Annotated in this window: 59 protein-coding genes, 1 pseudogene and 1 riboswitch (2 of these 61 cut by a window edge); of the genes and pseudogenes, 24 read left to right on the top strand and 36 right to left on the bottom strand. The window is 61.3% G+C overall.

Translation table 11 applies throughout. The annotated features are described in order from the left end of the window. The 6 genes from ACZYR5_RS01105 to minC all read right to left on the bottom strand — a co-directional run. On the bottom strand, positions 1-276 hold the beginning of the coding sequence (locus ACZYR5_RS01105) for a M18 family aminopeptidase (RefSeq protein WP_027620021.1). The gene continues 1,014 nt to the left of window position 1, outside the view; the window shows 276 of its 1,290 coding nt (coding positions 1-276); its start codon is at positions 274-276; its stop codon lies off the left edge, out of view. A 75-nt stretch (positions 277-351) separates the two neighbouring features. After that, positions 352-1,455 (bottom strand): hypothetical protein, encoded by a 1,104-nt coding sequence (locus ACZYR5_RS01100; protein ID WP_489088275.1) that lies wholly within the window; start codon positions 1,453-1,455, stop codon positions 352-354. A 53-nt stretch (positions 1,456-1,508) separates the two neighbouring features. Further along, the gene (locus tag ACZYR5_RS01095) at positions 1,509-2,144 is read right to left on the bottom strand and encodes an RluA family pseudouridine synthase (RefSeq protein ID WP_489088276.1); all 636 of its coding nucleotides are present in this window, start codon (positions 2,142-2,144) and stop codon (positions 1,509-1,511) included. Positions 2,145-2,301: 157 nt separating this feature from the next. After that, a complete protein-coding gene (minE, locus tag ACZYR5_RS01090) occupies positions 2,302-2,556 on the bottom strand; it encodes a cell division topological specificity factor MinE (RefSeq protein WP_027620024.1) in 255 nt (84 codons plus the stop codon). Positions 2,557-2,559: 3 nt separating this feature from the next. Next, complete coding sequence (minD, locus tag ACZYR5_RS01085) at positions 2,560-3,372, bottom strand: septum site-determining protein MinD (RefSeq protein WP_489088277.1); 813 nt, start codon at positions 3,370-3,372, stop codon at positions 2,560-2,562. Between the two features lie 198 nt (positions 3,373-3,570). Continuing rightward, positions 3,571-4,308, bottom strand: coding sequence for a septum site-determining protein MinC (gene minC / locus ACZYR5_RS01080; protein WP_489088278.1), 738 nt, complete (start codon positions 4,306-4,308; stop codon positions 3,571-3,573). Positions 4,309-4,429: 121 nt separating this feature from the next. Between minC and ACZYR5_RS01075 the strand changes: the two genes are divergently transcribed. From ACZYR5_RS01075 to ACZYR5_RS01055, 5 genes are all read left to right on the top strand, one after another. Further along, positions 4,430-5,362 (top strand): lipid A biosynthesis lauroyl acyltransferase, encoded by a 933-nt coding sequence (locus tag ACZYR5_RS01075; RefSeq protein WP_489088279.1) that lies wholly within the window; start codon positions 4,430-4,432, stop codon positions 5,360-5,362. 177 nt (positions 5,363-5,539) lie between these two features. Then, positions 5,540-6,712 (top strand): patatin-like phospholipase family protein, encoded by a 1,173-nt coding sequence (locus ACZYR5_RS01070; RefSeq protein ID WP_489088280.1) that lies wholly within the window; start codon positions 5,540-5,542, stop codon positions 6,710-6,712. Positions 6,713-6,832: 120 nt separating this feature from the next. Then, on the top strand, positions 6,833-7,375 hold the full coding sequence (locus ACZYR5_RS01065; protein WP_489088281.1) for a DUF3455 domain-containing protein: 543 nt from the start codon (positions 6,833-6,835) through the stop codon (positions 7,373-7,375). Positions 7,376-7,476: 101 nt separating this feature from the next. Then, positions 7,477-8,019: a sigma-70 family RNA polymerase sigma factor gene (locus ACZYR5_RS01060; RefSeq protein WP_489088282.1), complete on the top strand. Its 543-nt coding sequence runs from the start codon at positions 7,477-7,479 to the stop codon at positions 8,017-8,019. Then, entirely contained in the window at positions 8,016-8,744 is a 729-nt protein-coding gene (locus tag ACZYR5_RS01055; protein ID WP_489088283.1) for an anti-sigma factor, read from the top strand. Before ACZYR5_RS01060 ends, ACZYR5_RS01055 begins: the two co-directional genes overlap by 4 nt. Before the next feature lie 71 nt (positions 8,745-8,815). On the opposite strand, the gene ACZYR5_RS01050 is transcribed toward ACZYR5_RS01055, so the two are convergent. From ACZYR5_RS01050 to puuE, 8 genes are all read right to left on the bottom strand, one after another. Further along, positions 8,816-9,601 carry an outer membrane protein OmpK gene (locus ACZYR5_RS01050; protein ID WP_489088284.1) on the bottom strand — a complete coding sequence of 262 codons (786 nt, stop codon included), beginning with the start codon at positions 9,599-9,601 and terminating at the stop codon, positions 8,816-8,818. Positions 9,602-9,971: 370 nt separating this feature from the next. Continuing rightward, positions 9,972-10,757: an outer membrane protein OmpK gene (locus ACZYR5_RS01045; RefSeq protein ID WP_489088285.1), complete on the bottom strand. Its 786-nt coding sequence runs from the start codon at positions 10,755-10,757 to the stop codon at positions 9,972-9,974. Positions 10,758-10,897: 140 nt separating this feature from the next. Next, positions 10,898-12,256, bottom strand: a complete 1,359-nt coding sequence (locus tag ACZYR5_RS01040; RefSeq protein ID WP_489088286.1) for a nucleobase:cation symporter-2 family protein — start codon at positions 12,254-12,256, stop codon at positions 10,898-10,900. 136 nt (positions 12,257-12,392) lie between these two features. Then, complete coding sequence (locus ACZYR5_RS01035; protein ID WP_489088287.1) at positions 12,393-13,694, bottom strand: urate hydroxylase PuuD; 1,302 nt, start codon at positions 13,692-13,694, stop codon at positions 12,393-12,395. Between the two features lie 50 nt (positions 13,695-13,744). Next, positions 13,745-14,248: an ureidoglycolate lyase gene (locus ACZYR5_RS01030; RefSeq protein WP_489088481.1), complete on the bottom strand. Its 504-nt coding sequence runs from the start codon at positions 14,246-14,248 to the stop codon at positions 13,745-13,747. Positions 14,249-14,384: 136 nt separating this feature from the next. Beyond that, a complete protein-coding gene (gene alc / locus ACZYR5_RS01025) occupies positions 14,385-15,380 on the bottom strand; it encodes an allantoicase (RefSeq protein ID WP_274075361.1) in 996 nt (331 codons plus the stop codon). Positions 15,381-15,470: 90 nt separating this feature from the next. Beyond that, on the bottom strand, positions 15,471-15,986 hold the full coding sequence (gene uraD / locus ACZYR5_RS01020) for a 2-oxo-4-hydroxy-4-carboxy-5-ureidoimidazoline decarboxylase (RefSeq protein WP_489088288.1): 516 nt from the start codon (positions 15,984-15,986) through the stop codon (positions 15,471-15,473). Then, positions 15,983-16,906, bottom strand: a complete 924-nt coding sequence (gene puuE / locus ACZYR5_RS01015) for an allantoinase PuuE (RefSeq protein WP_489088289.1) — start codon at positions 16,904-16,906, stop codon at positions 15,983-15,985. Before puuE ends, uraD begins: the two co-directional genes overlap by 4 nt. 437 nt (positions 16,907-17,343) lie before the next feature. On the opposite strand from puuE, the gene uraH reads away from it, so the two are divergent. Beyond that, positions 17,344-17,697: a hydroxyisourate hydrolase gene (uraH, locus tag ACZYR5_RS01010; RefSeq protein WP_105753792.1), complete on the top strand. Its 354-nt coding sequence runs from the start codon at positions 17,344-17,346 to the stop codon at positions 17,695-17,697. Between the two features lie 270 nt (positions 17,698-17,967). Here the strand turns inward: uraH and ACZYR5_RS01005 are convergent, their stop codons facing one another. The 4 genes and pseudogenes from ACZYR5_RS01005 to ACZYR5_RS00990 all read right to left on the bottom strand — a co-directional run bounded on the left by ACZYR5_RS01005 (position 17,968) and on the right by ACZYR5_RS00990 (position 20,771). Then, complete coding sequence (locus ACZYR5_RS01005; RefSeq protein ID WP_489088290.1) at positions 17,968-18,594, bottom strand: LysE family translocator; 627 nt, start codon at positions 18,592-18,594, stop codon at positions 17,968-17,970. Between the two features lie 64 nt (positions 18,595-18,658). Beyond that, positions 18,659-20,008: an NCS2 family permease gene (locus tag ACZYR5_RS01000; protein WP_489088291.1), complete on the bottom strand. Its 1,350-nt coding sequence runs from the start codon at positions 20,006-20,008 to the stop codon at positions 18,659-18,661. Between the two features lie 204 nt (positions 20,009-20,212). Further along, positions 20,213-20,287 (bottom strand): annotated as a pseudogene (locus tag ACZYR5_RS00995) (outer membrane lipoprotein carrier protein LolA); the annotation flags it as partial. Between the two features lie 37 nt (positions 20,288-20,324). Continuing rightward, entirely contained in the window at positions 20,325-20,771 is a 447-nt protein-coding gene (locus ACZYR5_RS00990; protein ID WP_489088292.1) for a MarR family winged helix-turn-helix transcriptional regulator, read from the bottom strand. An 82-nt stretch (positions 20,772-20,853) separates the two neighbouring features. On the opposite strand from ACZYR5_RS00990, the gene ACZYR5_RS00985 reads away from it, so the two are divergent. Continuing rightward, positions 20,854-22,020, top strand: coding sequence for an aminotransferase-like domain-containing protein (locus tag ACZYR5_RS00985; RefSeq protein ID WP_489088293.1), 1,167 nt, complete (start codon positions 20,854-20,856; stop codon positions 22,018-22,020). Between the two features lie 126 nt (positions 22,021-22,146). Here ACZYR5_RS00985 and ACZYR5_RS00980 read toward each other — a convergent pair whose 3' ends face one another. From ACZYR5_RS00980 to ACZYR5_RS00960, 5 genes are all read right to left on the bottom strand, one after another. After that, complete coding sequence (locus ACZYR5_RS00980; protein WP_489088294.1) at positions 22,147-22,518, bottom strand: glutathione S-transferase N-terminal domain-containing protein; 372 nt, start codon at positions 22,516-22,518, stop codon at positions 22,147-22,149. 102 nt (positions 22,519-22,620) lie between these two features. Beyond that, on the bottom strand, positions 22,621-23,166 hold the full coding sequence (gene folE / locus ACZYR5_RS00975) for a GTP cyclohydrolase I FolE (protein WP_003204506.1): 546 nt from the start codon (positions 23,164-23,166) through the stop codon (positions 22,621-22,623). A 77-nt stretch (positions 23,167-23,243) separates the two neighbouring features. Beyond that, positions 23,244-23,801: a Smr/MutS family protein gene (locus tag ACZYR5_RS00970; protein ID WP_489088295.1), complete on the bottom strand. Its 558-nt coding sequence runs from the start codon at positions 23,799-23,801 to the stop codon at positions 23,244-23,246. A 75-nt stretch (positions 23,802-23,876) separates the two neighbouring features. Then, the gene (locus ACZYR5_RS00965; RefSeq protein ID WP_027620047.1) at positions 23,877-24,197 is read right to left on the bottom strand and encodes a hypothetical protein; all 321 of its coding nucleotides are present in this window, start codon (positions 24,195-24,197) and stop codon (positions 23,877-23,879) included. Between the two features lie 129 nt (positions 24,198-24,326). Further along, positions 24,327-24,917, bottom strand: coding sequence for a cysteine hydrolase family protein (locus ACZYR5_RS00960; RefSeq protein ID WP_489088296.1), 591 nt, complete (start codon positions 24,915-24,917; stop codon positions 24,327-24,329). Between the two features lie 238 nt (positions 24,918-25,155). On the opposite strand from ACZYR5_RS00960, the gene prmB reads away from it, so the two are divergent. Beyond that, positions 25,156-26,064, top strand: a complete 909-nt coding sequence (gene prmB, locus ACZYR5_RS00955; protein ID WP_489088297.1) for a 50S ribosomal protein L3 N(5)-glutamine methyltransferase — start codon at positions 25,156-25,158, stop codon at positions 26,062-26,064. 41 nt (positions 26,065-26,105) lie between these two features. On the opposite strand, the gene ACZYR5_RS00950 is transcribed toward prmB, so the two are convergent. Continuing rightward, a complete protein-coding gene (locus tag ACZYR5_RS00950; RefSeq protein ID WP_489088298.1) occupies positions 26,106-26,897 on the bottom strand; it encodes a hypothetical protein in 792 nt (263 codons plus the stop codon). A 99-nt stretch (positions 26,898-26,996) separates the two neighbouring features. Then, positions 26,997-28,007 (bottom strand): alpha/beta hydrolase, encoded by a 1,011-nt coding sequence (locus ACZYR5_RS00945; protein WP_489088482.1) that lies wholly within the window; start codon positions 28,005-28,007, stop codon positions 26,997-26,999. 79 nt (positions 28,008-28,086) lie between these two features. Between ACZYR5_RS00945 and aroC the strand changes: the two genes are divergently transcribed. From aroC to ACZYR5_RS00925, 4 genes are all read left to right on the top strand, one after another. Next, positions 28,087-29,178 (top strand): chorismate synthase, encoded by a 1,092-nt coding sequence (gene aroC / locus ACZYR5_RS00940; protein ID WP_489088299.1) that lies wholly within the window; start codon positions 28,087-28,089, stop codon positions 29,176-29,178. Between the two features lie 28 nt (positions 29,179-29,206). Next, complete coding sequence (locus ACZYR5_RS00935; RefSeq protein WP_489088300.1) at positions 29,207-30,358, top strand: MFS transporter; 1,152 nt, start codon at positions 29,207-29,209, stop codon at positions 30,356-30,358. Between the two features lie 97 nt (positions 30,359-30,455). Beyond that, positions 30,456-30,983 carry an acireductone dioxygenase gene (locus tag ACZYR5_RS00930; protein ID WP_489088301.1) on the top strand — a complete coding sequence of 176 codons (528 nt, stop codon included), beginning with the start codon at positions 30,456-30,458 and terminating at the stop codon, positions 30,981-30,983. 212 nt (positions 30,984-31,195) lie between these two features. Next, the gene (locus tag ACZYR5_RS00925) at positions 31,196-31,462 is read left to right on the top strand and encodes a response regulator transcription factor (RefSeq protein ID WP_489088302.1); all 267 of its coding nucleotides are present in this window, start codon (positions 31,196-31,198) and stop codon (positions 31,460-31,462) included. A 168-nt stretch (positions 31,463-31,630) separates the two neighbouring features. On the opposite strand, the gene ACZYR5_RS00920 is transcribed toward ACZYR5_RS00925, so the two are convergent. After that, positions 31,631-31,909, bottom strand: a complete 279-nt coding sequence (locus tag ACZYR5_RS00920; protein ID WP_489088303.1) for a DUF3509 domain-containing protein — start codon at positions 31,907-31,909, stop codon at positions 31,631-31,633. A 356-nt stretch (positions 31,910-32,265) separates the two neighbouring features. On the opposite strand from ACZYR5_RS00920, the gene ACZYR5_RS00915 reads away from it, so the two are divergent. The 5 genes from ACZYR5_RS00915 (at position 32,266) to ACZYR5_RS00895 (ending at position 38,173) form a co-directional block, all read left to right on the top strand. Continuing rightward, positions 32,266-34,095 carry a long-chain-acyl-CoA synthetase gene (locus ACZYR5_RS00915; RefSeq protein WP_489088304.1) on the top strand — a complete coding sequence of 610 codons (1,830 nt, stop codon included), beginning with the start codon at positions 32,266-32,268 and terminating at the stop codon, positions 34,093-34,095. Positions 34,096-34,192: 97 nt separating this feature from the next. Continuing rightward, positions 34,193-34,711, top strand: coding sequence for an ankyrin repeat domain-containing protein (locus tag ACZYR5_RS00910; protein ID WP_489088305.1), 519 nt, complete (start codon positions 34,193-34,195; stop codon positions 34,709-34,711). Between the two features lie 101 nt (positions 34,712-34,812). After that, a complete protein-coding gene (locus tag ACZYR5_RS00905) occupies positions 34,813-35,343 on the top strand; it encodes a hypothetical protein (RefSeq protein WP_489088306.1) in 531 nt (176 codons plus the stop codon). A gap of 80 nt (positions 35,344-35,423) precedes the next feature. Beyond that, positions 35,424-35,615 (top strand): PLDc N-terminal domain-containing protein, encoded by a 192-nt coding sequence (locus ACZYR5_RS00900; protein ID WP_489088307.1) that lies wholly within the window; start codon positions 35,424-35,426, stop codon positions 35,613-35,615. A gap of 464 nt (positions 35,616-36,079) precedes the next feature. After that, positions 36,080-38,173, top strand: a complete 2,094-nt coding sequence (locus ACZYR5_RS00895) for an LTA synthase family protein (RefSeq protein WP_489088308.1) — start codon at positions 36,080-36,082, stop codon at positions 38,171-38,173. Between the two features lie 209 nt (positions 38,174-38,382). Here the strand turns inward: ACZYR5_RS00895 and ACZYR5_RS00890 are convergent, their stop codons facing one another. Further along, positions 38,383-38,535, bottom strand: a complete 153-nt coding sequence (locus ACZYR5_RS00890; RefSeq protein ID WP_033866310.1) for a DUF3309 family protein — start codon at positions 38,533-38,535, stop codon at positions 38,383-38,385. A 262-nt stretch (positions 38,536-38,797) separates the two neighbouring features. On the opposite strand from ACZYR5_RS00890, the gene ACZYR5_RS00885 reads away from it, so the two are divergent. The 3 genes from ACZYR5_RS00885 (at position 38,798) to csrA (ending at position 40,340) form a co-directional block, all read left to right on the top strand. After that, the gene (locus tag ACZYR5_RS00885) at positions 38,798-39,613 is read left to right on the top strand and encodes an SDR family oxidoreductase (protein WP_105753786.1); all 816 of its coding nucleotides are present in this window, start codon (positions 38,798-38,800) and stop codon (positions 39,611-39,613) included. Positions 39,614-39,677: 64 nt separating this feature from the next. After that, complete coding sequence (locus ACZYR5_RS00880) at positions 39,678-40,010, top strand: YnfA family protein (RefSeq protein ID WP_489088309.1); 333 nt, start codon at positions 39,678-39,680, stop codon at positions 40,008-40,010. A gap of 141 nt (positions 40,011-40,151) precedes the next feature. Further along, on the top strand, positions 40,152-40,340 hold the full coding sequence (gene csrA, locus ACZYR5_RS00875; protein ID WP_489088310.1) for a carbon storage regulator CsrA: 189 nt from the start codon (positions 40,152-40,154) through the stop codon (positions 40,338-40,340). Between the two features lie 3 nt (positions 40,341-40,343). Here csrA and ACZYR5_RS00870 read toward each other — a convergent pair whose 3' ends face one another. From ACZYR5_RS00870 to ACZYR5_RS00855, 4 genes are all read right to left on the bottom strand, one after another. Next, complete coding sequence (locus ACZYR5_RS00870; protein ID WP_489088311.1) at positions 40,344-40,571, bottom strand: YheU family protein; 228 nt, start codon at positions 40,569-40,571, stop codon at positions 40,344-40,346. Between the two features lie 68 nt (positions 40,572-40,639). Then, a complete protein-coding gene (locus ACZYR5_RS00865) occupies positions 40,640-41,830 on the bottom strand; it encodes an osmoprotectant NAGGN system M42 family peptidase (protein WP_489088312.1) in 1,191 nt (396 codons plus the stop codon). A 28-nt stretch (positions 41,831-41,858) separates the two neighbouring features. After that, entirely contained in the window at positions 41,859-43,601 is a 1,743-nt protein-coding gene (gene ngg / locus ACZYR5_RS00860; RefSeq protein WP_489088313.1) for an N-acetylglutaminylglutamine synthetase, read from the bottom strand. Positions 43,602-43,604: 3 nt separating this feature from the next. Next, positions 43,605-45,377, bottom strand: a complete 1,773-nt coding sequence (locus ACZYR5_RS00855) for an N-acetylglutaminylglutamine amidotransferase (RefSeq protein ID WP_489088314.1) — start codon at positions 45,375-45,377, stop codon at positions 43,605-43,607. 332 nt (positions 45,378-45,709) lie between these two features. On the opposite strand from ACZYR5_RS00855, the gene ACZYR5_RS00850 reads away from it, so the two are divergent. After that, positions 45,710-47,908 (top strand): OsmC domain/YcaO domain-containing protein, encoded by a 2,199-nt coding sequence (locus ACZYR5_RS00850; RefSeq protein ID WP_489088315.1) that lies wholly within the window; start codon positions 45,710-45,712, stop codon positions 47,906-47,908. 151 nt (positions 47,909-48,059) lie between these two features. Here the strand turns inward: ACZYR5_RS00850 and ACZYR5_RS00845 are convergent, their stop codons facing one another. The 5 genes from ACZYR5_RS00845 to ACZYR5_RS00825 form a co-directional block, all read right to left on the bottom strand. Continuing rightward, a complete protein-coding gene (locus ACZYR5_RS00845; RefSeq protein WP_489088316.1) occupies positions 48,060-48,830 on the bottom strand; it encodes an ABC transporter ATP-binding protein in 771 nt (256 codons plus the stop codon). Continuing rightward, positions 48,827-49,843, bottom strand: coding sequence for a FecCD family ABC transporter permease (locus ACZYR5_RS00840; protein ID WP_489088317.1), 1,017 nt, complete (start codon positions 49,841-49,843; stop codon positions 48,827-48,829). The genes ACZYR5_RS00845 and ACZYR5_RS00840 overlap by 4 nt, the downstream gene beginning before the upstream one ends. After that, complete coding sequence (locus tag ACZYR5_RS00835; protein ID WP_489088318.1) at positions 49,840-50,853, bottom strand: ABC transporter substrate-binding protein; 1,014 nt, start codon at positions 50,851-50,853, stop codon at positions 49,840-49,842. Before ACZYR5_RS00835 ends, ACZYR5_RS00840 begins: the two co-directional genes overlap by 4 nt. Before the next feature lie 147 nt (positions 50,854-51,000). After that, positions 51,001-51,194, bottom strand: a riboswitch (cobalamin riboswitch). 36 nt (positions 51,195-51,230) lie between these two features. Beyond that, entirely contained in the window at positions 51,231-51,902 is a 672-nt protein-coding gene (locus tag ACZYR5_RS00830; protein WP_489088319.1) for a MarC family NAAT transporter, read from the bottom strand. Between the two features lie 5 nt (positions 51,903-51,907). Beyond that, a complete protein-coding gene (locus tag ACZYR5_RS00825; RefSeq protein ID WP_489088320.1) occupies positions 51,908-52,492 on the bottom strand; it encodes a hypothetical protein in 585 nt (194 codons plus the stop codon). A gap of 287 nt (positions 52,493-52,779) precedes the next feature. On the opposite strand from ACZYR5_RS00825, the gene ACZYR5_RS00820 reads away from it, so the two are divergent. From ACZYR5_RS00820 to ACZYR5_RS00810, 3 genes are all read left to right on the top strand, one after another. Then, positions 52,780-53,133 (top strand): DUF3302 domain-containing protein, encoded by a 354-nt coding sequence (locus ACZYR5_RS00820; protein ID WP_489088321.1) that lies wholly within the window; start codon positions 52,780-52,782, stop codon positions 53,131-53,133. 3 nt (positions 53,134-53,136) lie between these two features. Then, positions 53,137-54,096, top strand: coding sequence for an HlyD family secretion protein (locus ACZYR5_RS00815; RefSeq protein WP_489088322.1), 960 nt, complete (start codon positions 53,137-53,139; stop codon positions 54,094-54,096). Positions 54,097-54,189: 93 nt separating this feature from the next. Then, on the top strand, positions 54,190-55,029 hold the 5' end (the start) of the coding sequence (locus tag ACZYR5_RS00810) for a SulP family inorganic anion transporter (protein WP_489088323.1). 927 nt of this gene lie beyond the right edge of the window; 840 of the gene's 1,767 nt are visible here — the first part of the coding sequence; it begins with the start codon at positions 54,190-54,192; its stop codon lies beyond the right edge, outside the window.

The following is a 55,029-nucleotide window of genomic DNA, read 5'->3' as shown; positions in this document are numbered from 1 at the left end:
CGGCTTGACCCGCAGGCAAGGACTGTCGGTGTGGGCGCCGACCATGCGGATGCCGTCGTACAGCGGCGAGTTGCGGCCCAGCTTGATGGCCACGATCGAGGAATCATTGCGGGTGACGTAGTAGCGCCCGTTGGCTTCGGTGGTCCAGGGTTCGCGCTCATCAAGGCGCTGATAACCCGCCGCTTCCAGGCGCTGAACCAGGCTGGCAGTGGCATGAAAGGGGGTAGGGGAGGCCTTGAGGAAGTCGATCAGGCCTTGGTTCAACTCTTCGCGCATAAGTAGCTCCAGACAGCAGTGTCGCGAGTTTAACGTATTGCCCCGGCGCGTTGGGCAAGTGCTTGTGCGCCGGGATCAGTCGGCCAGGCGTTTGCGCAGGTATGCAATGATGGTTTGTTCGTCATTTGCCCGGGCAGGCTTGGGCAGCTGTTTGGGCCAGCGTCCCTTGTGGGCGCCGAAAAACTTCTGCTGTTTGCTTTCGTCCCAGCGCAGGATTTCCCGCGAGGCCGATTCCCACCACTCATGGCGGCACACTTCGTAGTAGGGATGCTCGGGCGCAGCGCTGCCGTACAACAAGGCGCGGCCGACTTTCTTCACGCTGGCGCTTTTATTGCGCAGCTTCCATTTGATCCGCAACCGCTGCCAGGGTGAGGGAATCGGCTTGCAACGCGGCACTTCGGTGCACAGCGCCGGCAATTGTGGGCGGAACTGTTCGCCATGCTGGGTAAAGAAATGCTTCTGCATGGCATGGAAAAAGTTCTTTTCGGCGAAGTAGTGATACACGAACTTCTTCGCTTCCTGCACCGGCTTGTCGCGCATGGCGAAGGAAATGGCTATCTGCTCGATGGTGTGGATATCGAACGAACCCTGGGTCCATTCGTCGATCAGCCGAATCGCTTCGGCCATCAGCGGCGAGTCGCCGGCGGTGACGCCGCACAGGCCGCTGTTGTACAGCTTGAAACTGTTCTGTGGGCCGATGCCGTGGGCCTGCAGGTGTTCACCCAGCTTGACGTAGTCCGGGCGTGCGCAAACGCTGCTCCAGTCGTACTCGAAGCGATCCATCACGTACTGCCCGGGGGCGATTTTTTCGAACAGCCGCAGCGGGTTTTCCAGGAACAGGGTGTCGGTGTCGACGAACAGGGTCTTCTGCGCCAGTGTCAGGCCCTGGGCAATGGCGCAGGCCTTGCGCCGGTGGACATAGCCGTGGTCGCCCTGCCAATCCTTGAGGGTCTGCTCGTCGAGGGCAATGGTGTCCACCGGCCAGCCGGCGTAGTCCTGTGGCCGATCGGTCATGATCCGGATGCACAGCGTCTCGCCGCGCTTGAGCTGGGCGAGGGCGGTGAGGATGCTGAACTTGGCTTCGCGGCGGTAGACGTCCTTGTCACCATAGATGAGATAGAGCAACTGTTGCGTTGCGATCTCAAGGTGCATCGACGCAGGGGAGGTAATAGGCGTCATGGGGCCAGGCGTCCTTCTGGTTTCAACAGGGTGCTTGGGGGTGTTGAATGCGCTTAAAACGGTGCCGGGCACTCGAAGCGCAGGCGCTCGCCACTTTGCGGGTGGGTAAAGCTCAGCATGCTGGCATGCAGACATAGCCGAGGATACGCCGCCAATGCTTGCGGGTGGGCGTACAGCCCGTCGCCGAGCAGTGGGTGGCCGATGGACAGCATGTGCACGCGCAATTGATGAGAGCGCCCGGTGATCGGCGTCAGCTCGACGCGGCACCAGTCGCCACAACGCTCCAGGACACGCCAGAAGGTCAGGGCATGCTTGCCGAATTCGTGATCCACCACGTGCCGTGGCTTGGTTGGCGGGTCGTAGCGCAGCGGCAGGTCGATGCTGCCACTGTCCAGCGCCGGTTGGCCCCAGCACAACGCCGTGTAGGCTTTTTCGGTTTCACGGTCGTGAAACTGTCGAGACAGCTCGCGATGGGTGTCCGGGTCACGGGCCAGCAGGATGATGCCCGAGGTTTCCCAGTCCAGGCGATGAACAATCCGCGCTTCCGGGTAGCCGTTTTCCTGCAGACGGGTAATCAGGCAGTCCTTGTTGTCATCGGCACGGCCCGGCACGGAGAGCAGCAGGGTTGGCTTGTTCACCACCAGGACGGCGGCATCCTGATGGAGGATGTGGATATTCGACAGCGGCATTAAAACAGCCTCATAACAAACGTGTGGGAGCGGGCTTGCCCGCGAAGGGCCGGCACAGCCAACATCAACGTTGAGTGTGCCGAAATCTTCGCGGGCAAGCCCGCTCCCACATTGGACCAGCAGGTGTTCTAACTGCCGTGGTTCCCGACGGATCGACTCAGCGATCCGGCAGGGTGATGTTGAGTTCCAGAATCGAGCAGCTGCCCTGGTTTTCCAGTGCCACATGTACGTCATCGGAGCCGATGTTGACGTACTTGCGGATCACTTCGACCAGTTCCTTCTGCAAGGCTGGCAGGTAGTCCGGGGTGCTGCGTTGGCCGCGTTCGTGCGCCACGATGATCTGTAGACGCTCTTTCGCTACCGACGCGGTGCTTTGCTTTTTGTTGGCACGAAAGAAGTCAAAAAGGTTCATTGTTTAGTTGCCTCCAAACAGGCGCTCGAAGAATCCCTTCTTCTGTACATCGAGGAATCGATGATCCACGGTCTTGCCCAGCAGGCGGTCTACGGTGTCGCTGTAGGCCTGGCCGGCATCGCTCAGGTCGTCGAGAATCACGGGAACACCCTGGTTGGAGGCCTTGAGCACCGCCTGGGATTCCGGGATCACGCCGAGCAGGGTCACCGAGAGGATTTCCTTGACGTCTTCAACACCGAGCATTTCGCCTTTGCTTACGCGCTCTGGATGGTAGCGGGTGATCAGCAGGTGTTCCTTGATCGGGTCTTCGCCACGTTCGGCGCGACGCGACTTGCTGGCCAGCAGGCCAAGCATGCGGTCGGAGTCACGGACCGAGGAGACTTCCGGGTTGGTCACGACGATCGCTTCGTCAGCGAAGTACATGGCCAGGTGGGCACCTTTTTCGATACCGGCCGGGGAATCGCAGACCACGAAATCAAAATCTTCCTTGAGCTGCATCAGGACTTTTTCCACGCCTTCGGTGGTCAGCGCGTCTTTGTCGCGGGTCTGGCTGGCGGCCAGCACGTACAGGTTCTCAAGGCGCTTGTCCTTGATCAGGGCCTGCTGCAGGTTGGCTTCGCCGTTGACCACGTTGACGAAGTCATACACCACGCGGCGCTCGCAACCCATGATCAGGTCGAGGTTACGCAGGCCCACGTCGAAGTCGACGATGACAGTTTTGTGACCGCGCATTGCGAGGCCGGTACCGATAGCGGCGCTGGTGGTGGTCTTACCCACACCACCCTTGCCGGATGTAACCACGAGAATCTTGGCCAAGGTGTTTCACCCCTAAGGAAAAAGGACTTTTAGCCCCGAAAAACATCTCTTGAAACGACTGCAGTCGGACAGCCTTGGCTGGAATCAGGCCTGGGGCAGGGTTTACCGCTGGTAAACACCGCGTTCTGCCATTTTCCTACTTCGTTTGAGCCGTTTTCACTACGTTTTAGAGATGCTTGGAAAATGCGGCAGTATCCGTTAAAGCCGAATGATGTTCAACACGTCGCCCGACAGGCTGACTTGTACCCCAGCCCCCCAAAGCGGGTCGCGGCGCAGATCTTCGGAAACCTTGTAATGACCGGCGATGGACAGCAGTTCAGCGCTCATCTGCTGACAGAAAATCCGTGCCTTGCCATCGCCTTTGACCCCGGCCAGCGCTCGACCGCGCATCGGGCCGTATACATGGATGTTGCCATCGGCGAGAAGTTCCGCGCCCGGGCTTACCGAGGAAACCACTACCAAATCGCCACCTTGGGCGTAAATCTGCTGACCACCGCGCACCGGCGAGGTGATGATGCGGGTCGGCTTGATCGTCGGCTCGGGTGGTTTTTCCGGTTTTTTCGGCGCAGCGGGTTCCGGCAGGTCGAGGGTGCGCTCGCGAGCGCCGGACGGCGGCAGCACCGGCAGGTCGACGGCGATCGCCGCGGCAATGTCTTCAATGCGGCTGGCGCGGATCGCCAACGTGCGCAGGCCATGGTGGCGGCACACACGCATCAGTGCCGGCAAATCGACCGTGCCTTCGTGGGCCGGCAGTTTGTCCAGGGCCAGCACCAGCGGCGCGTTGCTGAAGAAATTGGGTGCCAGAGCAACCTTCGCAGCCAGTTGCCGGTCGAGGGTTTCCAGGTCGTTGCGGGCCAGCTCCAGCACGGTAATGGCGAGCATGCTGCCCTTCAACTGGAACACGGGATCTTGGTCTAGCGGTTCGGTTTGGCTCATGGTTGGCATACAACGGCTTGTCGCTAAAAGTGCCGAGACTTATAACGAGAACGCCCGCAGCCCGCAAGCCGGGTCGAACCGTTGTAGAATGCGCGACCTTGTTGTCCGTCCGGAATCGTTAATGGATCGCCCGCAATTTCGAGCTGCATTTCTTTCGCCACGTTTCTGGCCGCTATGGTGCGGTCTAGGGCTGCTATGGCTGGTTGTCCAGTTGCCGTATTCGTGGCTGCTGTGGATTGGTCGCCTGCTGGGTGCGGGCATGTATCGGGTCGCCAGCGAGCGTCGCCGTATTGCCAAGCGCAACCTTGAGCTGTGTTTTCCGGAGAAAACTCCCGACGAACGCAAGCGTTTGTTGAAGGAAAACTTCGCCTCCACCGGCATCGCCTTCTTCGAAATGGCCATGAGCTGGTGGTGGCCCCGTGAGCGCCTGGCGCGCCTGGCCCATGTCGAAGGGCTGGAGCATCTGAAGCAGGCCCAGCGTGAAGGCAAGGGCGTGATTCTGATGGCCCTGCACTTCACCACCCTGGAAGTCGGCGCGGCATTGCTCGGCCAGCAGCACACCATCGACGGCATGTACCGCGAGCACAAGAACCCGTTGTTCGATTTCATCCAGCGTCGTGGCCGCGAGCGCCACAACCTCGACTCCCTGGCGATCGAACGCGAAGACGTGCGCGGCATGTTCAAGCTGCTGCGCGCGGGCCGGGCGATCTGGTATGCACCGGACCAGGACTACGGCGCCAAGCAGAGTATCTTTGTGCCGTTGTTCGGGATCATGGCGGCGACAGTTCCGGCTACCAGCAAATTTGCCAAGCTGGGCAAGGCCCTGGTGGTGCCGTTCACCCAAGAGCGCCTGGCCGATGGCAGTGGCTATCGCCTGGTGATTCATCCACCGTTCGACAATTTCCCGGGGGAAAGCGACGAGGCTGACTGCATCCGCATCAACCAATGGATCGAAAGTGCGGTGCGTGGCTGCCCCGAGCAATACCTGTGGGCCCACCGACGCTTCAAGAGCCGGCCACCGGGTGAGCCGAAGTTGTATGCCAAGCGTGGTTGAGGACTGATTCCTCGCCGACCATTCCCCCTGTAGGAGCGAGCTTGCTCGCGAAAAACGCCCAGACAACGCGTTAATTCTGGATTAGCGCGGTGCCCCTGCATTCTTCGCGAGCAGGCTCGCTCCTACAGGAGGCGAGGGGGCGCCGAAAAAACCACCCAGCACCAAGGAGCGTTGTGCATGAGTCCAGGCGAACCGGTTACAGGCTTGATTCTTTCCGGCGGCGGGGCTCGAGCGGCTTATCAGGTGGGGGTGCTGGCGGCCATCGCCGAACTGCTGCCGGCAGGCGCAAGTAATCCGTTCCCGGTGATCGTCGGCACCTCCGCCGGGGCGGTCAATGCAGTGAGCCTGGCCAGCGGTGCCCTGGATTTCGGCACCGCGGTCCAGCGCCTGACCGAGTTCTGGCAGGGCTTTCGCAGCCATCAGGTGCTGCGCAGCGACTGGCCCGGGGTGATTCGCCAGGCCAGCCGCTTCGTCAGCCACAGTCTGCTGGGGATCGGCGCCAAGGTCCCGGTGGCGCTACTCGACAGCTCACCGTTGCGCCATTTGCTGGAGCACAAGCTCGACCTGCGCGGCATCGACCAGGCCATCGCGCAACAACAACTGCACGCCGTCGCCGTCACCGCCTTTGGCTACGAGTCCGGTCAAGCCGTGACCTTCTATCAGGGCGGGCGCAGCATTGATGCCTGGTTGCGCCACCGGCGAATCGGCGTACCGACCCCACTCAAGGTCGAGCACCTGCTCGCCAGCTCGGCAATTCCCCTGCTGTTTGCCCCGGTGAAAATCGGCAACGAGTATTTCGGTGATGGCGCGGTACGCCAGTCGGCGCCAATCAGCCCGGCCCTGCACCTGGGCGCGAGCCGGGTGCTGGTGGTGGGGGTCAGCGGCAACCCGCGCGGCGTCGACCCGCAGAACCCCCTCCAGCGCGCCTACACCGGCCAACAGCCATCGCTGGCGCAGATTGGCGGGCACATGCTCAACAGTACGTTCATCGACAGCCTCGAGAGTGATATCGAGTTGCTGCAGCGTTTGAATCAGTTCAGCCATTTGCTGCCGAACGCTGACCAGGCTGCTCGCCTGGGGGCGGCACCGGTGGACGTGCTGGTCATTGCGCCCAGCCAGCCAATCGACGAAATCGCCGCTCGCCATCGTCAGGAACTGCCCGCGGCATTGCGCCTGTTTCTGCGCGGACCGGGCGCGACCAGGACCAGCGGCGCAGGGGTGTTGAGTTACCTGCTGTTCGAGGCGGGATATTGCAGTGAACTGATCGAACTGGGTCGGCGCGATGCCTTGGCCAAGCGCGAGCAATTGTGCCGCTTCCTGGGTCTCACAGAGTCGGCCATCCCGGCCTGAAAGACCATCGAAGCATATTGCGCAGTATTTTTCCCCGGGCCTGCATCCAATCGGTCCTCTGGCGGGTAGTACAGGTAGTAGCCCTTGCTGCTGAACTGTTCCCTCATCTGGAGAGACCCCATGAACGCTAAACGATTCTTCGGTATTGTCGGCACCACGCTCACTGCAACCTGCTGGTTGACCGCCGCACCTACGGCCTTCGCACAAGCTCAACTGCCTGACAGCATCAAGGTCCCGGAGGGTCATAAGATCGCCCTGGAGACCGTCGGCGTTGGCGAAATCACCTACGAATGTCGTGACAAACCCAATTCAGCCGGGCAGACCGAGTGGTTTTTCGTCGGGCCCAAGGCGGTGCTCAATGATCGCAGCGGCAAGCCGGTTGGCAGCTACTTCGGACCGCCCGCCACCTGGCAGGCCAAAGATGGCTCGACCGTCACCGGGACCCAACTGGCAGTAGCGCCGGCGGGCAGTGGCGACCTGCCTTATCAGTTGGTCAAGGCCAACCCTGCGCAAGGTCAGGGCGCGATGAGCGGGGTCAGCTACATCCAGCGCCTGGCCGTCAAAGGGGGCGTTGCGCCCGGCAGTGAGTGCACCGTTGCCAATCGCGGGGCACGTGAAGTAGTGAAGTATCAGGCGGACTATATCTTCTGGGCTGCCCGCTAAGCCCTCGGTCTGCAGCAGCTTGCTGGCGTGCAAAGTGGTCTACGCTGCTGCGTGGAACCCCAGCCTCAGGGCTGGGGGCATTTATCCCTTGTTGGTGGCTGATGTCCTTGTCCCTTCCCGAGCACGGTTATGACTATGAAGCCTGCCTGGCGGCGTGCGCCCGTGGCGAGCAACAGGCATTGCGGGCGTTGTATGAGCAGGAAAGCGCCCGACTGCTGGGTGTCGCCCAGCGCATTGCCGGTGACAAGGCACTGGCCGAAGACATTGTGCACGATGCCTTTATCAGGATTTGGACCGCTGCTGCCAGCTTTGATCCGGCACGGGGTTCGGCGCGCGGCTGGATCTTCAGCGTGACGCGCCATATGGCCTTGAACTTCGTGCGGGGGCAGGCCCGCGAAGTGCCCTACAGTGAGCCAGAAACGGTGGCTGCGGAGCACGTCGACACCTTCGACTATCAAGCCCGCTCCGGGCGCATTTATGGCTGCCTGGAGCAACTCGACCCGGCGCGTCGCAACTGCCTGTTGCACGCGTATGTGGACGGCTATTCGCATTCACAGATTGCGCAAAAAATGAACACGCCCCTGGGGACCGTCAAAGCCTGGATCAAACGCAGCCTGGCGGCATTGCGCGAGTGCATGGGATGAACACACGCCCTGAAGAGGACAGCCCGGACGCCATCGACGAACTGGCCAGTGAGTATGTGCTGGGCACCTTGCCCGCCGAGCAACGCCTCGAGGTCCAGCGCCGTCTTGCGCGCGATCCAGGGCTGCGGGCCGCAGTGGATAGCTGGGAGCAGCGCTTGCTGGCCTTGACCGAGCTTGCCGAACCGCAAACGCCGACACTCAGGCTGTGGGAGCGAATCGAGCGCAGCCTGGGCAGTCTCGAGCGACGCACGCCCGGCGCACGCTCCAAGCCCGTCACTTCATGGTGGAATCTTCTGCCGTTGTGGCGCGGGCTCGCAGGCGCGGGGTTGGTGGCAAGCCTGCTACTCGGCATCATGCTGTTGACGCGAACGGTGGCGGTGAGTCCGACCACCTATCTGGTGGTGCTGGTAGCGCCGCAGAATCAGGCGCCCGGCTGGGTGATCCAGGCGAGCAATCCGCGAGAAATCCAGTTGATACCCTTGGGGGTGGCGCAGGTGCCGAGCGACAAGGCGCTGGAATTCTGGACCAAGGCCGATGGCTGGCAGGGTCCGGTGTCGCTGGGGTTGGTCAAACCTGATCAAACACTGTCGGTGCCACTGGACAAATTGCCGCCACTGCAGCCCAACCAACTGTTCGAGCTGACCCTGGAAAACCCTGGCGGCTCGCAGACAGGTAAACCGACCGGGCCGGTGCAGTTCATCGGTCGCGCGGTCAAAGTGCTCTGACGCCACGACGACTTCTGCAGGCGATGCGCGCCTGCAGAAGTCGGTGGCGACTGTGGTCTGTCAGTTCAGACTCAGAAGTGCACCTTCACCAGGAAGCTGGTCACGCTCTGGTCGGTCTTGAACGCCTGGGTGTCTTCGATACCGTACTTGTCTTTCCAGTAGTCGTACTCGACACCCACATACAGTTGCTTCTCGCCCAGGTTCAGCGCCTTGCCCAAGTCGTACTTGATCTGTGGGTTGAAGTGCAGGTTGGCGTGGTAGGTGCCTTTGCTGTTGACGTCGTTGTCGACCACCCAGTCCATGTAGCCGTCGATCAGCACGTCGGAGCTGCCCACAGGAATGGTGTAGGACCAGACCGGAGTGATCTGCCAGACATCATCACCCGGGCGGCTGCCTTCGGTGTGACGGTTGTAGAAGTTCAGCTGGAAGTAGTCGAAGCCCGGGATCGCCAGGTCGAAACCTGGACCGATCAGGTAGGACTCGGTGTCGTCTTCGCCGAACTCGTAGGTCATGGCCAGCAACACGTCCTTGATTGGCCCGAACTCGAATTTCTGGTCGAAGATCTTGCCGAACGACAGGCGCGGCTGGAATTCGCCGTAGTGGGTGTTTTTGCCAGCGAAGGCATCTTCTTTACCGTTGTAGAAGATCTTGTCGATGAAGAAGAAGTTGTCGCCGTACTTCCAGCCATCGGCGTGCTCGAAGGTCACGGTCTGCTGGATCCGCGGGTTGACTTGAAAGTCTTTGCCGTAGAGGTAGGTCAGGCTGTTGGACTGCCACTGCAGCAGATCGCCGGCCATGGCCTGGCCGCCTGCCAACAAGGATCCCGCGAGCATCAGGCTAGTGCACGTACGTTTCATTCGGTTGCTCCCAAAGTAAGTGGTTCCACGTTTTTTAGGTCGGCGCTCTGGTGTGGCGCCTTTTCTCGGTATTGCAAAAAAAACATCCGTTCGGTCAGCTTTGGTGCTGTTAGCAAAGGTCGCGCCAAGGCTTTCGCAAAGCACAAAAACTCCCGCTCGGCTGTGCAGGCACAGTCGATCGAGAGTGGGGTGTGGGTGCCTTGATACCGTCCAGGGCCGGGATAAGTTGGCTTTCTGGTCAGGAATTAAATCCGGGCTTTTTTTTAAAGCGGATTCAGGCGGCCGCGGAGAATACTGACTCCTTGGCCAGGTCTCAAGTGCCCCGCAACAGCGCACCGACGACAGGATTGGGGCGTGGTTGCGGGTCATTTCAGAAATGCACCTTCACCAGCAGGCTGGTGGTGTTTTCGTTGGTGTCGAAGTTGGAGGTGTTCTCGATGCCGTATTTGTCTTTCCAGTAGCTGTATTCGACGCCGACATAGACCTGCTTTTCGCGCCAGCCCAGGGACTTGCCCAGGTCGTACTTGATCTGCGGGTTGAAGTGCAGGTTGGCGTGGTAGGTGCCGTGGCGGTTTTCGTCGTTGTCCACCACCCAGTCGATGTAGCCATCGATCAGCAGGCTCGAGTTGGCTACGGGCACGGTGTAGGACCAGGCCGGGGTGATCTGCCAGACGTTGTCGCCGGCACGGGAGCCTTCGGTGTGGCGGTTGTAGAAGTTCAGGGTGAAGAAGTTGAAGCCGGGAACCGCGAGGTCAAAACCGGGGCCGATCAGGTAGGCCTCGGTGTCGTCTTCGCCATTCTCGTAGGTCATCGCCAGGAGTACGTCCTTGATCGGGCCGAATTCGAAACGGCGGTCGAAGATCTTGCCGAAGGACAGGCGCGGGCTGAACTCGCCGTAGTAGGCGTGGACCCCTTTGTTGCGGTCTTTGTCGCCGTTGTAGTAGGTGCTGTCGACGAACAGGAAGTTGTCGCCGTACTTCCAGCGGTCGGCGTGTTCGAAGGTGATCGTCTGCTGGATACGTGGGTTGACCACGAAGTCCTTGCCGTACAGGTAGCTCAGGCTGTTGGTCTGCCACAGCAGCAGATCGCCGGCCATGGCCTGACTCGCGGCCAACAGGCCTCCTGCCAACAGTAAGCTGGTTTGCGTCCGAATCATGTGTTGCTCCCTATTTGTTTTTATTTTTTAAGGTGCCGAACACACCGCCCTCTGTAGGAGCGAGCCTGCTCGCGATGGACTCGCGGTGTTCTTGCGCTAATCGCGAGCAGGCTCGCTCCTACAGGGGCTTGGTGTCTGTGTTAGTGCGTATGGGCCTGACAATCATTGACCGCCGCGCGTTCGCTGCCGCCGAGAATGTTGAACAACAGGTTCAAGGTCAGCGCGCTGACGGTGGCCAGGGCGATGCCGCTGTGGGTGATCGGGCTCATCCACAGGGGCAGGTGGGCGAAGAAGTCCGGGCGCATGACGGGGATCAGGCCCATGCCGATGCTCACCGCCACCAGCAGTTGATTGCGGCGGTCGCCGATGTCGGCTTCCTGGAGGATCTTGATGCCGGTTGCCGCCACCATGCCGAACATCGCGATCGCCGCGCCGCCGAGCACCGCCGGTGGAATCGAGGCAATCAGGAACGCCGCCTTGGGCAACAGGCTGAGGAGGATCAGCAGGCCACCGGCGACGATGGTCACCGAGCGGCAGCGCACGCCTGTCATCTGCACCAGGCCGATGTTCTGGGCGAACGAAGAATGAGTGAAGGTGTTGAGGAAACCGGCGAAGAACGACGCACCGGCGTCACACAACAAGCCACGGCGCAGCCTGCGCGGGCAGACTTCCTGACCGGTGATCTTGCCCAGGGCGATGAACATCCCGGTGGACTCGACGAAAATGATCACCACCACCAGGCACATCGAAAGAATCGGCGCCAACTCGAACTTGGGCATGCCGAAGTGCAGCGGCGTGACGAATTGCAGCCAGGGCGCGTTGTCCATGCCGCTCAGGTCGACCATGCCGATCACGCCGCAGAGCAGGTAGCCCAGGGTCATGCCGATCAGCACCGAAATGTTCACCCAGAAGCCGCGCATGAAGCGGTGGACCAGCAGGATGCAGGCCAGCACCAGGGCGGAAATGGTCAGGTAGATGGGTGAACCGAACTCGGCGCTGGTACCGCCACCGCCGGCCCAATTCACCGCAACGGGAAACAGCGACAATCCGATCGAGGTGATGACCGTGCCGGTCACCAGCGGCGGGAAGAAGCGCACGACCTTGGACATGAACGGCGCGATCAACATGCCGAAGAAGCCGGCGGCGATGGTCGCGCCGAAAATCCCCTGCAGGCCGATGCCGGGCATGCCCGCCATGGCGACCATGCTGCCGACGGCCGCGAAACTGGCGCCCATCATCACCGGCATGCGAATGCCCATGGGGCCGATGCCCAGCGATTGGACGATGGTGGCGATACCTGCGACCAACAGGTCGGCGTTGATCAGGAAGGCGATTTCTTCACGACTCAGGCCAGCGGCCTGTCCGATGATCAGCGGCACCGCAATGGCACCGCCGTACATCAGCAGCACGTGTTGCAGACCCACGAGGATCAGTTGCAACAGGGGCAGTCGCTGAATGGCAGGTGCGTCGGGGATGCGCGCTTTGGATGACACGGACATGCAACACCTCGGATCTTTTTTATTCTTGTGATTTTGTGCATCAGGAGACCGCGTTGCGGCCAATCGCTGGCAAGCCAGCTCCTACAGGTCGTGTGAACCCTGTAGGAGCTGGCTTGCCAGCGAAGCTTTTCAACGATTAATTGGTCGGGGCTCCCTGCACAATCCAGGCGCCGATCAGGTCACGTTCCTGCTGGGTCATCTGGGTGATGTTGCCCAGTGGCATGATCTGCGTGGTAACGGCCTGGGCCTGGATCCGCGGGGCGTTCTGGCGGATCTGCTCGGGGGTGTCGAACATCACGCCGGCCGGGGCTGCGCTGAACAGCGGGCTGGTGGGCTTGGCCGAGTGGCAGACCGCGCAGCGTTCCTGGATCACCGAGTGCACCTTGTCGAAACCCGGACCGGCGTTGGACGCCTGGGCCGGTGCTGCGGCAGGGGCTTCAGCTGGCGTCGCGGCAGCCGGTTTGGCACCGCCACCGACTGCAGTTTCCGGCAGCGGCTGGTACTCGATTTTCGCAGGGGCCTTGGCCACTTCCGGGCTGTTCATCGGTGCAGGACCGGTGACGTAGGCCAGGCTGATCATGCCAACGGCGGCGACCGGCAGGGTCCAGGCGAACTTGTGGCTGTCATGACGGGTGTTGAAATAGTGACGCACCAACACCGCCAGCACCGCGATCCCGGCCAGGATCAACCAGTTGTACTGGCTGCCGTAGGTGCTCGGGAAGTGGTTGCTGATCATGATGAACAGCACGGGCAAGGTGAAGTAGTTGTTGTGACGCGAACGCAGCAGGCCTTTGGCCGGCAGCGCCGGATCCGGCGTGCGGTTCTCGGCAATCGCCGCCACCAGCGCCCGCTGTGCCGGCATGATGATGCGGAACACGTTACCGACCATGATGGTGCCGATGATCGCGCCGACGTGCAGGTACGTACCACGACCGCTGAACACCTTACTGAAGCCGTAGGCGGCGCCAATGATCAGCACGAACAGGATGAAACCCAACAGGGCAGGGCGTTTGCCCAGAGCCGAGTCGCACAGGAAGGAGTAGATGAACCAGCCGGCGAACAGCGAGCCGATACCCAGCAGCACACCTTCAGGGCCGCTCAGGCTGCTGCCCGGTGCCAGGAGGTAAAGCGTCGGGTTGGAATAGAACACCACGCACAGCAGCGCGATACCCGACATCCAGGTGAAATAGGCTTCCCATTTGAACCAGTGCAGGTTGTCCGGCATGGTCGGTGGAGCCAGTTTGTATTTCTCCAGGTGGTAGATCCCGCCACCGTGAATCGCCCAGAGATCGCCGGCCAGGCCACTCTTCGGGTTGACCCGATTGAGGTTGTTTTCCAGCCAGACAAAATAGAAGGACGCGCCAATCCAGGCGACGCCAGTGATCATGTGAACCCAGCGCACGCTCAGGTTCAGCCATTCGTACAGATGTGCTTCCACAGTCTTTACCTCTCGCCTGTCACTCTGTTATCGAGTGTTCAGACCTTCTCTTATTGGTGGGGGGCAAGGATCAGACGCTCATCCTCTTTGAAAAAATGCTCATCGCAGTTATTGCCTGTGCCACTGCGATCAACCACCAGGAAGTCATCCCGCTTTTCGATCGTCAGCACCGGGTGGTGCCAGACGCCGCGATGGTAATTAATGCCCTGCCTGCCGTTGGTGACGAAGGCGCGGACCAAGCCTGATACAGGTGCATCGCCAACTGGCGCGACCACGATCAGAAAGGGGTTGCCGAGCAGCGGAATGAAAGCCTGGCTGCCCAGCGGATGGCGCTCCAGCATGCTCACGGTCAGCGGCATGTCCTGCGCGTCGGCGCGGAAGATGCTGATGATCGCGTTGTCCTCTGGCGTGGCGGTTTCGACCGTGGCCAGTTTGTGGAAGCGCATGGTCGAACCGTTGTTGATCATGAAGTGATCGCTGCCGTCGGTTTCGATCACGTCACCGAAAGGGGCGAAGGCTTCTTTGGTCAGCGGTTCAATCGTCAGTGTGCGCATGCTGTTCTTCTTATCCGAATTCTGTGTTGTTGGTTCTGTTGCTATCGCTTGTAGGAGCTGGCTTGCCAGCGAAGGGGCCCTTGAAGGCGCCCTTGAAGGCGCCTTCGCCGGCAAGCCGGCTCCTACAGGCTCAGCATTACTTCGCGACCTTGCCCAGTACGCGCAGGCGGCTTACACCACCGTCCGGGAACACGTTCAGGCGGATGTGGGTGATCGGGCCCAATGCCTTGATCTGCTCGGCGAAGGTGTGTTCGGCGTGCATTTCCAGCTTCTGGCTCGGCAGCAGTTCGCGCCAGAACAGCGACTGGGTTTCGATCTGGCTGTCGGTACCGCCCTTGACGAACGCGCCCTGGATCGAGCAGCTGTCCGGGTAGTTGCCTTTGAAGTGCAGGGTGTCGACGACGATTTTTTCGATCTCGCCCGGGTGACCCAGGGCGACGATTACCCAGTCGTTACCTGGCGTACGACGACGGGCGGTTTCCCAGCCATCGCCCATGTTGATGCCACGGCCCGGGTTGAGGATGTTGCTCATGCGCCCGAAGTGTTCGTCGGAGCAGGCCAGGGCGCGGCCACCGTTGAGGGCTGCAGCCAGGTCCACCTGCTCGTTGTCGCCAACGGCCGACCAGTCGCGGAACGGAATGCCGTACACGCGCAGACGGGCCACGCCGCCATCCGGGTAGATGTTGAAGCGCAGGTGGCTGAACGCCTGGTCGTTGCTGATCTCGTGGTAGTGGTGGCTGTTGCCTTGCAGCTCGACGGCGGACAGCACTTCAGTCCACTGGGTGTTGGCATCCGGCTCGCCCGACGCCAGGAAGCAGGCTTCCAGGGACGCCGATGGCGGGAAGTTGCCGGTGAAGAATGAAGTGTCGATGTCCACGCCCTTGATCGAACCTGGTACGCCCAGGCGGATCACGGCGCTGTCGTAGCCTTCGAAGCGTTTGCGACGCGACTCCCAGCCGTCCATCCACTTGCCGTTGTCATCGAACACGCCCTCCTTCCATACGGCCGGGGTCGGCTGGAACAGGCGGTTGGCGTCAGCGAACCAGTCATCGGTGACCGAGATGATCTTGGTGCCCAGGCGGGCATCGGCCAGGTTGACGAACTTCTCGAAAGGTACGGCGTAAGCTTTCATTCTTCTTGTCTGCCTTTAAATAAGTGGCTTGGGATGCTTGCGAGGCCCGGGCCGGATTCGGCGTTCTTGAATCCCTGGGGGCCAGGCTTGCTATAGGGTCAGTAAACGGAACAGGGCGATCTTGTTGATCTCCGCCAGCGCGCACTTGAACTCGGTGTCGACCGGGTTGTGGATGCGCGTTTCGAACGCTGCGAGGATCTGATGCCGGTTGCTGCCTTTTACCGCCATGATGAAGGGAAACTTGAACTTGGCTTTGTAGGCATCGTTCAGCTCGGTGAAGCGCTGGAACTCTTCGGCCGTGCATTGGTGAATACCGGCGCCGGCTTGTTCATTCGTGCTGGCTTCGGTCAACTGGCCCTGGACGGCGGCTTTGCCGGCCAGGTCCGGGTGAGCGTTGATCAGGGCCAGTTGACTGGCGTGATCGGCGCTCAACAGGATGTCGCTCATGCGCTGGTGCAGGGTCTCGATCTGGTCGATCGAGGCGTCCTGGCCCAGGTCAAAGGCCTTTTCGGCGACCCATGGCGAATGTTCGTAGATATCGGCGAAAGCGGCGACAAAGGCGTCACGGCTCAGCGTCGAAGGTTTCAGGGTTTGGAAGGTGGTCATTTCGACGGCCCTTGGTACGGGTGGGTTTGTTGCCAGTGGCGAGCGATGTCGACGCGGCGGCTGAACCACACCTGTTGGTGGCTTTTAGCGTATTCGATAAAGCGCTTGAGCGAAGCAAGACGCGCCGGACGGCCGATCAGCCGGCAGTGCAGGCCGATCGAGAGCATTTTCGGCGCTTCGGCGCCTTCGGCGTAAAGCACGTCGAACGCGTCCTTGAGGTATTCGAAGAAATCGTCGCCCTTGTTGAAACCCTGGACCTGGGTGAAGCGCATGTCGTTGGTGTCCAGGGTGTAGGGGATCACCAGGTGCGGCTTGCCGGTCGGGTTATTCGGTTCCCAGTAGGGCAGGTCGTCGTCGTAGGTGTCGCTGTCGTAGAGGAAACCGCCTTCTTCCATCACCAGACGCCGGGTGTTCGGGCCGGTGCGGCCGGTGTACCAGCCCAGTGGGCGCTCGCCGGTGATTTCGGTGAGGATGCGGATGGCTTCGAGCATGTGCTCGCGCTCTTGTGCTTCATCCATGTACTGGTAGTCGATCCAGCGGTAGCCGTGGCTGCAGATTTCGTGGCCGGCTTCAACCATGGCGCGAATCACATCCGGGTGGCGCTGGGCGGCCATGGCCACGGCGAACACCGTCAGCGGAATGTCGAACTCCTTGAACAGCTTGAGGATCCGCCAGACGCCGGCACGGCTGCCATACTCGTACAGCGACTCCATGCTCATGTTGCGCTCGCCTTGCAGCGGTTGCGCCGAGACCATTTCCGAGAGGAAGGCTTCGGATTCCTTGTCGCCGTGCAGGATGTTGCGTTCGCCGCCTTCTTCGTAGTTGAGGACGAACGACAGGGCAATGCGGGCATTGCCCGGCCAGTGTGGGTGGGGAGGGTTACTGCCGTAACCGATCAGGTCGCGTGGGTAGTCGCTCACTGCAGTCTTCCTTCTTGTTCGGGTTTGCCGGGGCGCGATAAGGGTTGGTGTGGGGGCCTGGACCTGTGATGAAAGGCTGGCGTCACAACGATGGAGTGATTGTATACAACTTTATGCGCGATTTGTAAGCCCGATTTTTTGCATTTTTCACCATTTGTCATCTTCACGTGGTACTGCAAAAAACCTGCCTGATTGGTCAGCTATTTGATTTGGGGTCTCTATAGCCTATGACTTTGCTGGTTTTCGCAGCTAAACCGGACGCGCTGGAGATCGACTGAAAAAATGTAGAATTTATTGTGTACAATTTATGTTGAAAGTGTCTTAATCAATCGCTCGCCGCCACTTTTCATGCACCGAAAAGTGGCGGCCTCCTTTTCACCTGACTCCGGGAGGCGCGAAGTCTGGCTGCGACACACGCAGGCGGGCGCGCAGAATCAATGGGACGTTTGACTACACACGTTTTGGATGCCGCACACGGTTGCCCGGGCAGCTCGATCAAGATCGAGCTGTACCGCGTTGAAGGTTCGCAGCTGGAATTGGTCGCCAGCGCACTGACCAACAGCGATGGCCGTGTCGATACGCCGTTGTTGCAAGGCGATGACTACCGGTCAGGGGTTTATCAGCTGCAGTTTCACGCCGGCGACTACTACCGCGCTCGCGGTGTGCAACTGCCGGAGCCGGCGTTTCTCGACGTGGTGGTCCTGCGTTTCGGCATCTCTGCCGAGCAGGATCACTACCACGTGCCGCTGCTGATCTCGCCATACAGCTATTCGACCTACAGAGGAAGCTAGGACTCTCCCCCCACGAATCCTGCGCACATAGCTTCTTTGGTCATTCGCCCGCTCACACTGCGGGCTTTTTTTTGGCCTTGAGAAAGGTGTTGGCGGTTTGACGCTTCGTCGCGATGCGCGGTTGTAGGAGCCGGCTTGCCGGCGAAGGCGTCGGTTCTGGTTATGCAAGGCTTGAGATTGCTTTCGCTGGCAAGCCAGCTCCTACGAGGGGTTGGAACATGTGAGCGAGCACAAATCCTGTAGGAGCCGGCTTGCCGGCGAAGCTTTTGATTATCGGCTCAACAACGAAGCCGCCCCCGCCCCGCCAAACAACCCGGCACTGATCCGATTGAACCAGCTCTGGCCCTTGCCGCTACGCAGGTAGCGCGCCGCGCCGTGGGCGCCGAGGCCGTAGGCCAGCTTGCAACACAGGTCCAGCAGGGTCCAGGTGGCGATCATGATCAGCAGTTGCGGCAGGAACGGTTGCTCGGCGCTGAGGAACTGCGGCAGGAAAGCGGCGAAGAACAGGATGTCCTTCGGATTGCTCGCGCCCAGCACAAAGGCGCGCCCGAACAGTGCACGGAAGCGCGGCACCGGTGGCGCTTGTGGCACTTCGGTGGCGTGTGCCGGTTGCCGTGACTGCTGCCAGCTCTGCCAGGCGAGGTAGAACAGGTACAGGGCGCCGACGATCTTCAGTGCGCTGAACAGTTGCTCCGAAGCCAGCAGCAGGGCGCCGAGGCCCAGTGCCGAGGCGCTGAGCAGGCAGATCGAGGCGAACACGCCGCCGAGAAACGCCGGGTAGGAACGGCGCAAACCGAAGTTCAGGCTGTTGCTGATCATCAACAACGATAAAGGTCCCGGGATCAGGATTACCACCAGGGCGGCGCCGCTGAACAGCAGCCAGGTTTCCAGACTCATCACTTTCCTCCATATGTGCAAAAGCCCCACCCGACGGGGTGAGGCTGGGTCACGCTTGAAACCGTTACAAGAAAATGAACTTGGCGATAAAGATCGCGCACAGTACCCACAGGCTAACCGAAATTTCCTTGTACTTGCCGGTGCCGGCCTTCAGCGCCACGTAGGTGATGAAACCCAGGGCGATGCCGTCGGCAACCGAAAAGGTCAGGGGCATCATGATTGCGGTGACGATCGCCGGAATACTGTCGGTGGCATCGTCCCACTCGATGTGTTCCATGCCGCCCATCATCAGCATCGCCACGTAGATCAGCGCGCCGGCGGTAGCGTATGCCGGAATCATGCCAGCCAGCGGTGCAAAGAACATCGCCGCGACAAACAGTATGCCGACAGTCACGGCGGTCAGGCCGGTACGTCCACCGGCTGCAACACCCGCGGCACTTTCCACATAGCTGGTGACTGGGGGAACACCCACTACTGCGCCGAATACGCTGGAAGCACTGTCGGCTTTCATGGCGCGAGAGAGGTTTTCGATCTTGCCGTCCGCACCCACCAGGTTGGCCCGCTGGGCAACGCCCATGAGGGTACCGGCGGTGTCGAACATGTGCACAAAGAGGAACGCGAGGACCACGCTGATCATGCTGACGTTGAACACGCCGGCAACGTTCATGGCCATCCAGGTCGGGGCCAGGCTCGGCGGTGCCGACATGATCCCTTCGTAATGCACCAGGCCCAGGCCCCAGCCGGCGAGGGTCACGGTGATGATGCTGATGAGGATCGCGCCGAACACCCGGTGGTAGCTGAGGATGGCAATCATCAGGAAGCAGATGGCGGCGAGCAGAGGCCCAGGTTCGCGCAGGTTGCCGATCTTGATCAGGGTGGCCGGACTATCAACCACGATGCCCGCAGTTTTCAGGCCGATCAGGCCGAGGAACAGGCCGACACCGGCGCCCATGGCAAAACGCAGGCTCACCGGAATGCTGTTGAGCAACCATTCACGGATCCGCGAGAAGGTCAGGAACATGAACAACACGCCGGACACGAACACCGCACCCAGCGCGGTTTCCCAGTTGTAGCCCATGGTGCCGACCACGGTGTAGGTGAAGAAGGCGTTGAGGCCCATGCCTGGCGCCAGGCCGACGGGCCAGTTGGCGTACAGGCCCATCAACAGGCAGCCCAGGGCTGCGGCGATGCAGGTAGCGACGAAGGCGGCGCCGTGGTCAATCCCGGCGTCGGCCATGATGTTCGGGTTGACGAAGATGATGTACGCCATGGTGATGAAGGTGGTGAGACCTGCAATCAGCTCGGTTTTCACCGTGGTGCCATGCACGCTGAGTTTGAACAAGCGCTCCAGCAGGCCTGTGCGTAAGGGCGGCGAGAGATCCAGCGGCGATGCTTCGGATTTGCGGCTTTCCACAGCGAGTACTCCTCAACAGTTTTATTGTTATTTCCAGAGCCGGACACAGAGGTGGGCAGCGGCTCTTTGAGGCATTTGCGAATTTGTTGACTGATGGGTCAGGAACTCGCACGCAGCGAATTATGCTTTTGTATACAAATAAAGCAAATAATGTTTTTGATTTTGTCGACGAAAGTTTTGTGGAAAGGGCTATATCGCCCTTGCAGGAGCGAGCTTGCTTGCGAAAAACCTGAGAGCGCCGCGGCGAGTCAGGCAAACCTCGTCATCGTTTACGACCATCGCCAGCAAGCTGGCTCCTACAAGGTCGGCGCATCCACTACTCAGGAGCCGCCTGGCTTTTTCCCAGCGCCAGATTCACCGCCAACCAGCCATTCACCGCCGTCTCCCCAGCCTCGGCAAATACCCGTTCCAGCAATTTCACCTGCTCGCGGCGCAACGCCTGCTCGAAACGCGAGCCCTCGTCGGTCAGTTCCAGCAGGCGTTTACGCTTGTCGGTGGCGGACGCGACGCTGTTCACCAGATGCATTTCCTGTAACTGCCGCAGCGGCATGTTCAGTGCCTGCTTGCTCACACCCAGCAGCGCCAGCAACTCTTTCACGGCCAGGTTCGGATAGCGCGCGATGAAAAACACAATGCGCTGGTGCACCCGGCTCAAGCCTCGACGCTCGAGCATTTCATCGGCCTTGGCGGTGAAGGCCTGGTAGCCGAAGAAAAACGCTTCCATGGCCTGTTGTTGGGAATTCGGGTTTTTAAGGTCAAGCATGTTGACGTATTCCATCGGTTTGTCGTAATTTCGGTCAACCAGTTTGACTTAATTCCCTTGGCCTTTGCTACCGGTGGTCCCCATGGCATTTTCCGAACGTGTAACGCGCCTCAAAAGCTCCCTGATCCGTGAAATCCTTGCTGCCGCCCAGCGCCCGGAGGTGATGTCATTTGCTGGCGGTTTGCCGGCCGAGGCCATGCTGCCGAAAGTCGACTGGACGCAGATGCCGGTGTCGATGGGTCAGTACGGCATGAGCGAAGGCGAGCCGGCCTTGCGCGAAGCCTTGGCGGCCGAGGCGCGGGCCCTGGGTGTGCCTTGTGAGGCGAGCCAGGTGCTGGTGGTCAGCGGCTCCCAGCAAACCCTCGACCTGGCGGCCAAGCTGTACATCGACAAAGGCACCGAGATCATGCTCGAGGCGCCGACGTATCTCGCCGCCCTGCAAATTTTCCAGCTGTTCGGTGCTGAATGCCTGACCGTGCCGCTGCAAGCCGACGGTCCGGACCTGGCGGAGTTGCGCGCGCGCCTGAGCAAACACCGCCCGGCGTTCATCTACCTGATCCCTACTTTCCAGAACCCCTCGGCGGTGCGCTACAGCGAGGCCAAGCGCGATGCGGTGGCGGCGCTGCTCGACGAATTCGGCGTGACCTTGATCGAGGACGAGCCGTACCGCGAGCTGACGTTTGACGGTGGCAGTGCCACGCCGATTGTCAGTCGCTTGAAGAAGGCCAGTTGGATCTACACCGGCACCGTGTCGAAGACCCTGCTGCCGGGCCTGCGGGTCGGTTACCTGATCGCCAGTCCCGACCTGTTCCCGCACCTGCTGCGCCTCAAGCAGTCGGCGGACCTGCACACCAACCGGGTCGGCCAATGGCAGGCGATGCAGTGGATCGGCAGTGAACGTCTGCGTGATCACCTGGGTGAATTGCGCGATTTCTACCGGGGCCGTCGTGACAGCTTCCAGGCCGCATTGGAAAAACACTTTGCCGACCTGGCGGACTGGAACATGCCGCAAGGCGGGCTGTTCTTCTGGCTGACCCTCAAGCAGCCACTGGATACCCGGACCTTGCTCAAGGCGGCGTTGGACAACGACGTGGCGTTCATGCCGGGCGAACCGTTTTTCCCGGAACCGGATCGGCATCCGGGCCATCTGCGGTTGAATTTCAGCCACATCGACCCGGCGCGCCTGGATGAGGGGCTCAAGCGGTTGGCGGCGGTGGTGCGGGAGGCGCAGGCAGCCAAGGCTGCTTGAGGGGAGTGCAGTAGAACCTGTAGGAGCCAGCCTGCTGGCGATGAAGTTGATGCGGTGTTGCTGATGGCCTCATCGCGACGGTGCGACGATTCGACAGGCTCGCTCCTACAAAAACAGCTTTTTCAATCAAGCCGCCGCGAAGCGCTTATCCAGGTAATCAATGATTACCTTGGATTCATACATCCAGGTGGTCTGGCCGTTTTCTTCGATGCGCAGGCACGGCACCTTGATCTTGCCGCCTTGTTCCAGCAGGGTCTGGCGGTCCTGCTCGCTGTTCTTCGCATCACGCAGGGCCACCGGCACGTTCAGGCGGCGCAGGGTGCGGCGGGTTTTCACGCAGAACGGGCAGGCGTGAAACTGATACAGGGTCAGGTCCTTGGCAGCAGCTTCGACCTGGGCCTGGGCGGCGGCAGGGCGCTGTTTTTTCGCAGGGCGGGTGATGAAGTCGATGAAGATGATCAACTGGCCGAGGCCGACACGAAGCGCTTTGACGAACACGATACAAGCCTCACGGGGCAAATGGGAAAGGCGCGCAGCTTACCTGATTTTTTGCGGACGAAAAAAAACCGGCGATGAATGCCGGTTTTCTTCGTTGCCTGATTATTTGATCAGGCTGAGAAACTCGCTGCGCGTCGCCGCGTTTTCGCGGAACTCGCCGAGCATCACCGAGGTGATCATCGAGGAGTTCTGTTTCTCCACACCGCGCATCATCATGCACATGTGCTTGGCTTCGATCACCACCGCGACGCCCAAGGCGCCGGTCACTTGCTGCACGGCGTCGGCGATCTGGCGGCTGAGGTTTTCCTGGATCTGCAGGCGGCGGGCGTACATATCGACGATCCGCGCGACTTTCGACAGGCCCAGCACCTTGCCACTCGGGATGTAGGCGACGTGCGCCTTGCCGATGAAAGGCAGCAGGTGGTGTTCGCACAGCGAGTACAACTCGATGTCCTTGACCAGCACCATTTCGCTGTTGTCGGAGCTGAACAAGGCACCATTGGTGACTTCTTCAAGTGTTTGTTCATAGCCGCGGCAAAGGTACTGCATGGCTTTGGCGGCACGCTTTGGCGTGTCGAGCAGGCCTTCGCGGGAAACGTCCTCGCCAAGCTGACCAAGGATCGCCGTGTAATTCTGTTCCAGGGACATGAATCTACCTGTGGGATTTTACGCAAAGGGCAAGGGTACGGTGGCAAACACGGCGCTGCAAGCGCGATGCATCAGCTTTACTCGTCGCGACCTTCCATCATGGTGCGTTTGAGCATCACATACACTGCGCCGGCACCGCCGTGTTTCGCCTGGCAGGAAGTGAAGCCCAGCACTTGCGGATGCTGGCGCAGCCAGGTGTTGACGTGGCTTTTGATCATCGGCCGCTTGCCGTCCAGGCGCACGGCCTTGCCGTGGGTGACGCGCACGCAGCGGATTTCGAATTTTGTCGCTTCGGCGAGAAACGCCCAGAGGGTTTCCCGGGCCTTTTCCACGGTCATGCCGTGCAGGTCGAGGCTGCCTTCGAACGGGATCTGGCCGATCTTCAGCTTGCGCATCTGGCTTTCCTGCACACCGTCGCGAGCCCACATCAGCTCGTCTTCGGGGCCGACATCGATCACGAACTGGTCGGACAGGCCATCGACGGCGGTGACGTCGGTGCGCACGGTCGCCGCTTGCCGCAGCTTGGCAATCTGCGCCCGGTCAGTCTTGGGTTTGCCGGTGTCGGCGCGGTCGTGCTTGATCGGCTTGACGCCTTGGATCGAGCTTTTGAACAGGGAAAAATCGTCGTCTTGCATGTCAGCCTCCGCGAAGGGCGGCCAGTTTACCCAAGTCGAGGCGAATCGGGCGTGGCAAAACGCCTGATGCGCGATTCAGTCGTGTTTTTTCATCAGGTGTGGGGCCATGTTCAGCTCGCGAGGCTGGCGCATGCGGCGCCGGCAGCGACGCCAGAACGCAATGCCGAGATAGAGCAGCAGCAGGCCGACCACCAGGATGATTGCCGAACCTAGCGGGCTGGCGTTCAGGTCGCGCAGGGCGGGCGGGTGACCCAACAAACTGGCGGCCCCGGCCATGGCCGACAGCACGCCAAGGGTGGCGAGCAGAGCGGCGAAGGCAGCGCCAAAGCGATAACGCCAGTTGCGCGGCCCCTTGGGGCGCAAGCGGCGAGCGTCAAATCCATCGGATATTTTCATTCCGACCTTCCTCAATGATATCGGCCCTTCGACCGGGAGTTACCCGGCTTGTTCCTGAGGCTAAGTCAATTAGAAGAAATGAGAGGCTTTTGCGGATGAGCGGCGGTCGCCGCCGCTCAAAACAGGCGATCAGATCAGGTCTTGGGTCAAGGCCAGGGTGGCAAAGTTGTCAGCCATGATCGCCATTTCGGTCTGCTGGACCTGCTCGGCCGTCAGCACGCCGCCCTTGTATGGCAGGTCGCGGGTGGCGCAGGCGTCTTCCACCAGGGTGCAGCGAAAGCCCAGGTTCTTCGCGGCGCGCACGGTGGTGCTGACGCTGGAGTGGCTCATGAAACCGCAGACGATCAGGTCGAGCGGGCCACGATCCTGGAGAATCTTTTCCAGGCCGGTGCCGTGGAAGGCGCTTGGCAGGATCTTTTCAATGCGGATTTCATCGACTTCCGGCTCCAGGCCTGGAATGAACTCGCCGCGTTCGCCGTTGGGGTCGAACATGCCGCCCACTGTACCGCGATGGCTGACATGCACGATCGGCCGGCCGGCCTTGCGGGCGGCGGCCAGCAATTGCTTGATGTTGTCGACGGCAGCGTCCATGCCGGACAGGGCCAGCGGGCCGCTGAGGTATTCTTTCTGGGCGTCGATGATCACCAGCGTCGCCTGGGCCAGATTGGCTGGCGCATAACCACGACCGCTGAGTTGAAACATCGTCTTTGGAACGGACATTCGGGGGCTCCTTCGAGTGGGGCTTTTGCGCCATTGTCCTCTGGCTGAGCGTTTCTGTGAATCGCTACCATCGTAGGCACCGTCGTTGCTGGCCTGTAGCCTGTCCTGCGCTGAGCGAATGTTCAATCAAAAGCTGAAAAAACCGAGAATTCCTACATTTGCCCGAGGAAATTTTCTCGCATCGTCGGGGCCGGTTTAGGCTGGTAGAATCGTCGGTCGTTTTTTCAGGAGTCTACCCGTGATCACTTCCCGTCTGCGCACCTTGCGCGACCATATTCGTTGGGCCGTCAGTCGTTTTCATGGGGAGGATCTGTTTTTCGGCCATGGCACCGACAATGCCTGGGACGAAGCCCGGCAGTTGGTGCTGGGGGCTTTGCACCTGCCCTGGGAAATTGCCGACAGCTATCTGGACTGCGCGCTGGAAGATGACGAACTGGTGAATCTGCAGCGCTTGCTCAAGCGCCGCATCGAGGATCGCATCCCCACCGCGTACCTGCTGGGTGAAGCCTGGTTCTGTGGCATGTCGTTCATTGTCGACGAGCGCGTGTTGATCCCGCGTTCGCCGATTGGCGAGCTGATCGAAAACCGTTTTGCCCCTTGGCTGGATGGTGAGCCGGCACGGATTCTCGACCTGTGCACCGGTTCCGGTTGCATCGGCATCGCCTGCGCCTACGAGTTCCAGAACGCCGAAGTGGTGCTCGCCGATTTGTCCTTCGAAGCGTTGGAAGTGGCCAATCAGAACATCGAGCGCCATGGCGTCGACGAGCGTGTCTACACCGTCCAGGGCGACGGCTTCGATGGCTTGCCGGGCCAGCGTTTTGACTTGATCGTATCCAACCCGCCCTACGTCGATGCCGAAGACTTCGCCGACATGCCGGACGAGTACCAGCATGAGCCGGAGCTGGGCCTGGCCTGTGGCGACGATGGTCTGAACCTGGTGCGCCGGATGCTCGCGCAGGCAGCGGACCACTTGAATGACAAGGGCTTGCTGATTGTCGAGGTGGGTAACAGCCAGGTACACGTCGAGGCGCTGTACCCGGAAGTGGACTTTGCCTGGCTCGACTTCGAGCGCGGAGGCCACGGCGTGTTCATGCTCAGCGCCGAACAATGCCGCGCGCACCAGGCGCTGTTCGCGTCACGGGTCTGATGGCTTGAGTGCCTGCAGGAGCATCGCGCTCCTGCAAGGTGCTAGCGGTGGGTCGCGATCCAGATCAGCAACCCGGCCTGGAACATGGCGAAAGCCACCAGGCAGGTGATGGTGAAGCGCAGGCCGGTGTCCTCGCGCTTGTACTTGCTCACCGTCTCTTCCTGTTTCTGCAGTTTGACTTCCTGCTCGGCGAGGTTCTGTTCGGCCTGCTGGAGCATCTGCGCGGCCTCGAGAATGTCCACGAACTGCAGCTTCTCGCTGTTCCAGTCCCCCAGCAGATCGCCGATCTTGCCTTCCTTGACGCTGCCTTTCAGATGCTGGGCGTCGGCGTAGACCACGTCGAAACCCTGGACCCGCAGAAAGTGATCACGGCGCAGGCGCGTGTCTTCCACCAAGGCATCCTTGTTGCTCAGGTCGATGGCATCGAAGCTGTAGCTTGACCACTTTTTCTTCGCCCAGGTGATGCCTTGCGCCGCCAGGAAACGGCCGATGCCGCGGTTCATCGGCTCGACCTGCAAGCCGGTATCGGGGCGAAAGTGCACGCGCCGTTGCTCGTGGTCGACCCAGACGTCGAGGTGGTTCTGCTCCTTGCGCACCTTCTGCCCCGGCAATGCAATGCTCAGGCGCAGCAGGCTGTGCTGATGGTTGTTGCGCTCGGCGTAGCCAAACTCGACAAAGCGCAACGGCCGACTCCCGGTCGCACGATCGGTTTTCAGCGGCGCCAGGCGCAGCATGCGGTGATGCTCGGCCTGGACATCCGCCCACGGCAGGTCAACCGTTTCGGCTGGCGCGGTATCGGCAGCGGTGTCGGGGGCTTTTTGGGTTTCAGTCATAACGGCAAGGTCCTGTCCAAGCTCTGCGTGTCGACCGCCAAAGGGCTGTCGACACCGGCTTATCGGCCGCTTTTTCCAGGACTGGAGGGTAAAACCGGCTTAACTTGGGCGAATTCCGTCAATAAAGCCGAGGATCCGCGTGCCGAGCTCGGCAGCCAGCGGCAATTGCGGGTCCTTGTAGGAGGCCAACTGGCGCTTGAGGTCGTTGGGCACGATGCGCATCACGTGATTCATGCCTTCGATCACTGCCAGTTGCGCATCCGGTTTGGCCGCCTTGAGCATCTGCGCGTCGCCGACGCCGACCTGCACGTCACTGCTGCCCTGGACGATCAAGGCGGGCATTTTCAGGCGGGCGAAGGCGGCGGCCGGGTCCTGGCGGAACAGGCTGATCAGGTACGGCTGGACGCTGGGGCGGAAAATCACTTGTAACGGCGCCGGCACGTCGGTATCGACCCGGCCGGCCTTGAGGCTGTCCAGTAATTGATTGGCACGGGCCAGCAAGGGTGGCGGCAGGTGTTCAGCCAATTGCTGGCGCAGCACTTGATCCACCGGCCGCGCGCTGCCCGACAGGGAGATCACGCCGGCGGCGTCGACCTGCGGGGCGGCGAGGGTGGCGACCAGCGCGCCCTCGCTGTGCCCCAACAGAATCAGCGGCCCTAGGCGCGAATCGGTCTTGAGCTGCTTGCCCCAGGCAACCGCGTCGGCGACGTAGGCTTCCAGGCTCAGGTTGCGCTCATCCGGCGTGGCCGCCAGGCTCGCCGCCACGCCGCGCTTGTCGTACCGCACGCTGGCGATATTGTGTTTGGCCAGCAGCCAGGCCAGGCGCTTGAGGCTGTCGTTGTTGCCGCCGTCCGGATTGTTGCCGTTACGATCGGTGGGGCCGGACCCGGAAATAATCAGCACCACCGGCACCGGTTTCGCGGATTCGGGCAGCAGCAAGGTGCCAAACAGTTCACCGCTGCCGGTGTCCAGGCTCACCGGACGTTGCAGGACTGCGGCCTGGGCCACGTGGGGCAGCAGGCCGGCAATCAGGGCCAGACTCAAGGCAATCACTCGCAGCATCATCACGCCATCATCGATTAGGTGTCGGTTGGACTCGCAAGCCTCAATAAGGTTCGAGGGTGATCTACCGGTATAGCCTGCGTATACTGGCGCGCACTTAGTTCAGCGATTTCACGGAGCGCCCTGCATGTCCGGCAATACCTACGGCAAGCTGTTCACTGTCACCACCGCGGGCGAAAGCCATGGTCCGGCTTTGGTCGCCATTGTCGATGGCTGCCCGCCGGGCCTCGAATTGTCCCTGGACGACCTGCAGCGCGACCTCGACCGCCGCAAGCCGGGCACCAGCCGCCATACCACCCAGCGCCAGGAAGCCGACGAAGTCGAAATCCTCTCTGGCGTCTTCGAAGGCCGCACCACCGGCTGCGCGATTGGCCTGTTGATCCGCAACACCGACCAGAAGTCCAAGGACTACTCGGCGATCAAGGACCTGTTCCGCCCGGCCCATGCCGACTACACCTACCACCACAAATACGGCGAGCGCGACTACCGTGGCGGTGGCCGTAGCTCCGCCCGCGAAACCGCGATGCGCGTGGCGGCGGGGGCAATTGCGAAAAAATACCTGGCCACCCAGGGCATCGTCATCCGTGGCTTCATGAGCCAGTTGGGCCCGATCGAAATCCCGTTCAAGACGTGGGACTCGGTGGAGCAGAACGCCTTTTTCAGCCCTGATCCGGACAAAGTGCCAGAACTTGAGGCCTACATGGATCAACTGCGCCGTGATCAGGACTCAGTCGGCGCGAAGATCACCGTGGTCGCCGAAGGCGTCAAGCCGGGCCTCGGTGAGCCGATTTTCGACCGTCTTGATGCCGAACTGGCCCACGCGCTGATGAGCATCAACGCGGTCAAGGGTGTGGAAATCGGCGCCGGTTTTGCCAGCGTTGCCCAACGTGGCACCGAGCATCGCGATGAACTGACCCCTGAAGGTTTCCTCAGCAACAATGCCGGCGGCATCCTCGGGGGCATCTCCTCGGGCCAGCCGATCGTCGCGCACCTGGCGTTGAAACCGACCTCGAGCATCACCACCCCGGGCCGTTCGATCGATGTCGAGGGTAATCCGGTGGACGTCATCACCAAGGGCCGCCATGACCCGTGCGTCGGCATCCGCGCCACGCCGATCGCCGAAGCGATGATGGCCATCGTGTTGATGGATCACCTGCTGCGCCATCGCGGGCAGAATGCCGATGTGCGCGTCAGCACCCCGGTGCTGGGCCAGCTGTGAAGCCATGCGCTGAAGTCGCTGCGGTCTGATGGCCGTGGCGGTTCTCCCGTACTGGCGGCTCTCCAGCTTTTACCTGTGCTATTTCGCCTTGCTCGGTTCGACCGCGCCTTTTCTGGCGCTGTACTTCGATCACCTGGGTTTTTCCGCCGCGCGCATCGGTGAGCTGGTGGCCATCCCCATGCTGATGCGCTGCATCGCGCCGAATATCTGGGGTTGGTTGGGCGACTACACGGGGCGGCGCCTGGCCATCGTGCGCTTCGGCGCGGTGTGCACGCTGCTGACCTTCTCGCTGATCTTTGTCAGCAAGAGCTACGCCTGGCTGGCGCTGGTCATGGCCCTGCATGCGTTCTTCTGGCACGCGGTGCTGCCGCAGTTCGAAGTCATTACCCTGGCGCACCTGCAGGGGCAGGCCGCGCGCTACAGCCAGATCCGCCTGTGGGGCTCGATCGGCTTCATCATCACCGTAGTTGCCCTGGGCCGGTTGTTCGAGTGGCTGAGCCTGGACATCTATCCGGTGGCGCTGGTGGTGATCATGGCGGCGATCGTGATCAGCAGTCTGTGGGTGCCCAACGCCCAACCGCTGCAGGGCAACCGCCTGGCCGGCGAGGGTTTTCTCAAGCAGTTGCGCAGTCCTGGCGTGTTGGCGTTCTACCTCTGCGTGGCGCTGATGCAGATGAGCCACGGACCGTACTACACCTTTCTGACCCTGCACCTGGAACGCCTTGGCTACAGCCGTGGCGTGATCGGCATGCTCTGGGCTCTGGGCGTGGTCGCCGAGGTGCTGGTGTTCCTGGTCATGAGCCGGATTCTCACGCGCTTCTCGGTACGCCGGGTACTGATGGCCAGTTTCCTGCTGGCCGCCGTGCGCTGGGTGTTGCTGGGGACGTTCGCCGAGTTCCTCTGGGTGTTGCTGTTTGCGCAAATCCTCCACGCCGCGACCTTCGGCAGCTTTCACGCCGCCGCCATCCATTTCGTGCAACGCAGTTTCGGCGCGCGCCAGCAAGGCCAGGGCCAGGCCCTGTATGCGGCGCTGGCCGGCACCGGCGGTGCACTGGGTGCGTTGTACGCTGGCTACAGCTGGAACGCCCTGGGCCCGGCCTTCACCTTTAGTATTGCCAGCGTCGCGGCGCTGGCGGCAGCCGTTATCATTGCCACACGTATGCAGGAAGACCGGCCATGAGCCTGGCCTTTGAATCACCTGTCCTGAGCCTGATCAAAGGCGTCGTCCAACCGGTCCGCGAGCCGCACGGTCGCGCCGCCAACAAGGAATTGCCTGCATGAGCAGCCTGTCTGTCTACCCCGTTTCAAGCCTGGATCTACCGAACAAGGTCCTGACCCACTGCGAAGACATCGCCGCAACCCTGGCCGAGCACGGCGTGCGATTCGAGCGTTGGCCGGCCGCGACGAAACTCCAGCCGGGCGCCAGCCACGATGAGGTGATTGGCGCCTATCAGGCGCAGATCGATCAACTGATCAGCGAGCGCGGCTACGACTCGGTGACCGTGCTCAGCGTCAACAGTGATCAGCCCGCGGAGCCTCTTCAAGAACAGCTTCACGAGCAAGACGTTGTGCGATTGTTCGTCACCGGTCGCGGCTTGTTTAACCTGCACCTCGACGACTACGTCTATGCCGTGCTGTGCGAGAAAAATGACCTGCTGCTGATCCCGGCCGGCATCAAGCACTGGTTCGATGGGGGGGAGCACCCGCACTTCATGGCGATTCGCCTGGGCAAGGCGGCTGATGGCGCCGTAGCCAACGTCACCGGCGACGATATCGCCAGCCGCTGCCTGCGTTTGGACGATTGAAGGTCGAATTGGCTGACTGACTGTGCAATGCAGTCGGTCAGCTGTTTCCGTGCATAGTCACAAAATGTTTGAGTGGTTCTGTAGGACCTGTAGGGCATTGCCTTTCGGCCTGTCAGGCATGCCTGTTTTGCTGTTCCCCGGCTTGTTTAATCTGCTGCCTGTGTAACTCTTTCTTTCTGATATCGGGCCATGGAGCTGCCGGGAGGAAGGAGATGACGAGCGCAACGCCTGAGGCCATCCCGTTGCTGAAGCCGCTGCAACAGCGGCGTGTCGTCAAGGCAGGTACGCCGCTGAGCAAAAAGGAACTGGAGGTTCTGCGCTGGGCCAGGCAGGGCAAGACTGTCTGGGAAATCAGCGTGATCCGCGAAATATCCCCGGCCACGGTGAAATTTCACCTGAGCAACATCTACGCCAAGCTCGGCGTGAGCAATCGTGCGCAAGCGGTGGGCGAGGCGGGCAGACGGGGTTTGTTGCGCTGAGCGAAAACAGCGGCGGCCAAGCGTGAATGCCGCTCTCTTGCAGGAGCGAGCCTGCTCGCGATGAGGTCATCAGCAATACTGCATAAACTTCATCGCCAGCAGGCTGGCTCCCACAAGGATTTGTGCGGGCTTTGCAGCCGAAAAAAGTGGATGACTGTTTACATCGAGTTACATCGAGTGATAGCTCGGCAACGCAAAGCGCTGCTGGCTCTGCAACATGGAAATCTGCGGCAACTCGCTGGCATGTTCGGCCAAATCGCGGCGGATGGCGCTGATGGCCCAGGACAGTTGATCGCCGGCATGCAATTGCGAGTAGGAAATCGAACGCTTGAACACGCGACCGTCGCTGCTACGCAATGTCAGCAAGATGCCACCGTCCGGGCGGGGCTGGGTGGTGACGTCGTAGTTGGAGAAGAGCGAAGTAAATTTTTCTTGAATCAGGTTCATGTCAATCGGCTCCATTTGCGCATGTAAGGCAAGCATGGAGGGGTAGTTGCAGTGATTGTGCCAGTATCTTTTTTTAATAAAATCCTTATAAATCAATAAGATAATAAAAGTTGAATTTTTCGAATTCGTGCAATCTGCATGAATGGCCATCGTGCATCCTGCATTTTGCGCGTTGTCGGCAAGGCGCGTTGCACGCTGTGGCGGATACAAAACATTTCAAAAACCGCGTGTACAGCCAGGTCGGCGCAGGCGTACTTTTTTGCCGTTCAGCCGAGAATTCCTGTTGTGTCTCATGTCCGAACACCGCCCGACAAGAACAATACAGGCCCGCCACAGAGGGTCGAACGGGAGCAACCATGAGCGGCACGCACCACGACATGATCACCTGGAGCATGATGCTCCGAAAGCTACCGTCAATCGTCAAAGCCCTGCCAAGGGTGGTCAAGGGACTGAAGATCGCCAATGTCAAACAGCCGGATCAACCCTGCGGCCTGGCCTTTACCTTCGAGCAAGCGACGCTGCGCAACCCGAATGGCCCGGCGTTGCTGCAGGGCACGGTGGTGCTCAGTTACACCCAGGTCAATCAATGGGCCAACCGCATCGCCCACCACCTGATTGCCCAGGGTATCGGCAAAGGCGATGTGGTCGGCATCTTCATCGAGAACCGTCCCGAATTGCTGGTCAGCGTACTGGCCGTAGCCAAGGTCGGGGCCATCAGCGCGATGCTCAATACCTCTCAGACCCAGCAGGCGCTGCTGCACAGCGTGAACCTGGTCAATCCGGCGGCGATTGTGGTGGGGGCGGAGTTGGTCAACGCCTACTCGGCGATTCGCCAGCAAGTGACGATCGGTCCCGGCAGAACCTGGTGGGTGGCCGACTCGGTGAGTCCGCAGCCGCTGCCTGAAGGCTTCACTGATTTGCTGGCTGCCAGCGTCGATTGCCCCGAAGAAAATCCCCCCAGTAGCCAGCAGGTGTACGTCGACGATCCCTGCTTCTATATCTACACCTCGGGCACCACCGGCTTGCCCAAGGCCGGGGTGTTCAAGCACGGTCGGTGGATGAAGAGTTCCGCCAGCTTCGGCATGATCGCCCTCGATATGGGCCCCGACGATGTTGTCTATTGCACCTTGCCGCTGTACCACGCCACCGGGCTCTGCGTGTGCTGGGGCTCGGCGATATGCGGCGCTTCGGCGTTCGCCATTCGCCGCAAGTTCAGCGCCAGCCAGTTCTGGAACGATGTGCGCAAGTACCGCGCCACCACCATTGGCTACGTCGGCGAATTGTGCCGCTACCTGATTGACCGGCCGCCCTCGGCCGATGATCGCGAGCACCCGGTGCTGAAGATGATTGGCAACGGTTTGCGCCCGGGCGTGTGGAGTGAGTTCAAGGGACGCTTTGGCGTCAGGCACATCTGCGAGCTGTACGCCGCCAGTGACGGCAACATCGGCTTCAGCAACATCCTCAATTTCGACAACACCATCGGTTTCTCGCTGATGTCCTGGGAGCTGGTGGAGTTCGCCCATGACAGCGGCGCGCCGCTGCGCAACAGCAAGGGCTTCATGCAGAAGGTCGGCAAGGGCCGGCAAGGGCTGTTGCTGGCGAAAATTGATGACAAGGCACCGCTGGATGGCTACACCGATCCGCAGAAGACCGAAAAGGTCGTGCTGCATGACGTCTTCGAAAAGGGCGACCGTTATTTCAATACCGGTGACCTGCTGCGCAACATCGGCTTCGGTCATGCGCAGTTTGTCGATCGACTGGGGGATACCTACCGCTGGAAAGGCGAAAACGTCTCGACCACCGAGGTTGAAAACATCCTTTTGCAGCATCCGCACATTGCCGAAGCGGTGGCCTATGGCGTGGAGATCAGCAACACCAATGGCCGGGCAGGGATGGCGGCGATCACGCCGGCCGAATCCCTGGCCACCCTGGATTTTCGCGAGCTGTTGAGTTTTGCCCGCGAGCAGATGCCGGCGTACGCGGTGCCGTTGTTCCTGCGGGTCAAAGTGAAAATGCAAACCACCGGGACCTTCAAGTATCAGAAAACCCGACTCAAGGACGAAGCGTTCGACCCCGGCAAAACCGGCGACGATCCGATTTACGCCTGGTTGCCAGGATCGGACACCTATGTGCAGATCACCGCACAGGTGTCGGCGGATATCCACGCCGGCAAGTACCGCTATTGATTCTGGCTATGGCCGCTTGAGAGAAAAAAGGGGTGACAGGTGCAACGCCGCTTGAGGACACTAGCGGCTTTGCGATTGACCGAATGTGGAGCCCCAAATGTCAGACCAATCCCGCCAGATGACCCCGGAAGAAGCCGCGGAGTTTGCCGAGCAGGTTTTCAACAAGGCTCGCGAAGGCGATGCGGCCATGCTCGCGGCGCTGCTGAGCAAGGGCTTGCCGGCCAACCTGCGCAACCACAAGGGCGATACCCTGTTGATGCTGGCGGCCTATCACGGGCATGTCGACGCGGTGAAAGTACTGCTGGAGCACAAGGCGGACCCCGAGATTCGTAACGACAACGGCCAGAGTCCGATTGCCGGCGCGGCGTTCAAGGGCGATCTGCCGGTGGTCACTGCCTTGATTGAAGGTGGCGCCGAAATCGAGGGCTCGTCCTTCGACGGCCGTACCGCGCTGATGATGGCGGCGATGTTCAACCGCACCGCCATCGTCGATTACCTGATCAGCAAGGGCGCCGATCCCCGGGCCAAGGACGCCAATGGCATCACCGCGCTGGACGCGGCGAAAACCATGGGCGCGACCGATACCGCGGCACAGTTGCAGAAAATCCTCGGCTGACCTATCGGGCGTTTGATCGGGGCTGGTGAGCCAGTTCCGGTCAATCGCGGGCAAATGCGCTATCCTTCGCCCCCGAAAATCTCCCCGCTACAGGATCTGCCATGAAAGCCGCACTCATCGAACTCATCGGTAAAATCAGCTCCGGCTGCATGAGCGAGGACGAAATCGCGCGGATCGCCGAGGAAGCAGCCCAGGCCTACGCCGATCCCGAGGCGTTCCTGGTGGCCAACCCGGACATCAACTACGACGACACTTTCCCGATTGCCCTCGGCGAGTGGGTGGTGGTGGGCAGCCTGCCGGACACCGTGCTGTTCCAGGCCGATACCTATATGGACCTGTTCGCGCAGATCGTCGCCTCGTTCGGCCCGGAGGTGGCCTTCAACATCAAGCCCAAGCAACTGGCCAAGACCGAGGCGCTGACCGCGCTCAATCGCATCCAGATCCAGATGGGCAGCATGAACCCGGAAAACGGCGGCTACACCCTGCTGAACTTCAGTCAGTTGCTCGATGATGAGCTGCAGGTGGTGCTGGTGTACGGCAATGATGTGCCGCGGGTCCTGGAATTGTGCGCCGAAGTCGGCATCCAGGCGGCGCCGTCGCTGGAAGCGCTGAAAGTGGCGGTCCACGTTTGACCCCAGGCGTGCAATAAAACGGAACCCTCGCAGCAGCCGGCTATCCTAAGGGACGAATGCCTTCTCTTTGGAGCGATACCATGGGATCCACCTTCAATGGCCTGGTTGGCCTGATCATCCTCGCGCTGGATATCTGGGTGATCATCAATGTGCTCAAAAGCAGCGCGTCCACCGGGATGAAAATCGTCTGGACGTTGCTGATCCTGCTGTTGCCGGTGCTGGGCCTGATCATCTGGGCAATTGCCGGGCCGCGCGGGAATGTGCGTATTTGATGCACCCTGTGGCAGCAGCGTTAGCAGCGATGAGATCGACAGCCACACCGCATCAACTTCACCGCCAGCAGGCTGGCTCCCACAAAATCAGGGTCAACCTCAAAACCCTGTGGGAGCTAGCCTGCTAGCGATTCAGGCACCTCGCTATGCCTGGCACACCGCCATCGCCGGCAAGCCGACTCCCACAGAAAGCCAGGCAGTGAGACAGAGGGGCCGATCAGGCCTCTTTTTGTGTTTCGAGATATGCGTTGCACGAAATTTTCACAATCGCTCCAAGACAATCCCACCGCGCAAATTTCACTCCGGCCATCCCCGAACCAGTTATCAATGGCAATGCCGTGGGTGATCGTGCAACATCTGCGCACCGCGCAAAGTCCCGGCCATTACCCGCAAGTAATGGCAATCAGAGGCCACGGCGCCGCGACTGTTTTGCAACTTCAACTTCCAATGGGTCCTAAAACGACATGGCAAACCCGGACGCCCTGAATCAGCAGCGAGCTTCGAATCGCCTGCTGCAACCGACCGTGAAATCCCATCTGGCCTACACGCTGCTTTGCGCCCTGGTCATGATGGTGATGCTCTCCCTGCTGCGCGTGGCGCTGCTGGTCTACAACCGCGAGATGATGCTCGATACACCGGCTTCGACCTTCCTCGAAGCATTTGCCAACGGCTTGCGCTTCGACCTGCGCCTGGTGGTCTACCTCAGCATCCCACTGTTGCTGGCGCTGTTCAGTGTGCGCGCCATGGCTGCGCGCGGCCTGTTTCGCCTGTGGCTGACCGTGGTTTCCAGCATCGCGCTGTTCCTCGGCTTGATGGAGATGGATTTCTACCGCGAATTCCACCAGCGCCTCAACGGCCTGGTCTTCCAGTATGTGAAGGAAGACCCGAAAACCGTGATGAGCATGCTCTGGTACGGTTTCCCGGTGGTTCGCTACCTGCTGGCGTGGGTGGTCGGGACCTGGATCCTCAGCCTGGCGTTCAAGGGCGCCGACCGTGCGACCCGTCCACGTGGCCCGTTCAGCGGTGGCAATGTCAGCAGCCGCCAGGTGGCGCCGTGGTACACCCGCACTGCGGTGTTCGTGGTCTGCCTGCTGATCTGCGTGGTGGCCGCCCGTGGCACCCTGCGCCAGGGCCCGCCGATGCGTTGGGGTGACGTGTACACCACCGACTCCAACTTCGCCAACCAGTTGGGCCTCAACGGCACACTGCAACTGGTCGCGGCGGCAAAAAGCCGCATGTCCGAAGACCGTGACAACATCTGGAAACCTACCCTGCCGCAGCCTGAAGCGCAGCAGATCGTGCGTGACCTGCTGGTGATGCCGGACGAAAAACTGGTGGATGCCGACACTGCGGCCGTGCGCCGCGACTTCCTGCCACCAGCAGACAAGACCCTGCCGATCAAGAACGTCGTAGTCATCCTGATGGAAAGCATGGCCGGCCATTCGGTCGGTGCGCTGGGTGCGCCGGGCAACATCACGCCTTACCTGGACAAACTGTCCACGGAAGGCCTGCTGTTCGACCGCTTCTTCTCCAACGGTACCCACACTCACCAGGGCATGTTCGCCACCATGGCGTGCTTCCCGAACCTGCCGGGTTTCGAATACCTGATGCAGACCCCGGAAGGCAGCCACAAGCTGTCGGGCCTGCCGCAGCTGCTCAGCGCGCGCAAGTTTGATGATGTGTACGTGTACAACGGCGACTTCGCCTGGGATAACCAGTCGGGCTTCTTCAGCAACCAGGGCATGACCAACTTCGTCGGTCGCAACGACTTCATCAACCCGGTGTTCTCCGACCCGACCTGGGGCGTGTCCGACCAGGACATGTTCGACCGCGGCCTGGTGGAACTGAAGGCCCGGGAAAACGGCAAGCCGTTCTACGCCTTGCTGCAGACCCTGTCCAACCACACCCCGTACGCGCTGCCGACGCCGTTGCCGGTCGAGAAGGTCACCAACCGTGGCAACCTCAACGAGCACTTGACCGCCATGCGTTACTCCGACTGGGCACTGGGCCAGTTCTTTGAAAAGGCGCGTAAAGAGCCGTACTTCAAGGAAACCCTGTTTGTCATCGTCGGTGACCACGGTTTCGGCAACGAGCGCCAGATCACCGAAATGGACCTGGGCCGCTTCAACGTGCCGATGCTGATGATTGCGCCGGGCATCCAGGAGAAGTTCGGCAAGCTGGACCACACCGTCGGTACCCAGGTCGATATCGTACCGACCATCATGGGGCGCCTCGGTGGTGAAGTGCGTCACCAGTGCTGGGGGCGTGACTTGCTCAACCTGCCGGAAGGCGACACCGGTTTCGGCGTGATCAAGCCGTCGGGCAGCGAGCAGACCACGGCGATCATCACCCAGGATCAAGTGCTGGTGCTGCCGAAAGAAAAAGACATGGCACCGAAGATGTACAAGTACCAACTGGGTGCCAACCCGGGCGCCGAAGTGGTACCGGATGCGCCGGGTACTGCGCAAATGAAGCAGAAACTTGAAGCCTTCCTGCAGACAGCGACCAAGAGCCTGATGGATAACACCGCCGGTGTGGTCGACGGCACGCCGGACTAACCTGCGACGCAATAACGCGCCGGATTAACCTCCGGCGCAATTTCACGCCGGATCAACTTCCGGCGTAACGAACTGTAGGAGCGAGCTTGCTCGCGAAGAACCCAAGACCACCACGTTTATCCAGAATGAACGCGTTGTCTGGAGGTTCTTCGCGAGCAAGCTCGCTCCTACAGTTTTTTGGGTCAATGGAAATGGTTGTGCGTTAACCGTCAAATCCTGCCCAGCAACAGCAATACCAGCAATACCACCACCACTACGCCGATAACCCCGGACGGTCCATAACCCCAACTTCTGGAGTGTGGAAACACTGGCAGGCCGCCAATCAACAGCAGAATCAGAATAATCAGAAGAATCGTGCCCATGTCGAATTCCTTATTGGAGTGGCATTGAACGTCGCACTGGTTGAACAACAGGCTCGCTAGTTGAAAATACGAGCGGCTTAAAACTTCCGACTCTGCCGCGGTCGAAAAAATTCAATGTTTTTACCGCCCTCGCTGTTTCCTGTTAGTCCAGCTCGTCGCCCTGCGGTTTGCCTGCGGCATTCAGCGCTTTGATGGTCATGGGTGTAGGAAATTCCTTCGCTACACTGCGAACATCTTTCCCAGAACAACAAGGCAACTTCCTATGCAAAATCGCATGATGATCACCGGCGCCGGGTCCGGCCTGGGTCGCGAAATCGCCCTGCGCTGGGCGCGCGAAGGATGGCAGCTGGCGTTGTCCGATGTCAGTGAGCCAGGCCTGCAGGAAACCTTGAGGCTGGTGCGCGAGGCGGGCGGTGATGGCTTCATCCAGCGGTGCGACGTGCGCGACTACAGTCAGTTGACCGCCTTTGCCCAGGCTTGCGAGGTCAAGCTCGGCGGCATCGATGTGATCGTCAATAACGCGGGCGTGGCTTCCGGTGGTTTCTTCAGCGAGCTGTCGCTGGAAGACTGGGACTGGCAGATCGCGATCAACCTCATGGGGGTAGTCAAGGGTTGCAAGGCGTTCCTGCCGCTGCTGGAGCAGAGCAAAGGCAAGATCATCAACATCGCCTCCATGGCGGCGCTGATGCAAGGGCCGGCGATGAGCAACTACAACGTGGCCAAGGCCGGGGTCGTCGCGCTGTCCGAAAGTCTGTTGATCGAGTTGGCGCAGCAGGAGATCGGCGTGCATGTGGTGTGTCCGTCGTTCTTCCAGACCAACCTGCTCGACTCGTTCCGTGGCCCGACCCCGGCGATGAAGGCCCAGGTCGGCAAGTTGCTGGAAAGCTCGCCGATCAGCGCCAGCGACATTGCCGACTACATCTATCAGCAGGTGGCAGCCGGCGAGTTCATGATCCTGCCCCACGAACAAGGGCGCATGGCCTGGGCGCTGAAGCAGAAGAACCCGCAATTGCTCTACAACGAAATGACCCTGATGGCCGACAAGATGCGCGCCAAGGCCCGCCAGGGCGCCAACTGAGCTTGCGACTGACCGACTGCCTCGTTAGGGTGGCCGCACCTGGCTGCCCTGACGAGATGGATGAATGCTCAATTACCTGTGGTTTTTCCTCGCGGCGCTGTTCGAAATCGCCGGCTGCTACGCGTTCTGGATGTGGTTGCGCCAGGGCAAGAGCGCCTGGTGGATCGCGCCGGCGCTGCTCAGCCTGACCCTGTTCGCCCTGTTGCTGACCAAAATCGAAGCGAACTATGCCGGTCGGGCGTATGCGGCCTATGGCGGGATCTACATCGTCGCCTCGATTGGCTGGCTGTGGATGATCGAACGGGTCCGGCCGCTGAGTTCGGACTGGTGGGGCGTTGCCCTGTGTGTGCTGGGGGCGAGTATCATTTTGCTCGGCCCGCGCTTCACCGCACCTTGAGGCAAAACCGCTGCTTTGCAAGGGATGTCTGTAGGGCAATTCGACCTGGTGTGTAGGAGGTGGCTGATTTCCCGCGGCTGTCTTGAAGGGGCGGTGCAACCCGGCCATCTTCAAGGCCCGGTTACCTCAAGGACTACAGCCATGCTCGTACTCAGCCGCGCTATCGGTGAACTGATCTCCATTGGCGACACCATCACGGTGCGTATCCTCGCCGTGAATGGTGGCCACGTGCGCTTCGGCGTCGAGGCGCCGCGCCACATCAGCGTCTACCGCTGCGAAATCTATGAACGCATTCGCGCCAAGCGCAGCCGTGAGGCTGCTCGCAGCTGAGCCTCAGTCGAACAGGTGCTTGGGCACGTCGTGCTTGAGCATCAATTGGCACTGCTCGCTCTCGGGGTCGAAGACAATCACCGCCTGGCCCTTGCTCAGGGCATTGCGTACCCGCAGCACGCGGGTTTGCAGCGGGGTGTCGTCGCCGTTATCGGTGCCGTCGCGGGTGACGAAGTCTTCGATCAGGCGGGTCAGGGTGTCGACTTCAAGTTGGTCGTGGGGGATCAGCATAACTACCTCGGTTTTCAATGCGCAGATGCTACGGCGCTTCACCCCACACTTCCAGTAGGCCTCTGCCCTCAGTCGGTGGAGCGCTGTCCTACCAGGCTGTCCACTGATGGAACCCGGGTCTCGCTTTCCATCTGCGCGTCATGTTCGATCTGATGGCTGAAGCGGTCCAGCGAGCCCTTGGCCGGCTGCGCATCGCTGGCGAATACCGGCGGGCTGAGGATGTAGGCGCCGAGCAGGCGACTCAGGGCCGCCAGGCTGTCGATGTGGGTGCGCTCGTAACCGTGGGTGGCATCGCAGCCGAAGGCCAGCAGGGCGGTGCGGATGTCGTGGCCGGCGGTGACCGCCGAGTGGGCGTCGCTGAAGTAATAGCGGAACAGATCGCGGCGCACCGGCAGCTCGTTGGCGCTGGCCAGATGCAACAAGTGCCGCGACAGGTGGTAGTCGTACGGCCCCGCAGAATCCTGCATGGCCACGCTGACCGCATGCTCGCTGGAGTGTTGCCCGGGGGCGACCGGGGCGATGTCGATGCCGACGAATTCGCTGACATCCCAAGGTAATGCGGCCGCCGCGCCGCTGCCGGTTTCCTCGGTGATGGTGAACAACGGATGACAGTCGATCATCAGCGGCTCACCACTTTCGACGATCGCCTTGAGCGCGGCCAACAGCGCGGCGACCCCGGCCTTGTCGTCCAGATGGCGGGCGCTGATATGGCCGCTGTCGGTGAATTCGGGCAACGGGTCGAAGGCAACGAAATCACCGACGCTGATCCCCAGCGAATCGCAGTCGGCGCGGGTCGCGCAGTAGGCGTCCAGGCGCAGTTCGACGTGGTCCCAGCTGATGGGCAGTTCGTCCACCGCCGTGTTAAAGGCATGCCCGGAGGCCATCAGCGGCAACACGCTGCCACGGATCACCCCGGTATCGGTGAACAGACTGACGCGGCTGCCCTCGGCAAAGCGGCTCGACCAGCAGCCCACCGGGGCGAGGGTCAGGCGGCCGTTGTCCTTGATTGCGCGCACGCTGGCGCCGATGGTGTCCAAGTGCGCGGAAACGGCGCGGTCGGGGCTGTTTTTCTGGCCCTTGAGGGTCGCGCGGATGGTTCCGCGCCGGGTCAGCTCAAAGGGGATGCCCAGTTCTTCAAGGCGTTCGGCGACATAACGCACAATGGTGTCGGTGAAGCCAGTGGGGCTGGGAATCGCGAGCATTTCCAGCAGGACTTTTTGCAAGTAGGCGAGATCGGGTTCTGGAATCTTACCGGTCATTGGAACTCCTGAAGGCGAGGGGCGCTGGTCAAATCGCCACGTGGCTGTGGGGAAACAGCAGGTCGACAAAACGCTCGGCCACCGGTTGTGGCTCATGGTTGGCCAGCCCGGCGCGCTCGTTGGCTTCGATGAATACATAGTCCGGCTGGTCTGCCGCGGGCACCATCAGGTCGAGGCCGACCATCGGGATGTCGAGAGCGCGGGCGGCGCGCACGGCGGCGTCGACCAGGGTCGGATGGAGGATCGCGGTGACGTCTTCCAGCGTGCCACCGGTGTGCAGATTGGCGGTACGTCGCACGAACAGCCGCTCGCCTGCTGGCAGAACACTGTCGTATTGGTAGCCGGCACTTTGCAGGGTGCGTTCGGTTTCGTGGTCCAGCGGGATCTTGCTTTCGCCGTGGGTAGCAGCCTGGCGCCGCCGGCTTTGCGCTTCGATCAGGGTCCGGACCCGATGCTGGCCATCGCCGACAATCTCCGCCGGACGGCGAATTGCTGCGGCGACGACCTCGAAACCGATCACCAGAATGCGCAGGTCGAGGCCTTCGTGAAAGCTTTCCAGCAGCACCCGGCTGTCGAAGGCGCGCGCGGCTTCGATGGCTTGTTGCACTTCGTCGATCTGCTGCAAATCCACTGCCACGCCCTGGCCCTGCTCGCCGTCCAGCGGCTTGACCACCACCCGCTGGTGCTCATCGAGAAACGCCAGGTTGTCGTCGGCATTGCCCGCCAATTGCTGCGCGGGAAGATTAAGACCGGCGCCCTTGAGCACTTTGTGGGTCAGGCTTTTGTCCTGGCACAGGCTCATGCTGATGGCACTGGTCAGGTCGCTGAGGGATTCGCGGCAGCGCACCCGGCGCCCGCCGAGGCTCAGGGTGAACATGCCGGCCTGGGCGTCATCGACCTGAACATCGATGCCGCGCCGATGGGCTTCCTCGACGATGATCCGTGCGTAGGGATTGAACTCGGCTTCGGGGCCCGGGCCGAGAAACAGCGGTTGATTGATGCCGTTCTTGCGCTTGATGGCGAAGGTCGACAGGGTGCGGAACCCAAGCTTGGCATAGAGCTGCTTGGCCTGGCGGTTGTCGTGCAGCACCGACAGGTCGAGGTAGCTCAAGCCACGGCTCATGAAGTGCTCGATCAGGTGGCGCACCAGCACCTCGCCGACCCCGGGCCGTGTGCACTGCGGGTCGACGGCCAGGCACCAGAGGCTGCTGCCGTGTTCCGGGTCATGGAAGGCCTTTTCATGGTTCAGGCCCATGACGCTGCCGATTACCGCGCCGCTGTCTTCGTCCTCCGCCAGCCAGTACACCGGCCCACCTTGATGGCGGGGTGTCAGGCGTTCGGGGTCGATCGGCAGCATGTTGCGCAGTTGGTACAAGCGATTGATCGCCTGCCAATCGTCGGCGCTCTGCGCCCGACGAATTCGAAAACCGCGAAACACCCGGGTCGCCTGGCGGTAGTCGCTGAACCACAGGCGCAGGGTGTCGGACGGGTCGAGAAACAGCTGCGCCGGTTCCAGCCCCAGCACCTGCTGGGGCGCTGCGACGTAGAGGGCGATGTCACGCTCACCCGGTTGCTCGTGGGCCAGTTCGCCGGCCAGGCTCGCCGCGTCGGGGAAGGTGTGGCCGATCAGCAGGCGCCCCCAGCCGCAATGCACGGCAATTGGCTCGCCGCTGCAGCTGCCGTCTTCGGCAAAGCGTGCCTGCAGGCGTTCATAGGACGGCGCCTGGCCGCGCAGCAAGCGCTGGTTGAGGGCTGTGGCGTGAGGTTTCATTGATCAGATTCCTTGTTCGCTGAGCCACAGGTTCAGCGCCGCCAGTTGCCACAGCTTGGAGCCGCGCAGCGGGGTCAGTTGGCCTTGCGGGTCGGTGAGCAGGCGATCGAGCATCGCCGGGTTGAACAGGCCACGGTCCTGGCTTGGGTCGAGCAGCAACTCGCGCACCCAATTCAGGGTGTCGCCCTGCAAATGCTTGAGGCCGGGCACCGGGAAGTAACCTTTCTTGCGGTCGATCACTTCGCTGGGGATCACCAACCGCGCCGCTTCCTTGAGCACTTGTTTGCCACCGTCCGGCAGCTTGAATTTGCCCGGCACCCGCGCGGACAACTCGACCAGGCGGTAGTCGAGAAACGGCGTGCGCGCCTCCAGGCCCCAGGCCATGGTCATGTTATCCACACGCTTGACCGGGTCGTCGACCAGCATCACCGTGCTGTCCAGGCGCAGCGCCTTATCCACAGGCGCGTCGGCGCCGGGCTGGGCGAAATGCTCGCGGACGAAGTCGCCGGCGGCGTCATGGGCAGTCATCCACTGCGGTTGCACCGTGGCGGCGTAGTCCTCATAACTGCGGTCGAAAAACGCCTGGCGGTAGGCGGCGTAGGGATCCTCGGCGGCATCCACCTGCGGATACCAGTGGTAGCCGGCGAACAGTTCGTCGGCACCCTGACCGCTTTGCACCACCTTGCAGTGCTTGGCCACCTCACGGGACAACAGATAAAAGGCAATGCAGTCGTGGCTGACCATCGGCTCGCTCATCGCCCGGAAGGCCGCCGGCAATTGCTCGATGATTTCCTTTTCGTCGATGCGCAGTTGGTGATGGCGGGTGCCGTAGTGCCTGGCGATCAGGTCGGAATACTGGAACTCGTCACCGCGCTCGCCGCCGGCGTCCTGGAAACCGATGGAGAAGGTCGACAGATCCTCCACGCCGACTTCACGTAGCAGGCCCACCAGCAGGCTCGAATCGACGCCACCGGACAGCAGCACACCAACGTCCACCGCCGCCCGTTGACGAATCGCCACGGCTTCGCGGGTGCTGGCGAGAACCCGGTCACGCCAGTCTTCGAGGGTCAGATTTTGCTCGTCGGCGCGTGGGCCGTAGGGCAGGGTCCACCAGGTTTTCTGCTCGGTGCGGCCGTCGGCCTCGATGCGCATCCAGCTCGCCGGCGGCAGTTTTTCAATGCCGGCCAACAGGGTGCGGGGAGCCGGCACCACGGCGTGAAAGTTCAGGTAGTGATTGAGCGCGACCGGATCGAGGATCGGTGTGATATCGCCGCCCTTGAGCAGCGCCGGCAAGGCCGAGGCGAAGCGCAGCCGCTGGTCGGTGCGCGACAGGTACAGCGGCTTGACCCCGAGCCGGTCGCGGGCGATGAACAAACGTTGGGCATCGCGCTCCCAGATGGCGAAGGCGAACATGCCGTTGAGCTTCGGCAGCAGCGCTTCGCCCCAGGCGTGGTAGCCCTTGAGCAGGACCTCGGTGTCGCCACCGGAGTAGAACGCGTAACCCAGGCCTTCCAGCTCGGCGCGCAGTTCCGGGAAGTTGTAGATCGCGCCATTGAAGGCCAGGGACAGGCCCAGGACATTGTCGACCATCGGCTGCGCCGATCCGTCCGACAGGTCCATGATTTTCAGGCGGCGATGGCCCAGGGCTATCGGCCCCTGGCTGTGGAAGCCCCAGGCGTCAGGGCCACGGGGTGCCAGATGATGGGTGATGCGTTCGATGGCCGCCAGGTTGGCCGGTTGAAGATCAAAACGTAATTCGCCAGCTAATCCGCACATGGTGTCCAAGCCCTTTTTTCGGCATGTGTGTCGCTACTGGTGGCTTACGTGTACCGCTGTTTGCAGCATTTGCACTCTGTACAGCTTTCAGGCGGCACCTGCTTTTGCAGCGTGCTCGACCAGTAGCGTTGTGCACCGAACCGGGCGGTTTTTGCCTGCCGCCACGGCTGATGATGTGGGTTTTTCGAGTGAGCGGTGGCTGCGATCGTTCAATAAAATTTACCAACGGTCGATGAGCACCGGGCTTTTTTCAACGAAAGCGCAGTACTTCCAGCGTAAAACCCGGATAATCGCGCCCATTCAGTTTCGCTCGACTTTTTTGGTAATCCCCTATGGAAATCAAGGTTAATTTTCTCGACAACCTCCGACTTGAAGCCAAGTTCGATGACTTCACGGTGATTGCCGACCAACCCATTCGCTATAAGGGTGATGGCTCTGCGCCGGGCCCGTTCGATTACTTCCTCGCCTCGTCGGCCCTGTGTGCGGCGTACTTCGTGAAGCTGTACTGCAGCACTCGCAACATTCCCACCGAGAACATCCGGCTGTCGCAGAACAACATCGTCGACCCGGAGAATCGCTACAACCAGATCTTCAAGATCCAGGTCGAACTGCCGGCCGACATTTGCGACAAGGACCGCCAGGGCATCCTGCGATCCATCGACCGCTGCACGGTGAAGAAGGTGGTGCAGGCCGGGCCGGAGTTCGTCATCGAAGAGGTGGACAACCTCGACGCCGATGCTCAAGCGCTGCTGATGCCCAACTCGACGGCGGACGCCAGCACCTTCATCGTCGGCAAGGACCTGCCGCTGGAGCAGACCATCGCCAACATGTCGGGGATCCTCGCCGACCTGGGGATGAAGATCGAAATCGCTTCATGGCGCAACATCGTGCCCAACGTCTGGTCGCTGCATATCCGCGATGCGCATTCGCCGATGTGCTTCACCAACGGCAAGGGTGCCACCAAGGAAGGCGCGCTGGCCTCGGCCCTGGGCGAGTTCATCGAGCGGCTGAACTGCAACTTCTTCTATAACGACCAGTTCTGGGGTGAGGACATCGCCAACGCGCCGTTCGTGCATTACCCGGATGAGCGCTGGTTCCAGCCGGGGCGCAAGGACGAACTGCCGCCGGAAATCCTCGACCCGCACTGCCTGAAGATCTACAACCGCGATGGCGAACTGCGCGGCTCGCACCTGTTCGACACCAACTCCGGTAACGAAGAGCGGGGCATTGTGTCCTTGCCGTTCGTGCGCCAGTCCGATGGCGAGGTGGTGTACTTCCCCTCGAACCTGATCGAAAACCTGTTCCTGAGCAACGGCATGAGCGCCGGTAACACCCTGGCTGAAGCCCAGGTGCAGTGCCTGTCGGAGATCTTCGAGCGGGCGGTGAAGCGCGAAATCATCGAAGGCGAGTTCGCCCTGCCGGACGTGCCGCAGGAGGTGCTGGCCAAGTACCCGGCGATTCTGGCCGGGATCCAGGGCCTGGAGGAGCAGGGCTTCCCGGTGCTCGTCAAGGACGCCTCGCTGGGCGGTGAATTCCCGGTGATGTGCGTGACCCTGATGAACCCGCGTACTGGTGGTGTATTCGCCTCGTTCGGCGCGCACCCGAGCCTGGAAGTGGCGCTGGAACGCAGCCTTACCGAATTGCTTCAGGGCCGCAGTTTCGAGGGCTTGAACGATCTGCCGCTGCCGACCTTCGAAGGCCACGCGGTGACCGAGCCGAACAACTTCGTCGAGCACTTCATCGATTCCAGCGGCGTGGTCTCGTGGCGCTTCTTCAGTGCCCAGTCGGACTACGAGTTCGTCGAGTGGGACTTCACCAGCGACGGCGAAGACTCCAACGCAGAAGAAGCCGCGACCCTGTTCAAGATCCTCGAAGACATGGGCAAGCAAGTGTACATGGCGGTCTACGAGCACTTCGGTGCCACGGCCTGTCGGATCCTGGTGCCGGACTATTCGGAGATCTACCCGCTGGACGACCTGATCTGGGACAACACCAACAAGGCGCTGTTCTTCCGTGCCGATATCCTCAATCTGCACAGCCTCGACGACGCCGAACTGAAGGCCCTGGGCGAGCGCCTGGTGGAAAGCGAGCTGGATGATTACACCGATATCACCACCCTGATCGGTATCGAGTTCGACGACAACACGGCCTGGGGCCAGTTGACCATCCTCGAGCTGAAACTGTTGATCTACCTCGCCCTGCAGCAATACGAAGAGGCGAAGGACGCGGTGGAAGCCTTCCTGCAGTACAACGACAACACCGTCGAGCGCGGCCTGTTCTACCAGGCGGTGAACGCAGTGCTGGAGATGGAACTGGACGAAGACCTGGAGCTGGCGGACTACGAGGTCAACTTCCGCCGGATGTTCGGCAACGAGCGGATGGATGCGGCGATTGGTTCGGTCAACGGCAGCGTACGCTTCCATGGCCTGACGCCAACCAGCATGAAGCTCGAAGGCCTGGACCGGCACCTGCGCTTGATCGACAGCTACAAGAAATTGCATGCGGCGCGGGCCAAAGTCGCGGGTGTCTGACTCTTGTAGGAGCTGCTTGTCGGGCCGCCGCATCGCAGCGCATGGCGACTCTGCGGTGTGTCAGGCTCTGCACCTTCGCCGGCAAGCCGGCTCCTACAAGGTTGGGGGCGGTCACGGATTCCGCAACTGATTCGCCGTGGCAGACCCGCTATCAGGTGGCGCGCAAGCGCAAGATCTGCGCGCCGTCGAGCGGGTCCGTGAGGTAGTGGGCCTGCACGCCGAAGGTGTCGTACAAACGTTGTGGCGTGAGCACTTCCAGCGGCTTGCCGAGTGCCACCAGGCGTCCGCGGTCGAGGATTGCCAGGCGGTCGCAGGTCAGGGCCTGGTTGAGGTCGTGCAGGACGATCAGGCTGGTGACGGGCAGGGCCTGGACGCCCTTGAGAATCGTCAGTTGATGCTGGATGTCGAGGTGGTTGGTCGGCTCGTCGAGCAGCAGGATCTGCGGGCGCTGGGCGAGGGCCCGGGCGATGTGCACGCGCTGGCGCTCACCGCCGGACAGGCCGCGCCAGGTGCGTGTGCCCAGGTGCGTGGCGTCGACATCGTGCAAGGCCTGGCGGACGATGGCCTCGTCTTCCCGGCTCCACGGGCGCAGGGCCGACAACCAGGGCGTGCGCCCGAGGGCAACGGCGTCGAACACGCGGATCGCATCGTCGGTGTCGGCCTGCTGTTCGACCACCGCCAGGCGTTGCGCGATGCTGCGTCGCGAGAGTTTTTCCAGCGGCTGGTCAGCCAGCCACACACCGCCGGCTGACGGCGTGCGCAAGCCGGCCAACAGCTTGAGCAAGGTAGACTTGCCGGAGCCATTCGGCCCGACGACGCCGAGGGTTTCGCCGCGATGCAGATCGAGGTGGATATCCTCCAGCAACTCGGCGTCACGCACCCTGAAGGACAGACCTCGGCAACTCAGTGCGGGCGCGTTCATCGGGCGTTCCTGCGGCCGATCAGGATCAGCGCGAACACTGGCGCACCGACCAGCGCGGTGATCACCCCGACCGGAATCACCTGGCCTTTGATCAAGGTCCGCGACAGCACATCGGCGGCAATCAGAAACAGCGCCCCGGCCAAGGCACTGGCGGGCAGCAGCCGTGAGTGCCCGGTGCCGAGCAGCAGGCGCACGGCATGGGGAATCACCAGGCCGACAAAACCGATGGAGCCGACAATCGACACCATCACCGCCGTCACCAGCGCTGCACAGCCGACCAACACAAACTGCACCCGGCGTACCGGTATGCCGAGTGATGCGGCTGAATCGCTGCCAAAGGCAAAAGCGTCCAAGGCACGCCGGTGCAGCAGGCATAACAGCAGACCCGCGACCGCCACCGGCACCGCCAGCCACACCGACGGCCAGCGCACCCCGCTGAGGTTACCGAGCAGCCAGAACATGATGCCCCGCGCCTGTTCGGAACTGGCCGACTTGGTAATCAGGAACGCGGTGAGGGCATTGAACAGCTGCGAGCCGGCGATGCCCGCGAGGATGATTTGCCCGGTGCCGCGACTCGAGCCGCTGAATCGCGCCAACAGGATCACCAGGCCAAACGCGGCCATGGCGCCGACGAAGGCCCCGGCCGACAAGGTCAGCATGCCCGCGCCGACGCCGAGCAGGGCCACCAGCACGGCGCCGGTCGAGGCCCCGGCGCTGACGCCCAGCAAGTACGGATCGGCCAGGGGATTGCGCAGTAGCGACTGCAGGATCACCCCGCAGGTGGCCAGGCCGGCACCGCAGGCGGCGGCGACCAAAGCGCGGGTCAGGCGATAATTCCAGACGATGCCCTCGTCGATCGGGTCGAGCGGGTAGCCGGCCGCCCACAGTTTGTTCGCCAGCACCTGGAATACCACGTGAAGTTCGATGGCGGTTTCACCGATGGCCACCCCGGCGACCACGGCGGCCAACAGCAGCGCCATTGCCAGTAGCGTTCTAATCAGGCTCGTGGTCATTTCGGCAGGTCGTAGCCGTCGATGGCCTCGGCCAGTTGCCGCAAGCCGTCGAAGGTGCGCACGCTGGCCTGCATGGCCATCGCATCAAGGATGATGATGCGGTTGTTCTTCACCGCGTCCATGTTGCGGGTCACCGGGTCGCTGCGCAGGAATGCGAGTTTCTTTTCATGGTCGTCGGCGGGGAAACGGCGGCGGTCCATGCGAGCGATCACCAGAAACGTCGGGTTGGCCTTGGCGATGGTTTCCCAGCCGACCGTCGGCCATTCCTCGTCGGACTCGACCACGTTACGCACGCCCAAGGTCGTCAGCATGAAGTCGGGAACGCCCTTGTGGCCGGCCACATAAGGGTCGATGTCCATATCGGCACTGGAGAACCAGACCAGGGCACTGAGCGGCGGGCGCTTTTTCTCGTGTGCCTTGGCAATCGATTGGGCGAGGCTGGCCTTGAGTTCGTCGGTCAGTTGGGTGCCGCGCTCGCGCACATCGAAAATCTCGGCGAGTTGCTCGATGCCCTTGTAGATGCTTTCGATGCGGAACGGCGCCAGGCGCGTACCGTCGGCGCCCACCAGGTTGTCCTTGGCTTCGCAGTCGGAGGGCAGCAGGTAGGTGGGGATCTTCAGCTCATGAAATTGTTCGCGGGTGCCGACCACGCCCTGAGGCCCGACCGTCCACTCCAGCTCCACTGTCACCAGCTCCGGGCGCTTGCCGATCACCGCTTCAAAACTTGGATCGTTGTCCGCCAGGCGCTCGATCCTGTCGTTCTGCGCCTTGTACGCCGGCAGCACGTTGTTGAACCACAGCGACGTGCCGAGCACCTTGTCGCCCAGGCCCAGGGCGTAGAGCATTTCGGTGCCGGCCTGGCCGATGGTCACGGTACCGCTGGGGGCATGCTGGAAGGTCAGGCTGCTGCCGCAGTTCTCGAGGGTCAGCGGGTAATGGGTCGGGGTGGCCTGGGCCAGGGCGCACAGGCCCATACCGGCAATGAGGGTCGAAAGGCGGGGCAACAGCATGGGGCAATCTCCATTTGTACCGTACAGGCAACAGCAGGGGGTACGGTTTGGAAACACACCCTCGAACACTGCGTTGAACACAGGGCAAGGCCGCGCGACCAGGGAACTGGCGGGCGGCAGGATGTCCTTCCCGGACACCCCGCCGGTTAGTCATTTGCTTGGCCGGCAGGTCTCCTGACTCGTGCGTCGTCGCCGCACTCCGGCCTTCCCGGAGTTGATCCAGTGGCAGTTGAGGAGTGGGCTCGGCATCTACAGTTGCGGGGGCAGTTCCGATGGACACCGGGTGTGGTGTTTCGGATTCCCTATTAATCCCGTGGGGGACCGGCGGCGCTATGGTAGTCGATCACGCCGCCGGGAGGAAACGCGCCAGCCGTTCGTTAGGGCAGGCGCGGTGGGTGAAAGTTGCTGTCGATGAGCGACTGGACGATTTCGATCGAGCCATTGATCGCGAACTGCGCGCCCATGCACACCAGCAAAAAGCCCATCAGCCGGGAGATGGCGTCGATCCCGGATTCGCCGGTGATGCGCATGATCAGCCCCGAGCTGCGCAGGCAAATCCACAGGATCAGCGCAGTGAACAGGAAGATCAGCGGCGGCGCGGTGGCAATCACCCAGGCCGGGAACAGGGTGCTGTGCTTGATCGTCGCCGCAGAACTAATGATCAGGGCAATGGTGCCCGGGCCGGCGGTGCTGGGCATGGCCAAGGGAATCAGGGCGAAACTTTCCTTTTCCTTGACCTCGTGGGCAGCCGTGGGTGGCGGTGGCGGCGGAAACAGCATCTTCATGCCCATGACGATCAGGATGCCACCCCCGGCGATGCGCAATCCGGGGATGGAGATGTTGAAGGCATCCATTATCAGTTCGCCGGTGTAGTAGGTCAGCGTCATGATCAGGAAGACATAGATGGCCGTCAGCCGCGCCTGCTGGTTTTTTTGGCGCTGGTTGAGGCCTTTGCTCAGGGCGAGGAACAGCGCCACGGTGGTGGGCGGGTTGAGCAACGGCAACAACGCCAGCAACCCCAGGGCAATCGCGTTGAATAAATCACTCATGGGTTTTATTGAGTGGCGGAGGTTTTGATCTTCAGGATGTCGGTGTAGATCGCATTAACCGTCTGCCCCACTTGCAATTTCTTCATGCGCTCCTGAAGTGCCGGATCTTCGACCTTGAGCACCCTCACTTTGCCTTCAGGAGGCAGCAGGGTCACTTCATGGGTTTTGAGATCGATCTTGGTGATCTTCGAGCTGACCTTGACCTGGCGCACCGCTTCGCCGCCCGGGTTGGGATTGTCCTTGGTCGCCCGAATGGTCATCGCTTCATCGCTGACACCGGGGGCGCCACCCACTTCGGTGTCGAGTACATAGGCCACCGAGCGCAGGACTTGAATGTCGACCTTGTCACCGACTTTCAGGTTGTGCAGGGCCTTGGCTTTCTCGGTCAGTTGCAGGGGGATCGGCTGCTGGTCAGGGCCTTCGATCGTCACTTGATGGTTTGCCGCATCGACCGCCAATACCTGCGTCACCACGTGGCCTTCCATCGCGGTACTGCCCAACGGAATATCAGCCGCCTGGGCGCTGATGGCGGCAGTCGACAGAAGGGTGGCAAACGTAACACGCAAGGCGAAGGATTTGATGGGTTTCATGAGCCTGGTTTCCCTGTAATAGCTGACGGACACGCCCAAGAATAGTCGCTGTTCGGCAACTTGCCTGCTGACGTTATCGATTGAATTGCCGAGCATTTCGCCCTGCATGGGACTGTCTGCTATTTGCGATTTCACTGAGTTAAGTCAGCAGGCGATCGCCGGGCAGCCGTTTAAACTTGAACTACTATGATTTCGAACGGTCGCGCGCGAAGCAGCGGCCGCGGTCGACCATCACAGCACTCACGTGGTGCGTACGCGCTGATTTTGTTTTTCGGGAGGGGGGCGTCGTGCTCGACTACATTGCGCTGGGCATACTTTTTTTCGCGGCCATCGTGCTGTTCTACGGGATTATCGTGCTGCACGACATTCCCTACGAAATTGCCGTACACCGCAAACATCCACATCAGGACGCCATTCACGCAGCAGGTTGGGTGAGTCTGTTCACCCTGCACGCCTTGTGGCCGTTCCTGTGGATCTGGGCCATGTTGTACCGGGAAGATAGAGGCTGGGGGTTTCGAACAGATCCCGAGCAGTTGAAGCTCGATGCGGAACTGGTCAAGGAGCTGGCTGAATTGCGCCAACGCGTACAGCGCCTGGAAGGGAAGACGTTGTCCGATGACACTACAGAAGGACGGCAATAAACCATGGACTTATTACTGATCCTGACCTACACCGCCATTTGCGTGGCGATCTTCAAGATTTTCCGTATTCCCTTGAACAAGTGGACGGTGCCGACTGCCGTGTTGGGAGGCGTGGTGCTGATCGGCGCGCTGATCTTCCTGATGAACTACAACCACCCCTACTCGGAAGTGGCGCGCTCGTACTACGTCTCGGTGCCGATTATCCCGACCGTGACGGGCAAGGTGATCGAGGTGCCGGTCAAGGGCAACGAGCCGTTGAAGACCGGGGATGTGCTGTTTCGTATCGACCCCGAGCCGTTCGAGAACCGTCTCAAGTCGCTCAAGGCCCAGCAAATCTCGGCGCGGGCTGATTTGTTCCGGATCAACGAACTGATCAAGCGCAACTTCGGTACGCGGCGCGAGCTGGATGCTGCCCAGGCGCTGGTGGACGACCTGCAGGGGCAGATCGACAATGCCCAGTTCGATCTGGACAACACCACCGTACGGGCACCGAGCAAGGGTTTCGTGACCCATGTTTCGCTGCGTGCGGGGATGATGGCGACCAAGTTTCCGCTGCGTCCGTCGATGGTCTTCATCCCGGACGAGGGCCAATACTTTGCTGCCTGGATGCGCCAGAACAGCTTGCTGCGCCTGGTGCCGGGCGATGAGGCAGAGGTCGCGTTCGACGGCATACCGGGGCGGGTATTCAAGGGCAAGGTGAAGAATGTCATCAGTGTGATTGGCGAGGGGCAGATCCAGCCATCCGGCACCTTGCTCAGCTACACCGGATCGCCACCACCGGGACGGGTGCCAGTGGTGATCGAAATCACCGACCCGGATTACCCGGAGTATGCCAAGTTGCTACCCGGTGGCTCATATGGCCAGGCGGCGCTGTACAGCCAGCACTTCCACCATGTGGCGATCATGCGCAAGATCCTGCTGCGCATGGCAGCCTGGATGAACTACATCTTCCCATTCCATTGATGGGCGAGGGGGTAGACCGGCGACAGCTGGCTACCCCCTCGATGATTCTGCGATGGCTTCTTCCCTTTTTCCCTCTCCAAGGGCCCCAGACCCATGACCCCAGCGGACTCTCCGTCGCCAACTCCCGAACCGGGACGCATCGTGCGCAAGACCGGCGCCAATACCGGCTTGAACCGCTGGCTGCCTGGGCTGCGCACGCTGCGCGAGTACCAGTTGGCCTGGTTGCGCCACGACATCCTTGCCGGCCTGGTATTGACCACCATGCTGGTGCCCGTGGGGATCGCCTACGCGGTGGCCTCCGGGCTGCCCGGCATTTACGGACTGTACGCGACCATCGTGCCGCTGATCGCCTACGCATTGTTCGGCCCCAGCCGGATCCTGGTGCTGGGCCCGGACTCGTCGCTGGCGGCGGTGATCCTCGCAGTGATCCTGCCGCTGTCCGGTGGTGATCCGCAGCGCGCGGTAGCCCTGGCGGCGGCGATGGCGATTGTCTCGGGCGTGGTGTGCATCCTCGCCGGCATTGCGCGCCTGGGCTTTATCACCGAGCTGCTGTCCAAGCCGATCCGCTATGGCTACATGAACGGAATCGCCCTGACCGTATTGATCAGCCAGTTGCCGAAGATGTTCGGCTTTTCCATCGAATCCGCAGGCCCGCTGACCAATCTCTGGTCCATCGCCACGGCAATACTCGACGGCAAGAGCAACTGGATCACCTTTGCGGTCGGCGCCGCGACCCTGGCAGTGATCCTGCTGCTCAAGGGCAACAAGCGCATCCCCGGCATCCTCATCGCCGTGGTCGGGGCGACGGTCGCCGTCGGCGTGCTGGATCTGGGTACGAGTGCCGGGGTCTCGGTGCTCGGCGCGCTGCCCCAGGGCTTGCCGGCGTTCGCCATTCCCTGGATTACTCGCGAAGACCTGGTCCCGGTGCTGATC

The sequence above is a fragment of the Pseudomonas sp. F007 genome, assembly GCF_057814275.1.
The sequence above is the reverse complement of the archived record's forward strand: the minus strand, read 5'-3'. Positions and strand labels throughout refer to the sequence as shown.

Bases quoted from the DNA above. Each gene is read 5' to 3' on its own strand.
- ACZYR5_RS01100 (WP_489088275.1), bottom strand. From the start codon at position 1,455: ATGACGCCTATTACCTCCCCTGCGTCGATGCACCTTGAGATCGCAACG.
- ACZYR5_RS01095 (WP_489088276.1), bottom strand. From the start codon at position 2,144: ATGCCGCTGTCGAATATCCACATCCTCCATCAGGATGCCGCCGTCCTG.
- minE (WP_027620024.1), bottom strand. From the start codon at position 2,556: ATGAACCTTTTTGACTTCTTTCGTGCCAACAAAAAGCAAAGCACCGCG.
- minC (WP_489088278.1), bottom strand. From the start codon at position 4,308: ATGAGCCAAACCGAACCGCTAGACCAAGATCCCGTGTTCCAGTTGAAG.
- ACZYR5_RS01075 (WP_489088279.1), top strand. From the start codon at position 4,430: ATGGATCGCCCGCAATTTCGAGCTGCATTTCTTTCGCCACGTTTCTGG.
- ACZYR5_RS01070 (WP_489088280.1), top strand. From the start codon at position 5,540: ATGAGTCCAGGCGAACCGGTTACAGGCTTGATTCTTTCCGGCGGCGGG.
- ACZYR5_RS01065 (WP_489088281.1), top strand. From the start codon at position 6,833: ATGAACGCTAAACGATTCTTCGGTATTGTCGGCACCACGCTCACTGCA.
- ACZYR5_RS01060 (WP_489088282.1), top strand. From the start codon at position 7,477: ATGTCCTTGTCCCTTCCCGAGCACGGTTATGACTATGAAGCCTGCCTG.
- ACZYR5_RS01055 (WP_489088283.1), top strand. From the start codon at position 8,016: ATGAACACACGCCCTGAAGAGGACAGCCCGGACGCCATCGACGAACTG.
- ACZYR5_RS01050 (WP_489088284.1), bottom strand. From the start codon at position 9,601: ATGAAACGTACGTGCACTAGCCTGATGCTCGCGGGATCCTTGTTGGCA.
- ACZYR5_RS01045 (WP_489088285.1), bottom strand. From the start codon at position 10,757: ATGATTCGGACGCAAACCAGCTTACTGTTGGCAGGAGGCCTGTTGGCC.
- ACZYR5_RS01040 (WP_489088286.1), bottom strand. From the start codon at position 12,256: ATGTCCGTGTCATCCAAAGCGCGCATCCCCGACGCACCTGCCATTCAG.
- ACZYR5_RS01030 (WP_489088481.1), bottom strand. From the start codon at position 14,248: ATGCGCACACTGACGATTGAACCGCTGACCAAAGAAGCCTTCGCCCCT.
- alc (WP_274075361.1), bottom strand. From the start codon at position 15,380: ATGAAAGCTTACGCCGTACCTTTCGAGAAGTTCGTCAACCTGGCCGAT.
- uraD (WP_489088288.1), bottom strand. From the start codon at position 15,986: ATGACCACCTTCCAAACCCTGAAACCTTCGACGCTGAGCCGTGACGCC.
- uraH (WP_105753792.1), top strand. From the start codon at position 17,344: ATGGGACGTTTGACTACACACGTTTTGGATGCCGCACACGGTTGCCCG.
- ACZYR5_RS01005 (WP_489088290.1), bottom strand. From the start codon at position 18,594: ATGAGTCTGGAAACCTGGCTGCTGTTCAGCGGCGCCGCCCTGGTGGTA.
- ACZYR5_RS00990 (WP_489088292.1), bottom strand. From the start codon at position 20,771: ATGCTTGACCTTAAAAACCCGAATTCCCAACAACAGGCCATGGAAGCG.
- ACZYR5_RS00985 (WP_489088293.1), top strand. From the start codon at position 20,854: ATGGCATTTTCCGAACGTGTAACGCGCCTCAAAAGCTCCCTGATCCGT.
- folE (WP_003204506.1), bottom strand. From the start codon at position 23,166: ATGTCCCTGGAACAGAATTACACGGCGATCCTTGGTCAGCTTGGCGAG.
- ACZYR5_RS00970 (WP_489088295.1), bottom strand. From the start codon at position 23,801: ATGCAAGACGACGATTTTTCCCTGTTCAAAAGCTCGATCCAAGGCGTC.
- ACZYR5_RS00965 (WP_027620047.1), bottom strand. From the start codon at position 24,197: ATGAAAATATCCGATGGATTTGACGCTCGCCGCTTGCGCCCCAAGGGG.
- ACZYR5_RS00960 (WP_489088296.1), bottom strand. From the start codon at position 24,917: ATGTCCGTTCCAAAGACGATGTTTCAACTCAGCGGTCGTGGTTATGCG.
- ACZYR5_RS00950 (WP_489088298.1), bottom strand. From the start codon at position 26,897: ATGACTGAAACCCAAAAAGCCCCCGACACCGCTGCCGATACCGCGCCA.
- aroC (WP_489088299.1), top strand. From the start codon at position 28,087: ATGTCCGGCAATACCTACGGCAAGCTGTTCACTGTCACCACCGCGGGC.
- ACZYR5_RS00935 (WP_489088300.1), top strand. From the start codon at position 29,207: ATGGCCGTGGCGGTTCTCCCGTACTGGCGGCTCTCCAGCTTTTACCTG.
- ACZYR5_RS00930 (WP_489088301.1), top strand. From the start codon at position 30,456: ATGAGCAGCCTGTCTGTCTACCCCGTTTCAAGCCTGGATCTACCGAAC.
- ACZYR5_RS00925 (WP_489088302.1), top strand. From the start codon at position 31,196: ATGACGAGCGCAACGCCTGAGGCCATCCCGTTGCTGAAGCCGCTGCAA.
- ACZYR5_RS00920 (WP_489088303.1), bottom strand. From the start codon at position 31,909: ATGAACCTGATTCAAGAAAAATTTACTTCGCTCTTCTCCAACTACGAC.
- ACZYR5_RS00915 (WP_489088304.1), top strand. From the start codon at position 32,266: ATGAGCGGCACGCACCACGACATGATCACCTGGAGCATGATGCTCCGA.
- ACZYR5_RS00910 (WP_489088305.1), top strand. From the start codon at position 34,193: ATGTCAGACCAATCCCGCCAGATGACCCCGGAAGAAGCCGCGGAGTTT.
- ACZYR5_RS00905 (WP_489088306.1), top strand. From the start codon at position 34,813: ATGAAAGCCGCACTCATCGAACTCATCGGTAAAATCAGCTCCGGCTGC.
- ACZYR5_RS00900 (WP_489088307.1), top strand. From the start codon at position 35,424: ATGGGATCCACCTTCAATGGCCTGGTTGGCCTGATCATCCTCGCGCTG.
- ACZYR5_RS00895 (WP_489088308.1), top strand. From the start codon at position 36,080: ATGGCAAACCCGGACGCCCTGAATCAGCAGCGAGCTTCGAATCGCCTG.
- ACZYR5_RS00890 (WP_033866310.1), bottom strand. From the start codon at position 38,535: ATGGGCACGATTCTTCTGATTATTCTGATTCTGCTGTTGATTGGCGGC.
- ACZYR5_RS00885 (WP_105753786.1), top strand. From the start codon at position 38,798: ATGCAAAATCGCATGATGATCACCGGCGCCGGGTCCGGCCTGGGTCGC.
- ACZYR5_RS00880 (WP_489088309.1), top strand. From the start codon at position 39,678: ATGCTCAATTACCTGTGGTTTTTCCTCGCGGCGCTGTTCGAAATCGCC.
- csrA (WP_489088310.1), top strand. From the start codon at position 40,152: ATGCTCGTACTCAGCCGCGCTATCGGTGAACTGATCTCCATTGGCGAC.
- ACZYR5_RS00870 (WP_489088311.1), bottom strand. From the start codon at position 40,571: ATGCTGATCCCCCACGACCAACTTGAAGTCGACACCCTGACCCGCCTG.
- ACZYR5_RS00865 (WP_489088312.1), bottom strand. From the start codon at position 41,830: ATGACCGGTAAGATTCCAGAACCCGATCTCGCCTACTTGCAAAAAGTC.
- ngg (WP_489088313.1), bottom strand. From the start codon at position 43,601: ATGAAACCTCACGCCACAGCCCTCAACCAGCGCTTGCTGCGCGGCCAG.
- ACZYR5_RS00855 (WP_489088314.1), bottom strand. From the start codon at position 45,377: ATGTGCGGATTAGCTGGCGAATTACGTTTTGATCTTCAACCGGCCAAC.
- ACZYR5_RS00850 (WP_489088315.1), top strand. From the start codon at position 45,710: ATGGAAATCAAGGTTAATTTTCTCGACAACCTCCGACTTGAAGCCAAG.
- ACZYR5_RS00845 (WP_489088316.1), bottom strand. From the start codon at position 48,830: ATGAACGCGCCCGCACTGAGTTGCCGAGGTCTGTCCTTCAGGGTGCGT.
- ACZYR5_RS00840 (WP_489088317.1), bottom strand. From the start codon at position 49,843: ATGACCACGAGCCTGATTAGAACGCTACTGGCAATGGCGCTGCTGTTG.
- ACZYR5_RS00835 (WP_489088318.1), bottom strand. From the start codon at position 50,853: ATGCTGTTGCCCCGCCTTTCGACCCTCATTGCCGGTATGGGCCTGTGC.
- ACZYR5_RS00830 (WP_489088319.1), bottom strand. From the start codon at position 51,902: ATGAGTGATTTATTCAACGCGATTGCCCTGGGGTTGCTGGCGTTGTTG.
- ACZYR5_RS00825 (WP_489088320.1), bottom strand. From the start codon at position 52,492: ATGAAACCCATCAAATCCTTCGCCTTGCGTGTTACGTTTGCCACCCTT.
- ACZYR5_RS00815 (WP_489088322.1), top strand. From the start codon at position 53,137: ATGGACTTATTACTGATCCTGACCTACACCGCCATTTGCGTGGCGATC.